Here is a 55,162-nt window from a genome sequence, read left to right as displayed (position 1 = left end):
GCTGCCACGGCCCACGACAGGCCGAAGGCGCGCCAGAGGAAGGGTTTCTTCCTCTGGCGTCTTTCCTCGATCGAAAAAGCCATCGCGGTCGCCATTGCCGGCCTTGCGCTTTACGGCTTGGCGTTGATCGGCGACGGCTTCCTGCTGAAGGCGAAGGCGGAGCTCTCCCAGATCCTGCTGAAACGCGCCTTCGCCGCGGAACTCAAGGGCCAGGAGACAAAACCCTGGCCTTGGGCTGATTTCACCACGGAGGCCAAGGTGCGTGCGCCGCGCCTCGGCAAGGAGGCGATCGTGCTGTCCGGCGCTTCCGGCGAAGCTCTCGCCTTTGGACCTGCCTGGCTCGCCAACACGCCGCAGCCAGGCGATGAAGGCACCGCTGTTATCGCCGCCCATCGCGACACCCACTTTCGCTGGCTGCAATATATAAAGCCCGGCGATACCATCGAGGTCACCCGTCGTGACGGCAAGGTCCTGACCTTCAAGGCCGGCGAAGGCCGCATCGCCCCCTGGGATGCCAGCGGCATCGATCCCGCCTCCAACGGCCGCCATCTGGTGCTGACCACCTGCTGGCCTTTCGATGCGACAGAACGCGGGCCGTTGCGCTATATCCTCGAAGCCGAACTGGTCGATGGACAAGCGACAGGTTCCGTTCAACCGGCAAACACAAAGCCGTTATATCGAATCGAATGAGGGTTGAAGCTCTCCCCTGCCCGCTCCACGTTCCAGCGTGACAGACGACGGGGAAGCAAGATGACCAGAATATCCGCCTTTCAAATCGCCGCAGCGCTGCTTCTGATCGGCGCCCTATCAGCCGAGGCGGCCGACACCGTCAATACCCAGGATCTGGCGGTCCGTGTCGACAAGCTCGCCGACGGCCTCGACCATCCCTGGGCGGTCGAGGTGTTGCCCGACGGCGCCTACCTCGTCACCGAGCGGCCGGGCCGGATGCGCATCATCCGCGAGGGCAAGGTCTCCGACCCGATCGGCGGCGTGCCCAAAGTCAGCGCCCGTGGCCAGGGTGGCTTGATGGACGTGGCACTCTCTCCGGATTTTGCGACATCGAGAAAGCTCTATTTCACCGCCGCCATCGCTAACGGACAGGGCTCCGGCACCGAAGCCTTCAGCGCCACGCTTTCCGCTGACGAGACGAGACTGGACGCCGTCTTGCCTGTTTTCACCATGCAGCGCTTTACCTCAGGCAATATCCAGTACGGCTCGCGCATTGCCATTGCCCGTGACGGTTCGCTGTTCATCAGCGTCGGCGACCGCGGCGACCGCGACCGCTCGCAGGACTGGCGGGACGATGCCGGCTCGATCATCCACATCAATGCCGACGGCAGCATCCCGGCCGACAATCCCTTCAAGGACGGCGGCAAGGCGCTGCCGGAAATCTGGTCGAAAGGTCATCGCAATCCACAGGGCATCACCTTCGATAGCAAGGACGGCAAACTCTATACCGTCGAACATGGCGCGCGCGGCGGCGACGAGATCAATCAGCCCGAAGCGAGCAAAAATTATGGCTGGCCGATCATCACCTACGGCCGCGATTATTCGGGTGCCGAGATCGGCGAGGGCACCGCGAAGGAAGGGCTGGAACAGCCGCTGCATTACTGGGATCCATCGATCGCTCCCGGCGCGCTCACCATCTATCGCGGCGCCATGTTTCCGGAATGGGACGGCAATTTCCTCGTCGCGGCGCTGAAGTTCCAACTGCTCTCGCGCATGCAGCGCGACGAGAGCGGCGCCTTCGTCGCCGAAGAGCGCCTGTTCGAGGGCGAATACGGCCGCATTCGCGATGTCATCGTCGCGCCCGACGGCGCGCTGCTGATGGTGACGGATGAAGATAACGGCGCGCTGCTCAGGGTTTCGCGCGCTGAGGCCAACAACGGCTGAAAGATCACAACGCCCCGCGCAGTTCCTTGCGGATGACGAATTTCAGCCCGGACCAAATCTCGTCGACGGCGCAGACCTTGACGTCGACAAGACCGGTCGGAAGGAGGGTCTCCCGCAGAACGTCCTCGGTGACATCGGTCGGCACCCGCGAACTCTTTTTCGGCCAGGAGATCCAGAGCATGCCGTCCGGCTTGAGAATACCGAAGAGCTTAACCGCGACAGCCTCCAGCGCCGCTCGTTCGGTCACAAACAGATGCACATAGTCGAACGCCCGTCGAGGCGTCTCCGGAAGCGCAAGGGTGACCGAGGCAAAACCATCGAAGCCATGAATGTCGCCCATCGTTTCGGGAACGCCGAGAAGAGCAGCCACCTGCCCGCGCCCAAGGCCGAGCTTGCTCGCCAGCGGCCCGCCTGAATATCCTGCCGTATCGCCGGCCAGCCGGCTTTCTTCTCGTCGCATCCTGTCATCTCCGCCGACAGGTATGAAGTCTTCACCCTTGCCTAGAGGAAACGCAACTGCTAACCGCTGGGGCACATCCCCTTCCCCATCGAGGACGACATGACGCGCGCTCAGGCGAACCTCCTGCTATTGCTCGCAGCCGCCATCTGGGGCGGCGGCTTCGTTGCCCAGTCGACGGCGATGAAGGCGGTCGGCCCCTTCTGGTTCATCGCCCTGCGTTTTGCTGTCGCCACGCTGGCTGTGTTGCCTTTCGTCGTGTTTGAAGCGCGCAAAGCCAAGGCGAAGACAAGCGCTCGCCATGCGAAACTCTATATCCTCACCGGCCTTGCCCTGTTCAGCGGCGCAGTCACGCAGCAGGTCGGGCTGCAGACGACGACTGTGACGAATTCCAGCTTCATCACCGGCCTCTATGTCGTCTTCGTGCCGCTGATTGCCGTGTTCTTCCTGCGCCGCGCCCCGCATTGGATCATCTGGCCGGGCGCGCTGATGGCCGTCGCCGGCATCTATCTCCTGTCAGGTGGCCATCTCTCGGCGCTCACGTCAGGCGATCTCCTGACCGTCGCCTGCGCCGTCTTCTGGGCAATCCAGATCACCCTTGCCGGCACGACCGTTTCTGCGACAGGAAGGCCGCTGGCGCTCTCGGCCACGCAATTCGCCGTCACCGCCGTCTGTGCGTTCGCGATTGCCGCAGCCTTTGAACCGATCACCCTGTCGGCGATATGGGCGGCAGGACCCGAGATCCTCTATGTCGGCATCTTCTCCTCCGGCCTCGCCTTCGTGCTGCAGGTGATCGCCCAGCGCTACACGACACCTTCGCAGGCCGCGATCTTCCTTTCCTCCGAAGCGCTTTTCGGCGCCGCGCTCGCAGCCCTGCTGCTCGACGAGACGATGCCGGCGACCGGTTATGCAGGTTGCGCGCTCATGTTTATCGCTATGCTTGTAGTCGAACTCGTACCCGGATTCGCGCGGCGACGTGTGCCAGCCGCCTGAACACGCGTCCAAATATGGGTGAGTGGCGTCTTTTAAAAAAATTTGTCGGAACCGAGAAGACGCGTTTACGTTGCACTTTTGGGAAAATCTGCTCGAAATTTATATTGCAGACGATATAAAACGTTAATCATTCCCTATCGGCGACGGAAATTTTGCGTTTTTGCGCAAATTGGATATCCGGGCGGGTGTGCTGCGGCCAACACGGCAAAAAACTTTTACTTGCCAAAATTCGTTTAACGCAGCACTCTCAGCGCGTTCGGGCATTTTGCGAGCATGGGAAGTCCTTAAGTATTTGCGCGCCGGGAACGCCAATTATCCCGGTCAGCCGGTTCCGATAATGGCGGGCGAAAGTCCTGCCTGGAGCAGGCCGAGGTAGAGGGGACCTTTTTCTCACATTTCAAGAATTGCCTGCCAACACCTCCCGCAAGGAGGCAATGCTATGATGCTGCCCGTGTGGATGGCGGGCAGAGAGAAAAGGACCTGACGCATGGCAGAGACTGGCACTGTAAAATTCTTCAATACCGACAAAGGCTTCGGCTTCATCAAGCCGGACCGGGGCGGCGCCGATATCTTCGTTCACATTTCTGCCGTTCAAGCCTCCGGGCTGGCCGGCCTGACGGAAAATCAGAAGGTAAGCTTCGACACGGAGCCGGATCGCCGCGGCAAGGGCCCCAAGGCCGTCAATCTGCAGATTGCGGGCTGAACCCTTAACAAGGCTGTCGAATTTCGAGTTGAAGCCCGGCAGCAATGCCGGGTTTTGTCGTTCAGCCTTCGTTCAGCTACCAATCGATACTACTGTCATCATCGAGAAAGGAACCGGCGTTCGGTTCCCGGGATTAGGACTTTATGCTGATGAACAGGCTCGCCAAGACTCTTCTGCTGACGGCAACGGCTGCCGCACTCACGCTTTCCGCCATCGGCGAGGCATCGGCCCGCGACCGTCATTGGCACCATCACAACGGCAACGATGCACTCGTGGGCGGCGCCGTCGGTCTCGCGACCGGCCTGATCGTCGGCTCGGCCATCGCTAATGCCAATAATGGTCCCGCCTACGAAGAGCGCCGCTACATCGACCCGGCCTACGAGCCGGATTATTACGAGCCTGCCCCGGTCTATCGCGCCCCGCGCCGAGTCTATGTCGAGCAGCCGCAATATGTCGAGCAGCCGCGATACTATGCGCCGGCCCGCGCCGCCGTGGAGCCCTGGTCGCCGCAATGGGAGCGTTACTGCGCTTACCGCTACCGCTCCTTCGATCCGCGCAGCGGCACCTATATCGGCAATGACGGCCGCAGCCACTTCTGCACCGCCGGCTGATCGCTCAGCAATCCCAGATACCAAGCGCCGCTCCTCAGCGGCGCTTTTTGTTTTTTGGAGACCTTCACCCGGCCTTCTTTTCCCAGGGCATGGGTCCCACCTCGGCATCGGGCTCGAAATCAGTCGAGACGCTGACTGCGCGCCATTCCCGATCCGCTTCGATACGCGCGGCATCGGCTTTCTCGACATTGCTGACCGCATCGCTGCCAAGCAGCAGCCGGAACGGCGGCTGATCGAGACCAGCGATATGGACGATGACCGCGGCCGCCTTGGCGGGATCGCCGGGCTGGCGGCCGTTATACTCACGCTGGAAGCGCACGGTGGCGCCGACCGTCTCCGCATAATCCTGCCGCCCTTCGGTAAGCACCGTCGAGGCGCCGGCGAAATCGGTTCTGAATCCGCCGGGCTCGATCACCGTCACCTTGATGCCGAATGGCGCGACCTCTTTCGACAGCACCTCGGAAAAGCCCTCGACAGCAAACTTCGCCGCCGAATAGGCGCCGCGCCCGGCGGGCCCGATGCGGCCGCCAACGGATGAGAACTGGATGATGTGCCCGCCCCCTTGCCCGCGCATCAGGGTGATGACCGCCTTGGTCATGATGATCGTGCCGAACAGGTTGGCCTCGATCTGTGCTCGGAAATCGGCAAGACTCGTATCTTCGATCGAGGAAACATTGCCGTAGCCGGCATTGTTGACGAGCACGTCGATGCGCCCGAACCTCTTCACGCCAGCCTCGACCGCCGCCGCTGCCGCCGTCTCGTCAGTGACATCAAGGGCGACCGTCAGCACCTGGCCGCCATACCGCTCGGAGAGATCGGCAAGGTGGGCGGAATCGCGCGCCGTCGCCACCAGATTGTCGCCGGAGGCCAAAACCGCCTCCGCCAGCGCCCGGCCAAGACCGCGCGAACTTCCTGTAATCAACCAGACCCTGGCCATCGGAAACCCTTCCTTCTTTGGTTCCCGGCTGATGTATGGTCTATCGTATCCGATCGAAAGAAGGTACCCAGACGATCTATACACACCTTGAGGTAACTGACTTGACCAGCGACATATTCGATTTCTGCTGCTCCATGACGGACGAACAGGATGCGCGGGCCCGCGAACTGATCGAGCGGGCGGCGGCGAAATGGCCGCTGCGCATCCTGCACGTGCTCTCCGATGCCGGCGCACCCTTGCGCTTCTCGCGTCTCATGGAAAGGGTCGAGGGCATCAGCCAGAAAGTGCTGACGCAGACGCTACGCACCCTCGAAAGAGACGGCCTCATTATCCGCACGCTCTATCCGCAAGTGCCGCCGCGCGTCGAATATGAATTGACCCCGCTCGGACGCGACCTCCTCATGCAGGTTGCCGCCCTCTGGCGTTGGATCGTCGAACGGCTTGGTGATTTCGATGCGCGCAAGGCCGTAAAACTGACGGCAGCCACCGATGTCTAAGCCGGAATGCGGATCGTCGCCCTCAGCCCCCCGAGCGGGCTGTCGCCGAGGGTGACATTGCCGCCGTGGCTGCGGGCGATGTCGCGGGCGATCGCAAGGCCGAGGCCGGTGCCCGAGGCATCGAGGTTACGGGCCGCATCCAGCCGGAAAAACGGCTTGAACACATCCTCGCGATTCTTTTCCGGAATGCCCGGCCCGTCGTCGTCGAAGATGACGGTCAACCATTTGGCACTGTGCTTGGCCTCTATGTCGAGCCTGCCCGCATAACGCCGCGCATTCGAGGCAAGGTTGGTGACGAGACGCATGAAAGCGTTCGGCCTGACGGATATGTCGTCATCGCCTTCGATCGAATAGCTGAATGTCTTGCCGTGCAGAGCGAAATCGGATTCCAGCTTTGCGAAGACCTCGCTGAGTTTCAGCTCGCCGACATCCTCTTCGACCTCGCCGCGTGCGAAGGCCGTATAGGCCTCCAGCATGGCCTGCATATCGTCGACGTCGTCGTTCAGCCCATGCAGATCGGGATTGTCGCCGGCGAGCGCCAGTTGCAGCTTGAAGCGGGTGAGGATGGTGCGCAGATCATGGCTGACACCCGAGAGCATTGCGGTGCGCTGCTCGATCTGCCGCTCGATCCGCTCGCGCATCAGGATGAAGGCAAGGCCGGCGCGCCGGACCTCGTCGGCGCCGCGCGGATAGAAATTATCGGGCTTCTGCCCCTTGCCGAAGCTTTCGGCCGCGCGCGCCAAGGTCAGGATCGGCCGGATCTGGCCGCGCAGGAAGAGGATCGAGATACCGATCAGCACCAGCGAGGTGCCGACCATCCAGACGATGAAGATATGCGTGTTCGAGGCATAGGTCTGGCTGCGTTTGGTCAGCACCCTGAGGATCTTGTTGTCGAGCTTGATGCGGATCTCGACGAGATTCGAATTGCCGACCGTGTCGATCCAGAAAGGTCTGTGGATCTCGTCGGTGATCTCGTCGCTGAGGATGCCGTCGAGGATCGAGAAGAACGGCTTGACGCGCGGCGGCGGCAGGTCGCCGTCCGGCTCGATCGAGATCTGCAGGCTGAGCTGGTCGCGGGCGATGCGGACGATCTCGCTATAGTCCGAATTCTGCGGGTAGGTCTCGATGATCTCGATGATCGCGGCGATGTCGCGGGTGACGGCGAGCGACAGCCGCTCCGTCACCATCTGCCAGTGGCGCTCCATGAAGACGGCGGCGACGACCGATTGCAGCAGCACCATCGGAATGATGATGATCAGCAGCGATCGCGCGTAAAGCCCGGTCGGCAGCCGCCGGCGCAGCCAGCGGACGATCCAGCGCCAACCCGGCGCAGAACTGCGGTCTTCCCGCCGCAAGCTGTCGATCGTCACCATCAGCGCCGGTCCTGGCCTCTATCCCTATATCTAAAGCGCGTCGCGATCTTTCAGATTCGCTCCTTGCGCTTTAGGTCTTTGTTTTTCCGCATGCCGTTTCCGCAAAACCACTGCACGCTTTTGCGCGACATGCTTTAGTCGATACTCAGCCTGTATCCGATGCCGCGCACGGTTTGCAGCCAGACAGGATTGGCCGGATCGTCCTCGATCTTGCGCCGCAGCCGGTTGATCTGCACGTCGATCGTCCGCTCGCCCACTTCGGTGTCGTTGCCGATCAGTTCGTGACGGGGAATCGTGTCGCCGGCGCGCCGTGCAAAAAGCAGCATGATCTCCTGCTCGCGGTCCGTGAGCCGGATCACTTCGCTGGCCTTCTTCAGTTCCTTGCGGGTCAGCGAGAAGGTGTAGGGGCCGAACATCACCTGTTCGATCTTCGGTCCCTCGCCACCGGCATTGCGACGCAGGATGTTGTTGATGCGCAGCACCAGTTCGCGTGGGTCGAAGGGCTTGGAAAGATAGTCGTCGGCGCCGGCCTCGAGGCCTTCGATGCGGTTGCCCGATTCCGCCAGCGCCGTCAGCATGATGATCGGCACGTTCTTGATGGCGCGAAGGCCGCGGGTGACCTCGATGCCGGATTCGCCGGGCATCATCACATCCATGATGATCAGGTCGAAATCGAGGCCCGCGAGCTTGCGTTGCGCCTCAGCGCCGTCGGCGGCGACGGTGACGCGGAATCCGTTCTCGGCGAGATAGCGATTGAGCAGCGCGCGGATGCGCGAGTCGTCGTCGACCACCAGCAGATGCGCCGCATCGTCGGAAATACCTGTCTTGACCGCCATTCAAACCGCCTTCTGTCTGTCCCGCATGCCTCTAAGGAAAGCTTTTACGCCCTCCCGCACCTCCGCAGAAGCCCCTTCGAATGCCCGCTCAATGCGGCGCGATTGCGGCTCGGCAAGGGCAAGCGCCAGCTCTCGTCCCGATTTCGTCGGATAAAGCTTGCGCTGCCGCCGGTCCTCTGGCCCTGCAACCTGGCGAATATAGCCTGAATCGATCAACTGTTTCAGCACTCTTGCAAGGCTCTGCTTGGTGATCTTCAGCGTATCGAGAAGATCGGCCACCGTCATGCCGGGGTTGCGGTTGACGAAATGCACGACGCGGTGATGCGCCCGCCCGAAGCCGCTCGTTTCGAGGATGGCGTCAGGATCGGAAACGAAGTCGCGATAGGCGAAGAAGAACAGCTCGATGATCTCGAAATCGATGATGTCGGTATCTTCCATCGGCGTGGCCAGCGGCTCTGGCTTGGCTGTTTTCGGGCCGGTCTGTCGTGACACGCCGCATTTCCTTTCTCTTCCCGCTCCCGCGGGAAATTTTCACCAAGATATGCCAGCTTTATTGACATAAATTTGCGTCACTGTGAGTGTTCCAGCCTCTGCGGGAGCCCCGTTATTTCCTCAGTATTTCCCTGACCAAGGCCTGTCCGGCACTCCGAAGCAATACGCCATTACCCCTTGCATCTGTGGATAAAACGTAATGGGGACAACAATCAACAGGCATGGAGTTTGAAGCGCCGGCTTTAAGGGCGAGCCCGCCTATGGCGGCGGGCTGTTCAAGCTCACCTGATATCACCAAACGGTTTCGCCAAGCGTCGCGGCATCGAGGTCTTACAGCACGCAATCCTGCCGGAAGCACTCCCTGGTTTCAGCGAGTGCTTCCTCACCGGCTCGGTTGCTGAGGTGACGCCGGTTTCCGAAACGCTGATGAACGGCGACACGAAGGAAGTGTATCCAGCCGCAGTCGCTGCCGGATAAAATGTTTCGCGCGGTCGACCCAGTGATTCAAAGCGTTGCGGCGCCGCACGGCTGAAAGGACGCGCGGCGCCAGGCTGAACGCCCGCGGGCATTTACCGATGCGCCCGTGCCATGACCAACCCCGCAAGCGTCGAAAGAATGCCGCCGCCGATCAGGCCGCCGATGCCGTCGGCGATCAGGCCGGTCATTGCCGCTTCCCCACCGACCATGCCGAGCAGCATGCCGCCGGCGACACCGCCGATCGCGCCGGCGATCGTGCGGGCGACGACATTGATTGCATGCTGCTTCAAGGCGGCGCTCGCGGCATTGCCGCCGATGGCACCGGCAATCAATTGTATGACGAGCGGAAGTAGCGCTTCCATGACTTTCCTCCTCTGGCGATCTCCCCGATCGCCGCTATATGCCGAACCGTTGGCATATTAGTATTTTATCATATTCGGAAGGAAAGCGTTAAGAAAAAATCAACCCATGCGGGAGGCATGGGAGGAAGAGGACGGGTTGGAAGCGAGGCGGTCAGCCGACCGCCTCACTGTAACTTTGCCGCTTACATCACTGATAAACGTAGACGATCCGGCGGGTACCGGGATCAACCAGCACCGGCCGGTCGTTGATCCTTGTATAGCGGTATTCGTAATCCGGGATCGACTGGAAGGTAACATCGGCCGGCACCTCCGCGCCGACGACGACATCGCCGCCGAGCTGCACCGTCTGGCCGGGATTGGTGTCGATATAGGTGCGGACCGTCTCCGGCGGGGTGATGGTCTCGACCGCCCCGACCGGGCCGATCAACTCGTCGCCCGGCGCCGGCTGCGGGTCAACCGGGACGACGCTGGCCGTCGATTCGTAGGTCACGACGGGAACGCCGATCTCGGCGCGGTGCTGTTCGACGATAACCGAGTTGCCCCCGTGATCGACCTGCAGGTAATCGGCATAGACCCAGCCACGCATGCCGTTGACATCGACGCGGCACCAGCGGCTGCCTTCGATGCAGCCGTCGAGCACCGCGGTCGAGCCGCGGGTGGCAAGACCGACCGCCGGATATTGCGGGCCCGGGCCGGCACGGACGTTGAGATCGTTGACGGTCGTCGCCATCATCTCCGCCTGCGCCAGACCGCCGCTCGCCAGGAGCACGGCTCCGGCCACTAGAATGTTTCTCTTCAAGGTCATCTGAGCGTCTCCTTGGTTTCGATGGCCGGACAACGCACGGCATTCCACGATGTTCCCATACGTTCCGCAGCGCGAAAGACCGCTTGCGGGACACTATTCACAAGCCATTGGAAAAATTAAATAAAATAAGAATTTTCTGGCCGCTGACGACAATATCGCCAGGCATAAATTCTTGTTGCAGCCCGTCTTTTTGCCGTGAGGCCGGCAGCAGTCACAGAAGATTCCGGGCTGTCCTTGACGCGGTTTCGGACTATACCCTGAGCATCCGAGACACCAAGCGAGGCACTTATGGGCATGCTCCAGGCCGGCATCATTCCGGTGACACCCTTCCAGCAGAACTGCACGATCTTTTTCGATCCCGAGACCAAGGAAGGCGTCGTCGTGGATCCCGGCGGCGATGTGCCGCTCATCCTGCAGGCGATCGCGCAAAACGGCTTGCTCATCAAGGAAATCTGGCTGACGCACGGCCATCTCGACCATGCCGGCGGCGCCGCGGAGTTAAAGCAAGCGCTCGGCGTCGACATAGTCGGCCCGCACCAGGACGATCTGCCGCTGCTGGAGCGCATTGAGACCCAGGGCGCGCAATACGGCATAACAGGATTGCGCAACGTCCTGCCCGACCGCTGGCTGAAGGATGGCGACAAGGTCGCCTTCGGTGCCCACGAATTCGAAGTCTATCACGCGCCCGGCCATGCCCCCGGCCATGTCATCTATTTCAACCGTGCGCAGAATTTCGCCCATCTCGGCGACGTACTCTTCAACGGCTCGATCGGCCGCACCGACCTGCCGGGCGGCAATCATCAGCAGCTTCTCGATTCGATCCGCGACAAGGTGCTGCCGCTCGGAGACGAGGTCGGCTTCATTTGCGGCCACGGCCCCGGCAGCCGCATCGGCGATGAGCGGCGCAGCAATCCATTTTTGCAGGAAATCAGAGCCGCTGGAGCAGCCGGCGCGAGCGCATCAGGCGAAACGCGATAGAATAAAGCAAGCCGCGTTCACATCATCTTGCGGCCGTTCGGCACCCGCTGTCCGATGGCCGCAAGCACGATCGCGCCGTTCTCGTCCTCGAATCCCAGCGTCAGCACTTCCGAGCGGAACGGCCCGATCTGGCGCGGCGGGAAATTAACGACACCAAGCACCTGCCGGCCAACCAGGCTTTCGGGCGTGTAATGCACGGTGATCTGCGCCGAGGATTTTCTGATGCCGATCTCGGGACCGAAATCGATGACCAGCTTGATCGCCGGCTTGCGCGCTTCCGGAAAGAGACTGGCTTCGATGATCGTGCCGACGCGAATGTCGACACGCTCGAAATCGGCGTAGCTAATCTCCTCGGCCATATCGTCTCCGTCAGCCGGCCAGCTCTTCGGCCCGCTTGCGCGCCGCCGCCAGTGCCGCGTCGAACAGAGGCTGCATGCCATCTTCGGCCATCAGCACGGCGAGTGCCGCCGCCGTCGTTCCGCCGGGAGAGGTCACGTTCTGCCGCAACCGCGAAGCGTCGTCGGGGGACTGGTGCAAAAGTTCACCAGCCCCCGCGACTGTTTCCCGCGCAAGACGCATGGCGAGGTCCGCCTGCAGGCCGAGTTTACGGCCTGCCTCCGCCATACATTCGACGAGATAGAACACATAGGCAGGACCGCTGCCCGAAAGCGCCGTCACCGCATCGATATCGGCCTCCGCAGGCACCCATTCCACCGGACCCGAGACGCTGAGAAGGGAATGGACACGTTCGCGCTGCTGTTTGCTGACCGCTGAATTGGCAAAGGCGCCGGTGACGCCGCGCCCGACCATTGCCGGCGTATTCGGCATGGCCCGCACCATGGCGGCTTTGCCCAGATGCTTCTCGAGAAAACCGAGCGTCTTGCCGGCGGCCACCGAGACGATGACGGTTTCCGGCCCGACGGCACTATTCACCGCCGGCAGCACCGCCTCCATCACCTGCGGCTTGACCGCGAGAAACAGCACGCTGGCCTTCAGATCCGCGGGAGCGGCAACCACATGTGTCGCGCCGGCCTCACTGATCGTCGCCAGCATCGCCGGCGACGGGCCGGGATCGACGACAATGACGGCCGAGCCCGGAACACCGCTTTTCAGCCAGCCGGAGAGCATCGCCCCGCCCATATTTCCGGCGCCGATCAGGACGACCGGATTTGTCGAGGAGAACGTGTTTGCAGGCATCTTATGCCTCGCCGACTGTTTCGAACAACACGGCTTCCATCGCCTTCGTCGCTTCCATGCCGGACCAGACGACGAATTGGAATGCCTGGAAATAGGCTTCGCAGGTATCGAGCGCGCTCGAAAGCAGCACCTCCACCTGGCGGTTGGTGGGCTCCGCGCCGCCAGCCAACAGCAGCGACTGGCGGAAGATGACGACATCTTCCTGACGCCAGAGGTCGAAATGCCCCATCAGCACCTGCCCGTTAATCGCCGAGAGCAGCTTAACCACCTCGTTGACCCTGATGTCGGGAACTTTGATATCGAAGGCGCAGCCAAGGTGCAGCGCCTCGAATTCCTCCATCCAGGAGAAGGAGACGTGATAGTCCGTCCAGCGGCCCTCGACCGTCATCGCGATCTCGTCCTCGCCGGAGCGTTCGAACGACCAGTCGTTGTTGGAGGCAACGTACTCGATCATATCGACCGGGTTCGACTGACGCTCGACTTCCAATTCCATCAGGTTCATGCAGCACCTTCTTGACCGGAACGAATGCGACCTAACTTGGTGTACGAACACAAGAAAAGACACACGCAAATACCGGAACCACCACTCGGATGATCGTTGAACCGCTGCCAGACTTAACGCAGATAACCTGCCCGGAGCTTACCAAGTCGCTTCGAATCATCATTTAAAATCAGTGTATAATGCCCCTTGCCACCTGCCAGCCCCCTGAGGGGAAATTAGGCCGCGCCACTGTGGAAAGGCTCTTCGAAATTCAATTCAGAAGGGAGAATAAGCGACTCTGCGAATTGGCTTTTTTGGCAGTGTCCACAGGTGGAAAACTCACCTGAATTTTTTGTGACGGATGCGGCGTGTGGCATGAAGGCAACGCCGCATCTGCGTCATATCGGGACGTTAAAGCATGCCGCGCAAAGTGCTCAGCGGTTTGCGGTTGTGGAGACAAACGGCCAGGGAGGGAATCTGAAAGATCGCGACGCGCTTCAGTGCCCCTCGCCGGCAAGCCTCGCCTCAAGCGCCGCAATGCGGGCGGCAAGCGCCTCGTTTTCGTCGCGCGCCTTGATCGCCATCTCGCGCACGGCCTCGAACTCCTCGCGCTTGACGATATCCATGCTGTTCAGCCAACGCTCGGCCTGGGCGTTGAAGGCGGTCTCGATCTCCTTGCGGACGCCCTGGGCAGCACCTGCCGCATCGGTCATCAGCTTGGCGAATTCGTCCATGATGCGGTTCGTTCCGGTCGTCATGGCGTTTTTCTCCCTTCGCATGAGGTGAACTTCAGCCCTTTGGGGCCTCAAGGATTGAGGTAGGGCTTCGCCACCCGCGATGCAAGCGCTTTGCATTGGATCGGCTTGCCGGAACGGGCCGCGAAAGCGCCATCACGAACAATGGACTTGACCGTCCGGGATCGCAGCGGCATGTTCCGCGCAACCAAACAGGTGGGAAAACCTTGCCGACAGCAGCCAATCTCCTTGCCATCATGCCTTTCCCGGACATCGATCCGATCGCCTTTTCGATCGGCCCGCTGGCGATTCATTGGTACGGTCTCGCTTATGTCGCCGGCATCCTGCTCGGCTGGGCCTATGCGCGCCGTCTCGCCGCCAATGACAGTCTCTGGCCAGGCAACGTCTCGCCGATGTCTAAGACGCAGCTCGACGATTTCATCGTCTGGGCCGCCCTCGGCGTCGTCCTCGGCGGCCGTCTCGGCTATATTTTCTTCTATGATCTTCCCGCCGTCATGCGCAGTCCCATCCGTGCGCTCGAGATCTGGAACGGCGGCATGTCCTTCCATGGCGGCCTGACGGGTACGACGATCGCCATGATCGTCTTTGCCCGCCGCAACGGCATCCCGATCTGGAGCCTGTTCGATATCGTCGCCACCGTCGTTCCCTTCGGGCTGTTCTTCGGCCGCATCGCCAATTTCATCAATGGCGAACTCTGGGGCCGGCTGACCGACGTACCCTGGGCCGTGGTTTTCCCGACCGGCGGTCCCTTCGCCCGCCACCCGAGCCAGCTTTACGAAGCCGGCCTCGAAGGCATCGTTCTCCTCCTGGTGCTGGCCGCCCTGGTTTACGGCATGCGGGCGCTGAAGAGCCCCGGCTTCATCACCGGCGTCTTCGTCTGCGGTTATGCGCTGTCGCGCATCTTCGTCGAATTCTTCCGCGAGCCTGACGCCCAGCTCGGTTACCTCCTCGGCACGAACTGGCTGACCATGGGCATGGTGCTCTCCTCCCCGATGATCCTGCTCGGCCTCTGGGCGATGCTCAGGGCCCGCCGCCAGGCTGCGCTGCAGCTCTGAAACGGCAGGACGCGCGATATGACCACCGCTTTAGGCGAAAAAATCAAGGCGATCATCCAGGCCAACGGACCGATCAGCGTCACTGATTATTTCTCGCTCTGCCTGGCTGATCCCGAACACGGCTACTACCGCACCCGCGAGCCCTTCGGCCGGTCCGGTGATTTCGTGACCGCGCCCGAAGTCAGCCAGATCTTCGGCGAGATGATCGGCGTCTTCATCGTCCATGCCTGGCAGCGTCACGGCACGCCGGCGGGCGTGCGCCTCGTCGAGATTGGCCCCGGCCGCGGCACGATGATGGCGGATATGCTGCGCGTCATTTCCCGCATCGCCCCGCCCCTCATGGAGGCGATGACCGTGCATCTCGTCGAAACCAGCGAGCGCCTGCGCGACGTCCAGAGCCAGACGCTCGAAGCCTACGGCGAGAAGATCACCTGGCACGGCGGCTTCGATGAAGTCCCGCCAGGCTTCACGCTGATCGCCGCCAACGAATTGTTCGACGCCATTCCGATCCGCCAGTTCGTCCGCATGCCGACGGGTTTCCGCGAGCGCATGATCGGCATTGATGCCGAGGGCGAGCTGACCTTCGCCGCCGGCGTCGCCGGCCTCGATCCGGCGCTTCTGCCCGAACCGGTGCAGAACCTGCCGCTCGGCACGCTCTTCGAAATCTCGCCTGCCCGCCAGGCGGTGATGATGGCGATCTGCGAGCGGCTGCGCGCCTTCGGCGGCACGGCGCTCGCGATCGATTACGGTCATCTCGTCACCGGCTTCGGCGATACGCTGCAGGCCGTGCGCATGCATGAATTCGACCCGCCGCTCGCCCATCCCGGTGAAGCCGATCTGACGAGCCATGTCGACTTCCAGCAGCTCGCCGAAACCGCGCTTGCGGCCGGCGTCCATCTGAACGGCGCTCTGCATCAAGGTGATTTTCTGACCGGGCTCGGCATCCTCGAACGTGCCGCCGCCCTCGGCCAGGATCGCGAGCCGCAAACGCAGCAGGTTATCCAAGCGGCAGTCGAACGGCTCGCCGGCGCCGGTGAGGGCCGGATGGGTGAACTCTTCAAGGCGATGGCCGTCTCTCATCCGGCAGTCGACCTCATGCCCTTTCGCCCGGTGGATTGACAGGGCGCACGCGGCTGGTTCAACATCCGCGCGACCAAGAACTTGAAGCGCGCCGCCAGTGCGATGCGCTTGGGATAATAACAAACCTCTTAAAAAACCCCGGAATCACAGATGCAGGACGCGGCCTCTCCCGCACCGATCGAAAGTGCGCTGCTGAACGAAGCGGCGGGCGGCACTATCCGCCACGGTTATTTCACCCGCGCCGGCGGCGTTTCCGAAGGGCTGTATCATGGCCTCAATGTCGGCCTCAGCTCCAACGACGAACGCGACAAGGTCCTGGAAAACCGCCGCCGCGTCGCCGCCTGGTTCGACCTGCCGGTCGAGCGGCTGGCGACCGTGCATCAGGTGCATTCCCCCGATGTCGTGACGATCGATGCCGATTACGACGGCGCCCGCCCCGACGCGGATGCGATGGTAACGCGCATCCCCGGCATCGTGCTTGGCGTGCTTGGCGCCGATTGCGGCCCCATCCTGTTTGCCGACCCGGACAATCGCGTCGTCGGCGCCGCCCATGCCGGCTGGAAGGGGGCGCTGACGGGCGTGCTTGAAAACACCATCGCCGCCATGGAGAGGCTGGGGGCGGACCGCGCACGCATTATCGCCTGCCTCGGCCCGTCGATCAGCCAGACAAGCTATGAGGTCGGCCCGGAATTCGTCGAGCGCTTCCTCGCCGAGAACCCGGATTACCGACGTTTCTTCGCGCCTTCGGCAAAGCCCGGCCACGCCATGTTCGATCTGCCGGCATTGACCGTCGACCGGCTGACGAAAGCCGGCGTGCGGGCGGAAAGCCTTGGCCTCTGCACCTATCCGGACAGCGAGCGCTTCTTTTCCTACCGCAGGACGACACATCGCAAGGAGCCGGATTACGGCCGCCAGATTTCCGCGATCTCAATCAGGGAGACTTGAGCAGAATGGCACTGCACTTCGAAAAGGCCGAATTCGCAAGCCGGCTTGCGCGCCTCACCGAGAAGATGAAGGAAGAAAAGCTCGACGCCCTGCTGCTCTTCGCCCAGGAAAGCATGTACTGGCTGACCGGCTACGACACCTTCGGCTACTGCTTCTTCCAGACGCTGATCGTCAAGAGCGACGGCACCATGGCGCTGATCACCCGCTCGGCCGATCTTCGCCAGGCCAGGCACACCTCGATCCTCGAGGACATCCACATCTGGGTCGACCGGGTCAATGCCGATCCGACGCTCGACCTGAAGAACCTGCTGGTCGAGATGGACCTGCTCGGCGCCCGCATCGGAGTGGAATATGACACGCACGGCATGACCGGCCGTATTTCCCGGCTGCTCGACGCGCAGCTGACCACGTTCGGCCAGATCGTCGACGCATCCTATCTCGTCAGCCGGCTGCGCCTCGTCAAAAGCCCGACTGAGGTCGCCTATGTCGAGCGCGCCGCTGTTCTCGCCGACGACGCGCTCGACGCCGCGATCCGGCTCACGAAGCCCGGCGCCGACGAGGCCGATATCCTCGCCGCCATGCAGGGCGCGATCTTTTCCGGCGGCGGCGATTATCCCGCCAACGAGTTTATCATCGGCTCCGGCGCCGATGCCCTGCTTTGCCGCTACAAGGCCGGCCGCCGCAAACTCGACGCAAGCGACCAGCTGACGCTCGAATGGGCCGGCACTTACGCGCATTACCATGCCGCCATGATGCGCACGATCGCCATCGGCGAGCCGATGCAACGCCACCGCGAGCTCTATAATGCCTGCCGCGAAACCATCGAGGCGATCGAGACCGTGCTGAAGCCGGGCCACAGCTTTGGCGACGTCTTCGACATGCATGCCAGGATCATGGACGAGCGCGGCCTCGCCCGCCACCGGCTGAACGCCTGTGGTTATTCGCTCGGCGCCCGCTTCTCGCCCTCCTGGATGGAGCATCAGATGTTCCATGCCGGCAATCCGCAGCCGATCGAGCCGAACATGTCGCTTTTCGTGCACATGATCATCGCCGATTCCGACACAGGCACGGCGATGACGCTCGGCCAGACCTATCTGACGACGGCGGATGCGCCGCGCGCGTTGTCCCGCCACCCTCTCGATTTCATCGGTCTTTGACCGATGAGATTCCGGAATTGACAGACGCCCGCCCCCGCCCCCATAAATTCGGACGGGGCTGATGCGAATGTGGGAAGGACGGATCAAGGGATGACGCGAGCTGCGATTGTGCCCACGCTCCTGGTCGTCACGGCTCTACTGACCGCCTGCAATACCACCGATGCGCTGACGCCGCAGGTCGATATCGGCGATTCCTCCGCACGCGCGTCGTCGAGCCCGGTGACGCAGAGCGAGGCCGAGCGTCTGGCGGGCACCCGCCAGCCCAGTTTCGCCGGCGACCAGCAGCCGCGCGGATACCATCCAGCCTATGATCAGTCGCAGCAGGCCTATCGGCCCGGCACGGGCGCGCCGCCGACGACAATGCAGGAGCAGGCAGACGCCCTGTCGAGGAGCAGTTCCTCGCCGGCCGCCTCCGCCCCGATCGAAGGGCAATCACTGCCGCCGCCGGCTTCCGGCGGTGGGCTTCCCGCGCAGTCGGCTCTGCCGGTCGAGACGCAACAGCCGCAACAGACCGCCGCCCTGCCCGGCCCCTCCTCTGCCCGCGGCAACACCGTGCGCTTCCTGCCGATCATCGGCGCACCGGTTCAGGCGGTGACCCCGCTCTCGCGCCAGCTCGGCGCCGAGGCACGGGCCCACGGCCTTTCCATCAGGAGCTCGACCGATGCGAGCAGCGATTACATTCTCAAAGGTTATCTCTCCGCCTTCAGCGATGACGGCAAGGTCACCGTGGTCTATGTCTGGGACATTCTCGACAGTAGCGGCGGTCGCCTGCACCGCATCCAGGGGCAGGAAAGCGTGCCGACGGCCGCGGCCGATCCCTGGGCTGGCGTTCCCGCCTCGGTGATGCAGCAGATCGGCTCGAAAACCATCGCGGAATTCTCCTCCTGGCGGCAGACGCGGGGCGGTTAGTCACAAACTTTTCGCAAATATGAAAGCCTGTGGCGCCTTTGCCCTTGCATTCACGGGGAAGCTGGCTAAAAAGCGCGGCTATCAGCGCATAACGGGCGGACCAAAATGAAGGTTTTCGCAGGCAATTCGAACCGGCAACTCGCCGAAGCGATCTGCACCTATCTCAACGTTCCCTTGGGGAGAGCCAGTGTTCGAAGGTTTGCCGATCAGGAAATCTTCGTGGAAATCCAGGAAAATGTGCGCGGCGAGGATGTTTTCCTCGTGCAGCCCACCGCCTTCCCTGCCAACGACCACCTGATGGAACTGCTGATCATGATCGACGCGATGCGTCGTTCCTCAGCCCGCCGCATCACCGCGGTGCTTCCCTATTTCGGCTATGCGCGCCAGGACCGGCGCGCCTCAGGCCGCACACCGATCTCCGCCAAGCTGGTCGCGAACCTCATCACCGAAGCCGGCGCCGACCGGGTGATGACGCTCGATCTCCATGCCGGGCAGATCCAGGGCTTCTTCGATATACCCACGGACAATCTCTTCGCCCTGCCTGTGCTGACGCGCGACATTAAGAGCCATTACGACCTCAGCAACGTCGTGGTCGTTTCGCCCGATGTCGGCGGCGTGGTTCGCGCCCGCGCCCTTGCCAAGCGGCTGGACTGTCTTCTGGCCATCGTCGACAAGCGTCGCGATCGGCCGGGTGAATCCGAAGTGATGAACATCATCGGCGATATCGCCGGCAAGGACTGCCTGCTGATCGACGACATCGTCGATTCCGGCGGCACGCTCTGCAACGCGGCCGACGCGATGCTCGCCAAGGGCGCAGCCAGCGTCACCGCCTATATCACCCACGGCGTCCTCTCCGGCGGCGCGGTCACCCGCGTCACCTCCTCGAAGCTGCGCGAACTCGTCATCACGGATTCGATCCAGCCGACGACGGCCGTGCTCTCGGCGCACAATATCCGCATCGTGACGACGGCGCCGCTGATCGGCGAAGCCATCAGCCGAACAGCCCAGGAAGAGTCCGTCTCCAGCCTCTTCGATTGAAAAGAGCCGGCATTCGACCGGCTCTTTCAATTTCTGCATGGACCTGGCTATCACCGGGCACGCTCATCGAGCAGTGTGAATTAACCAGAATAAACCGCCGATCCAATCATTCCGCGAAGCTTGTCATGTAAGGCGCAAAAAGCCGGCACAAGGCCGGCTTCTTTTGTTTCTTATCTGATTGATAACGCTCAAGGCTGCTGCGGCGGCGCAGGTGCCGCATCCTGGCCCTGGTCCGGTTCCTGCTCCTGGTCTGTCTCAAGCCCCTGATCTTGATCCGGAGCGTCCGGCCCCTTGACCACCTGTCCGTTAACGGCAACCGCGCCGTCGCGGCTGATGCTGATGTCCCAGCGCGAGCGTCCGTCCGCATCGGTCTTGGCGAAGCCCTTCACCATCATGATGCCGAAGGAGACCTGGTTGAGATCGGGATCGGTTTTGGCAAGCTCCTGAACGGCGGCGATCGTCTTGTCGAGATCGCGGGCAAAGATCGTCGCCTCCATCGAATAGTCCTTCTCGGTGTCGACCCGTCCTTCGATCTTGCCCGTCACGTCGATGTCGTAGACCTCAGACTTGGCACTGATCTTGGGAAACTCGACAGCGAGGCGACCGTCACGGAAGAGCTTTTTCGCCATCTCGTCGCCGCTCTGCTCCGGCTCCTTAGTAGCGTTGAAATCCATCGCCATCAAAGCCTCGCCGAAGGTGGCGAAATCCAGATTCGGCATGGCGAGTTGCAGCTCGAAGCTGGTCGGCAGGAACGGCGAATAGTTTGCGGGCATCAGCGGGCTGTCGAAGCTGATGTCCTGCGCATTCATGCCGAAGCCGAAACGCATGGCGTCGCTCGGCCCGTCCACAGCCAGGTTGTAACCAAACGCCTTGACGCCACCATTGCCCATCTGGCTGCTGACGGTCAGATTGTTGAGCCCGATCGTCTCGCTGAACGAGGCGAGAAGCGGGAAAGCCTCTTTGAGCATTCCCTTGATCTTGTCGCTGTTTTCGGGGCTCAACTCCTTCTCGTCGAGATGATCGAGGACGAAAAGCACGATCTCGCGGATCTGCTTGGCCGGCAGGCCGTTCACCTTGGCGTCGAAATCGATCGAGTCGGCACGGATTTCAATGGGCGGCATTTGCAGGCCGGAAACCTGCTCGACGAAGGTCGACATCGAGCCGCTGCCCGCAAAATCGATACGCCCGTTGCCGCCGGCGCTGTCGGTCGAACTCAGCTTTTGGTCCATCCCGGCGATGCTGGCATGGACTTCCTCGGTGTCGGACTTGCTGCTGACTTTGATGTCCTTGGCGGTGAAGGTACCGGAACGAAGATAGCTGATCGCCGGGTCGAAGAGACCGGTGTAACCAAGCGAAGCGATGGAATAAGCGAAATCCGTCGGCTTCTCGTCGGGGCCTTTGAAATGGCCCGAGACGTTGAGCTTGTTGTCACCCTCGATATTCCAGAGCCCGCTGTCGAGGGGCGTGGCGAACGTCGAGAACGGTGTCAGCCCGTTGATCGCGAATTTCGCCGGATCGACCTTGGCAAGCAGCTTCGCCAGATCGTAGATGATCTCGTAGCGCGTACCGGCCGGATTGACGCTGATGAAGCCGCTCTTTGCCATGTCCTCGGGCAGCAGCTTCGTCAGAGTGTCCTTGACCGCATTGGCGCCGTCCTGATTGATCTCGACGCTTTGGGCCGCGGTGGCAAGGCAAAGTGCCAGCAAGCTCGTTGCCGTGACAAGTTTAAGACGCATAGTCCGATTTCTCCTCAGCCGCTTTTTTGATTGCGGCATCCAAAGAGGGGAAGCGCGCCGATGTCAACCTCACCTACATCGGCACCGCTGATTTTGCCGCTTTACGGGAATGCGGATTTCGCAGCAGGCGCAAACATCGCGCTCCTGAACGCAGCATTCGGCTCGCCGAAACTGCCTGAATCCGCAACTTGCGTTTCCGAGCGACTTATAATATAGGCCACCGGTCCGCGTAGACACCCTTGGAGGCAACGCGGATGAGGTTGGGTTATACCCGCCTCCGGTTCGACGGAACAGGCTTTTGACCATCGACGAACTCTCCAAATAACCTCGAAAGGAATAGCCATGAGCCAGGAAACTTACGAGCTCAAGGCCGAGGCGCGCGAACGGGTTGGTAAGGGGTCCGCCCGTGAACTTCGCCGCAACGGTTTGATACCCGCTGTCATCTATGGTGACAAGCAGGCCCCCATTTCCATCGCTCTCAACACCAATGAGGTGACGAAGCGCATTCATGCAGGTGGTTTCATGACCACCGTGGCGACGATCGAAGTCGACGGCAAGAAGTACAAGGTTCTGCCGAAGGACTACCAGCTCGATCCGGTCCGCGACTTCACGATGCATGTCGATTTCCTGCGCGTCTCCGGCAACACCCAGGTGACCGTCGAAATCCCGGTTCACTTCATTAACGAAGAGAAGTCCCAGGGCCTCAAGGTCGGCGGCGTTCTGAACATCGTCCGCCATGAAGTCGAAGTTCACTGCCCGGCCGATGCGATCCCGGAATTCTTCAACGTTGACCTCAGCGGCAAGAAGATCGGCGACAGCATCCATATTTCGGAAGTCACACTTCCGAAGGGCGTCACGACGGTCATCGACCGCGACTTCACCATCGCGACCATCATCGCTCCGGCTGCCGGCATCGAGAGTGCTGCGGAAGGCGAAGCCGAAGCCTGATCGCTTCGACCAATTTGTAAAGCATACGGCCCGCTTCCCCCAAGGGGAGGCGGGCTTTTCATTGCCCGGCAAGCCCCTGTTTCAGCAACATTTAACGTATTCGTGAAAGCATGCTTCGTCAGCTGCGAAGAAGCCCGCCTTAGCGCGCGACAGCAGATAGGGTCGGCCTGGGGGAGAAGACGGAACCATGAACAATTCCGTTGAGAACAGATTTTTTGGAATTGTTTGCGGAGCGCTGCTCGTTTTTGTCGCCCCCCTCTTTGTTCTCTTCCTTTTTCTCTCCTCGGAACGGGCCGACAAAGAAATACGCGATCATATTTCCGTTCTTCTTGTCGCCAATGCCCAGGCGCTGGCAAAGCCGCTCTGGGATCTCGATGAGGAGAGCGTCACCCAGATCAGCGCGACGGTCGTTTCCCAGGGCGCCATCGTCAAGGTGGAAGTGCGTGACCAGTCGGGCCAGCTCGACATCAGTCAGTCCACCATCCCGCGCTCCTTTGACGGCAAGCTCGTGCAGGTGTCGCGCGCCATCATCTACAACACCGTCGACGGCCCGAAGAACCTTGGCAGCATCAGCGTCTATTATCCCGCACTCGGTCTGTTTTCTGGTCTCAAGCAGGAAGAGGTCGTCTTCATCTCGATCTTCCTCTTCGCGGTCCTGGCCGTTTTCGGCACGGCGCTGATCGGCAACCGCTTCTTCGTCATCCAGCCGCTGATGCGGCTGACGGCCGCGATCGAGGCCACCCGTCAGCTCGGCTCCCGCCATCATGTCGACTGGCAGTCGAACGATGAAATGGGACGGCTTGCCCGCAGCTTCAACGAGATGCAGACCAAGCTTGAAAGCGAGGAAAAGGAGCTGAAGTTCGCGCACCGCCGCGCCACCGACATCTATAATCTGACGCCCGCCATGCTCTTCTCTCTCGACGAGGAAGACCGCATCACTGCCGTCAGCGATTACTGGCTGCTTGCCACCGGTTATAACCGCGCCGCCGTCATCGGCCGCAACTTCGCCGATCTCGTCACCTCGGCCACCCGCGACAAGTTCGTCAAGCGCCGCCAGGCCGAAAGCGGCATGACCGTTACCGTCAAATTCGTCTGCCTCGACGGCCGCATCATGGACGTTCTCATCATGGAATCGGAAGCGGAAGCCGGCGTTCACGACCGCCTCTCGCTCTCGGTCATGACCGATGTAACCGAACTCAAGGCCTCCGAGGACCGCAACCACCGCCAGGCGATTACCGATCATTTGACCGGGCTGCTCAACCGCCAGGGCTTCGAAGCCGTGCTCGACAGCAAGATCGCCGCTGCCGACGCCGCCGGCCAGGAACTCGCCTGCCTCTTCGTCGATCTCGATCGCTTCAAGTGGATCAATGACAACATGGGTCATGCCGCCGGCGACATGGCGCTGATCGAACTCGTCGAGCGCCTGAAGACCTATCTCGCTCCCTCCGACGATGCGGCCCGTCTCGGCGGTGACGAATTTGCCATCCTGCTGCCGGCCAAGGATGCCGAAAAACGCGCCAGGATAATGTGCGAGCAGATCGCCTCGATCTTCGAAACGCCGTTCGCCCCCGACATGCATCTGAGCGCCTCCGTCGGCATCGCCATCTATCCGCACCATGCCGCAACCGCGGCCGAACTGCTGCAGAAATCCGACCTGGCGATGTACGCCAAGAAACGCGACGGCAAGAATGGCGCCCAGCTCTTCGACAACGCCATGCTCGACCGCGCCCGCAGCCGCGCCGAGATCGAAGCCAATATCGAAGCCGGTCTCGTCGACAACTGGTTCGAGGCCTTCCTGCAGCCGATCGTCAATCTGAACGGTCGCGGGATCGCCGGTTTCGAAGCGCTGATGCGCCTCAACCATCCGCAGAAGGGCTTGATGCCGCCGGCCGAGATCATCAGCGTCGCCGAAGAGACGGCAAAGATCGTCCGCGTCGGCAATGTCATCATGGAAAAGGCGATCGCCAACCTCGCGAAGATTTCCCGCATATCAGGCATGCAGGATACCTATCTCGCCATCAACTTCTCGCCGCTGCAGTTCGAGCCTGCGCTGCCGGCCCGGCTTGCCGCCATCGTCGGCCGCCACGGCATCCGCCCGGAGCGCATCGTCGTCGAGATCACCGAAGCCGTGCTGATGCACGACAACCCGCAGATCCGCATGATCGTCACCGAGCTTCGCCGTTTCGGTTGCCGTATCGCGCTCGACGATTTCGGCACCGGCTATTCGTCGTTGAGCTACCTCAACCGCTTCCCTGTCGACATCATTAAGATCGACCAGTCCTTCACCCGCGCGATCAACGACGGCGACGACGACGTGCGCCAGAAGAGCCGCATGCTGATCGAAGGCATTACCACGCTCTCTCACAAGATGAACTGCACCGTCATTGCCGAGGGCATCGAGACCGAAGATGAATGCCGCACGCTCCACCAGATGGGGCTGGATTACGGCCAGGGCTACCTCTTCCACCGTCCGCAGCACGCCGCCGTGCTGATCGAGGAACTGATGGTCTCGCAATCGGCCGTCGCGCGCGCCTCATAAAGGAGATGAAATGATGAAAAAGCTCCTGCTTCTCGCATGCCTGGCGCTGCCCTGCGCCGCCCATGCGCAAACGGTAACCTTCACCACCGAGGATTATGCCCCCTTCAACTATCGCGACGGCAAAGAGATCAAGGGCGCAACCGTCGAGCAGGTCGAAAAAGTGATGGCGGCGATCGGCGTCGACTACACGATCGAGATCATGCCCTGGGCGCGCGCCTTCGGCCTTGCTCGCACGGTGCCGATGACCTGCGTCTTCGCGACCGCCCACAATGGCGCACGCGACCCGTTGTTCAAATGGGTCGAGCCGCTGCTCATCGATCGCAACATCCTGATCACCCGCAAAGGCTCCGGCGTCACCGCCGGCAACCTCGACGAGGCGAAGAAATATACGATCGGCACGCAGCGCGAGGATTATACCGAGACGATCCTGAAGGAGAAGGGCTTCACCAAGCTCGATATCGCCAGCGACTTCAACGCGACGCTGCGCAAGCTGCTCGGCGGCCGCATCGACATGATGCCGATTTCCGAACTTTATTTCGACAAGCTGAAGGCCGACCAGCCGGTGGAAATGGTGACCGTGCTCTCCGCTCAGCCGATGAGCATCGCCTGCGAGAAGAGCTTTCCCGACGATCTGCTTGCCAGGATGCAGACGGCCCTCGATAAACTGATCGCCGATGGCGTCCAGAAGCAGATCTTCCTGAAATACGGCATGAACCTTTCGGAATGACGCTGCCGGCGAGCTTGCCCTTTCCGCTTGACTTTGCTCTCGTTTCCGGGTGGTGAACGTGGAAAAAGCTTAAGCGAGGACGACAGGCCATGCTGATCATCGCGGGTCTCGGCAATCCCGGCAGCAAATACGCCGGCAACCGCCACAATATCGGCTTCATGGCCGTCGACGCCATTCATCGGCGCCACAGCTTCTCCCCCTGGTCGAAGAAATTCAGGTCCGAGATCGCCGAGGGCGACCTCGGCGGCGAGAAGGTGCTGCTGATCAAGCCGCAGACCTTCATGAACCTCTCCGGCGAGGCTGTCGGCGAGGCGATGCGCTTTTACAAGCTCCAGCCCGCCGATCTTGTCGCGATCTACGACGAGCTCGACCTTCCCCCGGGCAAGGCGCGGCTGAAGACCGGCGGCGGCCATGGCGGCCACAACGGCATCCGGTCGCTGGACGCCCATTGCGGCAAGGAATACCGGCGGCTGCGTCTCGGCATCGGCCATCCCGGCGTCAAGGAAATGGTGCAGAACCATGTACTTGGCGATTTTGCCAAGGCCGACAGGGCCTGGCTTGAGCCGCTTCTCGACACGCTTGCCGATAATACCGACATGCTGGTGCGAAACGAGGATTCGCAACTGATGAACAAGATCGCGCTGGCGCTCGGCGGCAAGGCCGAGGAGGAGAAGCCGCGAAAGGACAGCAAGACTGCCGAAAAGAAGCCGGCCGGCCAGTCCCATATCCATCAGGCCCGCAATCACAATCAGCCGAAGGTGCTGGCGACCGGCCCCATGGCCGAGATGCTGAAGAAGATGTTCGGCAACAAGGGGGAGTGAGGCCGGTGCCGAACCTGGATTTCGCCATCCGTCCCGCTGCCGCCGGCGATCTCCCGGGACTGACCATCCTCTATCGGCATTTGAACCCTAACGATCCGGCTCTCGACAAGGCCGTGGCCGAAGAGCGCTTCTCGGCCATCCTCGCCCAGCCCGGCATGACTGTTTTCATCGGCTTTGCCGACGATCTCGCCGCCGCCACCGTCACGCTGATCGTCGTGCCGAACATGACGCGGAACGGCGCTTCGTATGCGCTCATCGAAAACGTCGTCACCCATTCCGATCACCGTCAGCGCGGTTATGCCGGCGCCGTCATCGGCCATGCGGTCACCGAGGCCTGGAAAGCCGGCTGCTACAAGGTGATGCTGCTGACCGGCTCGACGAACCCGGCGACGCATCGCTTTTACGAGAATTGCGGCTTCGTGCGGGATAAGACCGGCTATCAGATCCGCCGGCCTTGAAGACGCGCTATTCCTCCGGCTCCGTCGTGAACATCAGCGGAAAGCCCATCTCCTTGGCAAGGTCGACGCCCTCCTTGGCTTTGGTCTCGGCGATATCCCTGGCGCAGACCACCACCACGCAGGAGCCGAGCTTATGCGCCGTCATCATCACCCGGTAGCCGGTTTCCTCGCTCATGCGGAAGACGGACTTGAGGATCACGATGACGAATTCGCGCGGGGTATAATCGTCATTGACGAGGATGACCTTATAGAGCTTCGGCTTGTCCAGCTTCGGCTTCACCTTGGTCTTCGGTTTCAGGGCAACGTCATTGTCACTCATCGGAAAATCCACCCGTTGATGACATGGGGTGAGCAATCTTCAAAACAGCCAATCAGTCGATGACGAATTTTCAGTAGTCAGCCGTGGCGGCTCCAAGCGTCAAACGAGCAGAACCGCTCGCCGGCTGCGACATCGATGCGGTCAATTGCATCTGAGCGAGGGCACATTCCGGTGAAATCCGCAATGCGTCGAAATCTCCGTCGCTTTTAACAATAGGTCAGCACGGATTGGTCGGCAAGTGAACGACGCTAAAACCTCTCTAAGACTTGACCATATTGCTCCTTTATCCCATAGGCACCAGCAAGGAATTCAAGAACAGCAGGTTTTAGCCATGGGCTTCAAATGCGGCATCGTCGGTCTGCCGAACGTCGGCAAATCGACCCTCTTCAACGCGCTCACCAAAACGGCGGCCGCACAGGCGGCGAATTATCCCTTCTGCACCATCGAGCCGAACACCGGCGAAGTCGCCGTGCCCGATCCGCGCATGCGCAAGCTTGCCGACATCGCCAAGTCGAAGGAACTGATCCCGACCCGCATCTCCTTCGTCGACATCGCCGGCCTGGTGCGCGGCGCCTCGAAGGGTGAAGGCCTCGGCAACCAGTTCCTCGCCAATATCCGCGAAGTCGACGCCATCGTGCATGTGCTGCGCTGCTTCGAAGACAGCGACATCACCCATGTCGAAGGCCGCATCAACCCGGTCGCCGATGCCGAGACCATCGAAACCGAGCTTATGCTCGCCGACCTCGAAAGCCTGGAGCGCCGCACCGAGCAGACGCGAAAGCGCGCCACCAGCAAGGACAAGGAATCGGTGGCAATGCTGCCGATCATGGAAGCCTCGCTGAAGCTGCTCAACGAAGGCAAGCCGGTGCGCACGCTGCTGTCGACGCTCGATGCCGAGGAAATCGCAATCCTCAAGGGCCTCAACCTTTTGACTTCGCATCCGGTGCTCTACGTCTGCAACGTCGCCGAGGCCGAGGCCTCCACAGGCAATGAATTCACCGAGGCCGTCGCCGCCATGGCTCGGGAACAGGGTGCCGAAACCGTCGTTATCTCGGCGGCGATCGAGGCCGAAGTCGCCCAGCTTCCCGAGGATGAGGCCAAGGAATTCCTCTCCGCCCTCGACCTCGACGAGGCTGGCCTCGACCGGCTGATCCGCGCTGGTTACAAGCTTCTCCACCTCATCACCTATTTCACCGTCGGTCCGAAGGAAACGCGCGCCTGGACGATCGAGCGCGGCACCAAGGCGCCGCAGGCCGCCGGCGTCATCCATTCGGATTTCGAGCGCGGTTTCATCCGCGCCAACACCATCGCCTATGACGATTACATCAAATACAGCGGCGAAGTCGGCGCCAAAGATGCCGGCAAGGCGCGCGACGAAGGCAAGGAATATGTCGTCCAGGACGGCGACGTCATCCACTTCCGTTTCAATACCTGACCGAGCTAGGCTGGCGCCTCAACCCGGCGGCAGCCTGTTTGCGATGACCGGCGGCAGTGCGCGCAGCACCAGCCGCCGAAGCGGCATCCAGCCAGTGCCGATGATCAATACGATCGCGCCGACGACAATCAGCGTCGTGAAGATGTAGGTATCGACCGTGGCGCTTCCCTGTCGGAAGACGCTGAAGATCGCCACACCGAGCGACAGCAGACCCGACGTCACGAAGGCGCGCCGGTCGATGATGAGACCGATCAGCATCAGCGCCGTCACCGTCGCGACGACCGCAGGTGTCTGCGACGACATGTTCGCGACGTCGAGGATACGGACGTCTGCCCCTAGAGACAGCAGGGAAACGGTGCTGTAGAGCAGCGCCGGCGCCGCCCCGAGATGCAGCCAGAAGGCAATATCCGAACGCGTCGTCCGCCGCAGCCGGTCGCCGAGATCGAAATAGAGCGCCATCGCAAACAGTCCGAGCGCACAGATCAGGGAAACCAGCGCCAGCACGGCGGGATGATCGAGGAAAAACGCCGGATTGCCGCTTGCCCATTGCACCAGCCGCAAAAGCAGGGTGAGGACGAAAGCAAGCGCCGACATGATAGAGAGCGCCAGCGACAGCGGCACGCGGTAGCGGACGTAATAGACGCCGAGAAGGATCGGGAAGCCGGCGACGAACTGCGTCGCCTCCGCTCCGAAGGATTGGGAGGTCGGCGTCCACGGCGGGAAGAAATGGGACATCAGCAGGCATGTCCAGCAGAACAGTGCGATCGTCAGGCTGACGGCCGGCAAAGCGAGCCGCTGGCGGTGCACCAGTATTTCCGAAAGCACGATGATGGCGGGCAGCACCGCATAAAGTGCGGCAAGCCCCCAGAGGCCGCAAAGCGCCACGATGACTCCGATGGTGATCAGCACGTCGTGGAACCCGCGCACGAAGCGCGGCGTCTCCGTGTCCGACCAGGCCCGCCCCTCGGCGCTCGTTGCCGGCTCTTCGACGACAGCGACGCCGCGCTCGCTCAAGAACGGCAAGAGCCGCCCTCCCGCCTCCGGCGAAATCAGCCCTTGGCGCGCCGCCTCGTCGAGTATCGACCTCAGTTCCGTCATGCCGGTTTCTCTCCCCGGAATCATTGAGCCCGCGCGGATGCTATTGTAAGCAATAGAGCATGGTGCCGAAAAGTGTGAGTGGTTTTCGGGCGACATCATGCTCTAACTCTTTAATGTAGAACAGGATTCAGATTTTAGGCTGATCCGGCCTGAAATCATCCTGTTCCAGGCGCTGCATATGGCGGGAGAAGCGAATGGCGGCAGAAAAGCTTTCCTTTGAGGATTTCGAGCCCGGCCGCCGCTTCGCCCTCGGCCCGAAGCTGGTGCTCGCCGAGGAGATCATCGAGTTTGCAGCGGAATTCGACCCGCAGCCCATGCATCTCGACGAGGCCGCCGGCCGCGCCAGCATTCTCGGCGGTCTCGCCGCCTCCGGCTGGCATACCTCTTCGATGTTGATGCGCATGATGGCCGACAGCTACATCCTGAATGCGCTCTGCGAGGGTGCGCCGGGTATCGACCTGATGGAATGGCGAAAACCGGTGCTTTCCGGCGATACATTGCAGGGTCACTCGACCGTGCTTGAAGCTCGGCCGATGCGCTCGCGCCCCGGCATCGGAATCGTCAAATTCCGTCACGAGGTGGAAAACCAGCGCGGTGAGCTCGTCTGCCTGTCGGAAAATTCGGTCATGATCCGCATGCGCCCTGCCCCGGGCATCACCGTGACCCCGGAGATGACAGCATGAGAATGTCTGAACTTTACACCGTCGGCGAAAAGGCCGAGATCGGCAGCTACGCCTTCACCGAGGAAAACATCATCCGCTTCGCCAGACGCTACGATCCGCAGCGTTTTCACGTCGACAAGGACGCCGCCAAGGACACCCTCTTCGGCGGTCTTTGCGCGTCGGGCTGGCACACCACCGCCGCCTGGATGCGGACCTTCCTCGCCTTCTGGAAAAACCAGAACATCACCCTCGCCCAAAGGGGCCTGAAGGCGCCGAATCTTGGCCCTTCGCCGGGCTTCCAGAAACTGCAATGGCTGCGGCCGATCTTCCCGGGCGACGTCGTGACCTATTCCGTCGCCCTGCTTTCCAGCCGGCCGCTCGCGTCGCGGCCGGGCTGGCACCTCAACACCATCCTCTGCGAGGGCGTCAACCAGAACGGCGAACCCGTCATGCGCTTTGAAAGCGGCGTCTTGGAATTCGATTGACGTCGCAAGAGGAATGCATGGTCAGTGGCCGGAGAATTCGACCAGTGTATGCACGACGACGCCGAGCTCTTCCAGCTTCTTGCGGCCGCCAAGGTCCGGCAGATCGATAACGAAGCAGGCGCCGACCACCTCGGCGCCGATCTGGCGCAACAGCTTGGTAGCGCCCACCGCAGTGCCGCCGGTGGCGATCAGATCGTCGACCAGGATCACCTTCTCGCCAGGCTGCACCGCGTCGCGATGCATCTCCATCTCGTCGACGCCGTATTCCAGGCTGTAGGCGATGCGCACGGTATCATGCGGCAGCTTGCCCTTTTTGCGGATCGGTACGAAGCCGGAGGAAAGCTGGTGCGCTACCGCGCCGCCGAGGATGAAGCCGCGCGCCTCCATGCCGGCGATCTTGTCGATCTTCGTGCCGGCATAGGGCTGCACGAGTTCGTCGACCGCCCGGCGGAAAGCGCGGGGATTGCCCAGCAGCGTGGTGATGTCGCGAAAAATGATGCCCGGCTTGGGATAGTCGGGAATGGAGCGGATGCTGGCGGCGAGCTCCGAAGTCATATTCTTGTCCATGGAAAGTCCATATCTGCGAGCGCTTTAAATCGGCCGCACCCTATCAATTGCCAGGGGCGGAACCAACAAAAAAGGCGGCCGAGGCCGCCTTTTGAATTTTGATCGGGAGCGCTCAATGCTCCTTGTTGGCGTAGACCGAGCGCTTCGTCAGGTAGATCAGCAGCGTGAAGATCGCCAGGAAGACCATCACCATGAAACCGGTGCGCTTGCGCTCCTCGAGATGCGGCTCGGCGGCCCACATCAGGAAGGAGGAAACGTCCTTGGAATACTGGTCGACGGTCTGCGGCGCGCCGTCGTCATAGGTCACCTGGCCGTCGGAGAGCGGCTTCGGCATGGCGAGGACGGCGGCAGCGTGGAAATACGGGTTGTAATGTCCACCCTGCGGCACCTGGAAACCGGCCGGCGGCTCTTCATAGCCGGTCAGCAGCGCATGAATATAGTCGGGGCCGCTTTCCTGATACTGCGTGAAGATGTCGACGACGAACCGCGGAAAGCCGCGCTCGACTTCACGGGCTTTGGCGATCAGCGAAAAGTCAGGCGGAGCCGCGCCGTTGTTGGAAGCGGCAGCCGCCTCCGCATTGGCGAAAGGTGCCGGGAAGTGGTCCGAAGGAACTGCCTTGCGGGTAAACATCTCGCCGGCGGCATTCGGGCCGTCCTGGACCTCGTAGTTCGCGGCGAAAGCCTTCACCTGCGCCTCGGAATAACCGAGTTCGTCGAGCATGCGGAAAGGCACGAGGTTCATCGAATGGCAGGCGGAACAGACTTCGGTGTAGACCTTGAGGCCGCGCTGAAGCTGGGCCTTGTCGTAGTGGCCGAACGGACCGGCAAAACTCCACTCTTCCTCCTTGGGCTCCTTCAGCGGATAGTGCGGCGTCGCACTTTCCTCGTGATGGGCGGGCGCTGCGCCGTTGGCGGGCGTGGCTTCCTCGGCGAAGGCGGCGCTGCCGAGAAGAGCAGCGACTGCGAGCGGAAGAATGCTTGCAACAAGCGTTTTCATATTTCTGTTTCCTTCCGTCGCGCGCTTAGGCATTGGCCGCCGCACTGGCTGCGGCTGTCTTGTTGCGCTTTTCGAGCACCGCCTCGGTGATCGAGTTCGGGATGCGCCGCGGTGTCTCGACTAGGCCGAGAACTGGCATCGCCACCAGGAAGAAAGCGAAATAGAGGAGCGTGCAGATCTGCGAAATCGTGGTGAACAGGCCTTCGGCCGGCTGCGAGCCGAGCCAGCCGAGGATGATCGCATTGACCACGAACAGCCAGAAGGCCAGCTTGTACCAAGGACGGTAGACCGCCGAGCGGACCTTGGAGGTATCGAGCCAGGGCAGGAAGAACAGCACGATGATCGCGCCGAACATCACGAGGACGCCGCCAAGCTTGGAGTCGATCGGGCCAACGTTGAAGGTGATCGAACGCAGCATCGCGTAGAACGGCAGGAAGTACCATTCCGGAACAATGTGGGCCGGCGTCTTCAGCGGGTCTGCCGGAATGTAGTTGTCGGCATGGCCGAGGAAGTTCGGCAGGTAGAATACGAAGTAGGCGTAGACCAGCAGGAAGACGGAGACGCCGAGCGCATCCTTCATCGTTGCATAAGGCGTGAAGCGCACCGTGTCCGTCTTGGTCTTGACCTCGATGCCGGTCGGGTTCGTCTGGCCGGTGACATGCAGCGCCCAGATGTGCAGCACGACGACGCCGGCGATCATGAAGGGCAGCAGGTAGTGCAGCGAGAAGAAGCGGTTCAGCGTCGGCTGATCGACGGCGAAGCCGCCGAGCAGGAACTGCTGGATCCATTCGCCGACCAGCGGGAAGGCCGAGAAGAAGCCGGTGATGACGGTCGCGCCCCAGAAGGACATCTGGCCCCAGGGCAGAACATAGCCCATGAAACCGGTCGCCATCATCAGGAGGTAGATGACGACGCCGAGGATCCAGAGGATTTCGCGCGGCGCCTTGTACGAACCGTAATAGAGGCCGCGGGCAATGTGGAGGTATACGGCGACGAAGAAGAACGAGGCGCCGTTGGCATGCATATAGCGCAGCAGCCAGCCGTGGTTGACGTCGCGCATGATCTTTTCAACGGAGTTGAAGGCCAGCGACGTGTCGGCGGCATAATGCATGGCGAGCGTAACGCCCGTCAGGATCTGTACGATCAGCATGACGGCGAGCATCGCGCCGAATGTATAGGCATAGTTCAGGTTCCGGGGAACCGGATATGCGATGAAGCTGTCATAGACCATGCGCGGCAAAGGCAGGCGCGCATCGACCCATTTCTCAAGGCCGGTTGACGGCTCGTAGCTGGAATGGCCACTCATTAATCAGTCTCCCCTCAACCGATCTTGATCTTGGTATCGGATATAAATGAAAAGGTCGGGATCGCCAGGTTCTGCGGCGCAGGACCCTTACGGATGCGGCCGGCCGTATCGTAGACCGAGCCATGGCAGGGACAGAACCAACCATTATATTCGCCGGCCTGGCCAAGCGGCACGCAGCCGAGATGGGTGCAAGTGCCGATCATGACGATCCAGTTTTCCTTGTCCTTGCCGCCTGAACGGTCGACACCCGTTGCCTGAGCCTCGGGCGGCAGGTTGGCATTGCGGGCGACCGGATCCTTGAGATCGGCCAGCGGAACATCGGCGGCGGCCTTCACTTCCTCAGGCGTACGGTTGCGAATGAAGATCGGCTTGCCGCGCCACTTCACCGTCAGCGACATACCGGGCTCGAGGCTCGCGACATCGACTTCGATGGAGGCCAGAGCCAGCGTCGACGCATCCGGGCGCATCTGGTCGACGAACGGCCAGGCAACCGCGACGGCGCCGACAGCGCCCGCCATACCAGTGGTGAGATAAAGGAAATCACGGCGAGTAGGCTCTGTCGAAGCCTCGCTTGTCGTTACGTGTTCGCTCACGGCCTAACCATCCTCTGCGCAATTATTGCGGAATTCCGCCCTGCCCCCTCTGCCGGCGAATCGATCTGGACACAATTCGGCCATAGATTCCCCGGCAATCCGGCGCGTTCTAAGCTTGATCGCAAATTATGTCCAGCCTTGGCAAGGGGATGAGGGCACAATGTCGCGGGAATTCCGATGAATTTTTTAGGGCAAACACGAGCTTGCTCTTATGTTGCATTGCAACAAAAATGCCGCCGTGATAGGCGCAGTCGCAGCCACGCCAGCGAGCCGGACCGGAACGGATGAGAGACACGATTTTTTGCGTATTCAGCGTTCTCACGACCCTCGTCCTCGCCATTGTCTCGCTGCGGTATGTCACCGATTTCTATCTGCTTTCCTTCTTTTACAGCTTCCAGGTCCATCTGGCGGCGGCCGCGGCAGCCGCCTCCGTCGCCGCCCTTCTCGTCAAGCGCCACTGGTACGCGGTGGTGACGCTCTGCGTATCTGTGGTTCTTGCCGCCCACGGCGTCGTGATGATGCGCGAATTCGTCGAGCCGGCGGTCGAAGAGAGCCGCCCTGCCCTTTTCAAGCTGATGTCCTTCAATATCGAGAATGACAATTTCGCCAACGGCGCCGATATAGCCGACATGGTGATCGCCTCGGGCGCCGACGTCGTCAGTATCCTGGAGGCCGAGCCGCTGCTGTCAGAACTGCCGCAGCTCTTGAAGACCTACCCCTATTACATCGGCTGCGGCGTCGGCATGCAGGAATGCGATACGCTGGTGCTGTCGAAGCGCCCTCTCATCGAACCCCGCATCCGCAATCTCGGGCTGCTCTGGCGCAACCGCCTGACGATCTCGGCGATCGATTTCGACGGGCAGAAGGTCAATTTCCTCGCCGCGCACCTGACCAAGCCCTATTACGACGAATTCCACGGCCTGGAAATCGAGGATCTCGCCGAGATTATTCCGTCCCTGCCTGGGCCGCTCGTCCTTGCCGGTGATTTCAACACGTCGATTTTGGCGCCCGACGTGCAGTATCTCATGCGCAGCCAAGGCTTGGGCACGGTTTCGCTGGAGCCGGCGACATGGCCGATCGCGGCAGGCGCCTTCGGCATCCCGATCGATCACATCTTCAGCCGGGCGCCCCTGCGGCTGAAATCGGTCCGCCGCATCGAGAACAGCTTCGGTTCAAATCATTTTGGCCTCATGGCGGAATTCGCCATCGACCCTTGAGCCCGCATCCTCGTCCGTCGCCAGGAAGCCGCCGGACTGGCGCGCCCAGAGTTCGGCATAGAGCCCGCCGCGGCGAAGCAGCTGCTCATGGCTGCCCTCCTCGATGATGCGGCCGAGATCGACGACGATCAGCCGGTCGAGTGCCGCGATCGTCGACAGCCGATGGGCGATCGCAAGCACCGTCTTGCCTTCCATGATCCGATGGAGATTGGATTGGATCGCCTCCTCTACCTCAGAATCGAGCGCCGACGTCGCTTCGTCGAGAACGAGGATCGGGGCGTCCTTCAGCATCACTCGGGCAATGGCGATGCGCTGCCGCTGGCCGCCTGACAGTTTGACACCGCGTTCGCCGACATGCGCATCGAAACCTTTGCGGCCCTGCTGATCCTGCAGACGCTCGATGAAGTCGATGGCTTCGGCGCGCCTGGCCGCCTCGACCAACCGCTCCTCGCCGGCATCCGGTCGTCCGAACAGGATATTGTCGCGCACCGAACGATGCAGCAGCGAGGTATCCTGACTGACGACGCCGATCTGCATCCTGAGCGATTCCTGCGTCACGGCTGCAATATCCTGGCCGTCGATGAGAATGCGGCCGTCCTGAATGTCGTAGAGGCGCAGCAGCAGGTTCATCAGCGTCGATTTGCCCGCGCCTGAACGGCCGACGATCCCGACCTTTTCGCCCGGATGGATTGTCAGGGAGAAATTCTCGACGACCGGCAGGTGACCCTTGCCGTAGCGAAAGGAAACATTGTCGAAGCGAATGCCGGGCTGCCGGATCAGCAGGCTCTTCGCATCCGGCCGATCGACGAGCCCCAGAGGCTGGGAGATCAGCTCGGCGGCGTTCTGGATGGTGCCGAGATTGCGCATGATGCCGTTGAACTGCGTCATCAGCCGCCCGAGCAGGAAATTCAGCCTGAGCACCAGCGCCAGCGAGAATGCCACCGCACCCGAGCTGACCAGGCCGCGCAGCCAGAGATCGACGCTCAGCCCAGCCATCGTTACGATCATCAGGCCGGAGAGAAGCGCCATCGAAGCCCTGACGCCGGTGATGAACCGCGTGAAGCGCAGCACCGTATCCTGAAAGATATCGAAGCCCTGCCGCATGTAGCGGTCGCTTTCCTCGTCGCGGGCAAACAGCTTCAGCGTCTGCATGTTGCTGTAGGAATCGACCATTCGGCCGTTCAGCATCGATCCGGCCTCCGCCGTTTCGCGGGAATGATGGCGGATCCTCGGAACGAAGTGGCGGGCAAGCAGGCCGAAGGCGCCAAGCCAGAACAGCACGACGGCGGCAAGGGAAAAGTCCAGCCGCGCGACGAGCACAAGCGTCGTCACCGCATAAATGCCGACGAACCAGACGCTTTCCATCAGCGAGGTGACGAGATCCCCTGTCGCCTGCCCGGCCGACCAGACCTTGGTAACGATGCGCCCGGAGAAATCGCTCTGGAAGAACGATAAAGACTGCCGGGAGACATGGAGATAGGATTGCCAACGTGCTAGATTGTAGAAACCCGGCGTGATCACCTGCTGATCGACGAGCGCGATCAGGAAGGCGACGACAAAACGCACGAGCCCGATGAGAGCGAGCATGCCGAACAGCTCGCCGCCATGGGCTGCCAGAAGACCGCTCCATCCGGCGCCGGGCGTGATACTGCCTAGGATATCGACCAGTCGACCGACGAACCAGAAAAGCGCCGCCTCGATTGCCGCCGATGTCCCGCCGAGAATAAGCATGGCGATGAACGGCATCCTCGCCTGGCCGATATAGAACCAGACAAACCCGAGCGTCGAGCCCGGCGGCTGAAGATTGGCGCGCGGACGGAACGGATCGATCCAGGTTTCGAACAGGCGAAGGATGGGGCGCAGGAACATGGAAGCGATATAGGCGGATTGGGAGGAGCGGCAAAGGGAATGAAAAGCGGACTCAACCTTATATTTTGGTAATGATCGATAACATCGGCGGCATCGCCATTGATTCCGCCCGAACCCGTGACAATCTGACGATACGATCGCGCTTCACCGGAGAGAAGGTCCATGGAAACGAAAATGCTCGTTGCGCATATTCCGCTTCCGCTCGCGGAAAGGCTCGATGCCCTGGCTCTCGACCTGGAATTGCCGCGCGACGAAGTCGTCACCGAGGCCGTTACCGCCTGGCTCGACCAGGAGGAGCACCGCCGCATCGCCGCGCTGCGAACGCTGGCCGCCGCCAACACCATCATCCTCGTCGAACATGACCGCGTCATCGACTGGGCTGACAGTCTGTGAATAAATAGGCGCGGCCGCCAGCAGTCCTCAGCACCGCTGGCAGGCACAATGTAAAGCCAGGATAGGAATTAAAGGCCCTCCCCGCTTCCCGCCGGGAGGGCCTTTTGTCATTCCGCCGCCTCTTCCGCTTCCTCGGCGTGATCGGAGAGGAAACCGCCGGACTGGCGGTTCCAGAGGTCGGCGTAGATGCCGCCGCTCTCGATCAGTTCGCCGTGCGAGCCGGCCTCGATGATCCGGCCCTTGTCGAGCACGATCAGCCGGTCCATCTCCGTCAGCGTCGACAGCCGGTGGGCGATCGCGATGACCGTCTTGCCCTCCATCAGGGCGAAGAGGTTTTCCTGGATCGCCGCCTCGACTTCCGAATCGAGCGCCGAAGTCGCCTCGTCGAGCACCAGGATCGGCGCGTCCTTCAGGAAGACGCGGGCGATCGCGATGCGCTGCCGCTGGCCGCCGGACAGTTTGACGCCGCGTTCGCCGACCTGCGCGTCGAGCCCTTGGCGGCCCTGCATGTCGACGAGCCCTTCGACGAACTCCCAGGCATTCGCACGCTTGGCAGCCTCGATGATCTCGGCATCCGAGGCGTCGGGACGGCCATAGGCGATGTTGTCGCGGATCGAGCGATGCAGCAGCGAAGTGTCCTGCGTCACCACACCGATCAGCGAGCGCAGGCTTTCCTGCGAGACGCCGGCGATGTCCTGCCCGTCGATGGTGATGCGGCCGCCCTCCAGATCGTAGAAGCGCAGCAGCAGGTTCATCAGCGTCGTCTTGCCGGCGCCGGAGCGCCCGACGAGACCGACCTTCTCGCCGGCCTTGATTTCGAGCGACAGGTTGTCGATCACACCCTTGCTCTTGCCGTAATGGAAGCGGATGCGGTCGTAGTGGATGGCGCCCTTCTTCGCCGTCATCGGAGGGGCGTCCGGCTTGTCGACGATGTCGTGCTGTTTGCTCATCATCTCCATGCCGTCATAGACCGTGCCGATATTCTCGAACAGCGCCGAGACTTCCCACATGATCCATTGCGACATGCCGTTGACGCGCATGGCGAGACCGATGGCGATGGCGATCGCGCCGACCGAGATCGCCCCGTTCAGCCAGAACCAGATCGACATGCCCGAGACGATGAAGAGCGCGATGCAGTTGTTCAGGTAGACGCTAATGTGGAAGAGCGTCACCTTCCGCATCTGCTTGTGCACGGTCTGCAGGAACTCGTCCATGCCTTCCCTGGCATAAACCTCCTCGCGGCCGGCATGCGAAAACAGCTTGACGGTGGCGATATTCGTATAGCTGTCGACCACGCGCCCCGTCATCATCGAGCGCGCATCCGCCTGGGCCGCCGCGATCTTGCGAAGCCGCGGCACGAAATAGCTGACGATGCCGATATAGACGGCGAGCCAGACGAGGATCGGGATCATCAGCCGCCAATCGGCCGCCGCGATGACGATGATCATCGTCAAGAAGTACGTCACGACGTAGACGAAGACATCGAGGATCTTCATCACCGTCTCGCGCACCGCCAGCGAGGTCTGCATCACCTTGGTCGCCACACGCCCGGCAAACTCGTTGGCGAAGAACGTCATGCTGTGGCGCAGCAGGAAGCGATGCATCTGCCAGCGCGCGCTCATCGGATAATTGCCGAGCAGCATCTGGTGCATGATGAGGGAATCGAGGCCGGCCGTCAGCGGCAGGCCGATCAGCACCAGCGCCGCCATCCAGAACAGCTTGTGGCCTTCCGTCTCAAGGAAGGTGGCGCGGTCGGCATTGGTCAGCCAGTCGACGATATCGCCGAGGAACTGGAAGAGCGCCACTTCGCCGACGGCGATCAGCGCCGTCAGCACGGCCATCAGGCCGAGCCAGGGCGCCGCCGGTTTGCTGTAGTGCCAGCAAAAGGCAAACAGACCCTTCGGCGGAGCGACGGGCTCCTCGCTCGGAAAGGGATTGAGTCGCTGTTCGAACCAGCCAAACATGAAATTGCTCCGAAACGTCAGCGTTTCGGCTCCCGGCTTCGCGCCATCCCGGCGCTATGCATGCACATATGGAGCCGAACGTTCAAGGGGCGAGGCTGAAGCAGCCGCACAATGGATCAAAAGGAAGTCAGGGAAGAAATGCGCCCTAGCGGCGGCGTGTCGCCCTAATCGGCATCACGGCGGGAAAGCGCATATCGAGCAAAATATTCATGACGGCCCTCCCTGCTGGCGATTGAAGATGTGCATGGATAACGCGAAAATCGCGAAATTTCCAGCCCTATAATGGCGTAATTTGAACGTTTCCGAGCCAAAACGCGCCCTGTTGCAGCGAAATGGCCGTTGCTTTAGGTCTCAACCATCCCAACGAAATAAGCGGCGTGTGATGACGGACCTCAGATTGGCACTCTATCAGCCGGATATAGCAGGCAATACCGGTACGATCCTGCGTCTTGCCGCCTGCCTGGGCTTCGCCGTCGATCTGATCGAACCGGCCGGCTTCGACGTTTCCGATCGCAACCTGAAACGCTCAGGCATGGATTATATCGCCGCGGCTGCACTGACCCGCCACGTCAATTGGGACCGCTTCGAGGCGTGGCGCGCCACGACCGGCCGCCGCCTGATCCTCGCCTCGACCAAGGCGGCAGACCGTTACACCGATTTTGCCTTCCGCCCCGACGACATCCTGCTTTTCGGCCGCGAAAGCGCCGGCGTGCCGGATCAGGTGCATGAGAAGGCGGATGCCCGCATCCTGATCCCGATGGTCGAGGGCCAGCGTTCGATCAACGTCGCGGTCTCGGCCGCGATGATCGTCGGCGAAGCGATGCGCCAGACAGCCTGGGCTTGACCGTCTGATGTTGGCCTGCACCGGCGTCGGCGAAATGGCCGATCAGCTCCGAACCCTGTTGGAAAATGACATTGTCAATCTGACAAATCAGTCTATATTTATTAGCCGAGCAAACAAAAATATTGCAATAGCCTCCACAATTTCAACAGTTTGGAAGGCTATATCAAGAGCGGCGCCTCTGCACACAGATGAAAGAAGAATAAAAACAAGAAAATGGATTCCACAATCATCATGATCAACCTGTTCGGCGCAGTGGCCTTGCTGCTGTTCGGCCTCGCGCAGGTGAAGGACGGCGTGTCCAGGGCCTTCGGCGCACGGCTGAGAACAGGGCTGGCCACCGGCACGCGCGGCGGTTTCCGTTCCTTTCTGTCGGGATTGGTGGCGACCATCGCGCTGCAGAGTTCGACGGCAACCGCCCTGATGACCGCATCCTTCGTCGAACGTGACCTGATCAAGCCGCGCATGGCACAGATCGTGCTGCTCGGCGCCAATGTCGGCACCGCGATCACCGCCTGGATCGTCGCCACCGGCATCGAATGGCTCTCTCCCTTGCTGATCCTCGCCGGCATCGTGCTTTACCGTGGCCGCTCCAGCGCCCGCCAGGGCGGCGGCGCGGCGCTGATCGGCATTGGTCTGATGCTGCTGTCGCTGCATCTGCTCGGCCTCGCCACGGAACCGATGCGCGCCTCACCGGCGCTCGCCGCCTTTATCGGCCTGCTGGACGGCGCGCTGCCCGTGGCGCTGCTCTTCTCGGCAGCTCTTGCCTTCCTCTCCTCGTCGAGCCTGGCGGTGGTGGTGCTTATCCTGTCGCTCGCCTCGGCGGGCCTGGTTTCGGCCGAACTCGTCATCGTGCTCGTGCTCGGCGCCAATCTCGGCGGCGCCATCCCGCCTGTCATCGCGACATTGTCCGGCCCGGTTTCGGCGCGGCGTGTCACGCTCGGCAATCTCGCAGTGCGCGCGCTCGGCTGCTTCATCGCCCTGCCGCTGGCGGGCTATGGCGCCGAACTCATCCAGATGCTGCCCTTCGGCCCGGCCAAACTGCCGGTCGACGCCCATCTCGCCTTCAATCTTCTGCTGGCAGCGCTTGCCTGGCCATTCTCCCGGTCGCTCGCGACCCTGATGGCCCGGCTGGTGCCGGATCAGGCCGAGCCTGACAACGCGCCGAAATATCTCGACGCGCAGGAGCTTTCGACACCCGTCATCGCGCTCACCAGCGCCACCCGCGAAGTGCTCGGCGTCGGCGACCTCATCGAGCGCATGCTGGTCCGGGTCTCGGAAGCCTTCGAGCAGAATGATGCCGGCAAGCTTGCCGAAATCCCGGCTCTCGAAGAGCGCGTCGACCGGTTGCAGCAGGCGGTGAAGGTCTATCTCTCGAAGCTCGGCCGTGAGGGGCTCAGCGACGAAAATGCCCGCCGCTCGATCGTCGTCATCGACTACGCGATCAATCTCGAACATATGGGCGACATCATCGAGAAAGGCTTGCGGGAAGAGGTGGCGAAGAAGATCTCGCTCGGCCTGAGATTTTCCGACGACGGCCATCAGGAACTGCGCAAGCTGTTCGATCTGACGATCGACAATCTGCGTGTCGCCCAGACGATCTTCGTCACCCGTGATTTCAATCTCGCGCGGCAGATGATGGAGGTAAAGGTCGAGGTGCGCCGGATGGAGAAGCAGTCGGCCGAGCGCCATCTGGAACGCCTGCGCGACGGCCGCGCCGACAGCCTGCAGACGAGTTCGCTGCATCTCGACATGCTGCGCGACCTGAAGCGCATCAACGCCCACATCGTCTCGGTGGCGCATCCGATCATGGATGAGAGCGGCCTGCTGATCGAAAGCCGCGTGCGACCCGCGGCGGAGTAACGGTCAATCGGCCGAAGGCAGGCGCCGCATCGTGAATTCGATCTGGTCGCCGTCGAGCTGGCGCCAGCTTTCCACCTCTGTCCAGTAGGCCGCCTTCGGATATTCGTCGAACCATTCGCGCGCTTTGGCGCGTGCGTCGAGGAGGCCGAGGCAATATGTCTCACGCACGAAATGGTCTTTCCGGCGGGAGGACGTTTCCGCCCGATGTCTTGCTATCCTGCGCTTCAGGCCGTCGAAGGACGGAGGTCCTGGAACTTTTTTCATCAAACCTACCTCTTCGGAAAAGGTAGTATCGAAATACTTGATTTGCGAGTCGAATCTTGGAAACGCCGGGCAGCCATGCCCTTGGCTTGGCGAGATGCGGCGCCACCTGCTAGACGTGGCCGGCAACGAGGAATGAGCGAGTCGCACCCCTTAACGGATGCCGCCCGCTGGAGGCGTGACATGGAAAGACCGGAACTGCCGATCGGCTTGCCTGAGGATATCGAAGAGAAGAAGGCCACCGCCCGCGCCTGGTTCGAAGGGCTGCGCGATACGATCTGCGCCTCCTTCGAAGCCCTCGAAGACGCGTTGGAAGGCCCGCTCTCCGATCAGGAGCCCGGCCGCTTCACCGCCAAGGACTGGTCGCGCGAAAACGGCGCCGGCGGTGGTGGCCGCATGTCGATGATGGAAGGCCGGGTCTTCGAGAAGGTCGGCGTCCACACCTCCACCGTTTATGGCGAATTCTCCCCGGACTTTCGCGCCCAGATACCCGGCGCCAAGGACGATCCGCGTTTCTGGGCCTCCGGCATTTCGCTGATCGCCCATCCGGTGAACCCCAACGTCCCCGCCGTGCATATGAACACCCGCATGGTGGTTACATCAAGCCGCTGGTTCGGCGGTGGCGCCGACCTGACGCCGGTCCTGTCGCGCCGCCGCACCCAGGAGGACGAGGACAGCCAGCTGTTCCACAAGGCGATGGAGATCGCCTGCCGCAATCATGCCGTCGCCGATTACGATGCCTACAAAGCCTGGTGCGACGAATATTTCTTCCTGAAGCACCGCAACGAGGCCCGTGGCATCGGCGGCATTTTCTATGACTGGCTGCATTCGAGCGAGGAGGCCGGCGGCTGGGACGCCGATTTCGCCTTCACCCGCGATGTCGGCCGGGCCTTTGCCATGGTCTATCCGAAGATTGTCCGCTCCAACTTCAATAAGCTGTGGACAGAGGCCGACCGTGACGAACAATTGATCCGCCGGGGCCGCTACGTCGAATTCAATCTGCTGTATGATCGCGGCACGATCTTCGGCCTGAAAACCGGCGGCAATGTTGAATCCATTCTTTCGTCCTTGCCTCCCGTCGTCCGCTGGCCATGAGACTGTGATAACTCGTCGATAAATTCGAGTTGATACCTTCACGAAAATTAAGCGCGTCCTAACTTTATATGTATGTGCGTAACAATCGGAGGAGGATTGTCATGACGATACAAAGTGGTTCGCCTGCGTCCACGGATGCCCAGGAAACATCCCGTACGATCGACACATCCGAGTTTCTGACGCGCATCGCAGAGAAACTGCGGGCCAAGAGTGGCTCGGATCTGCCGCTGTCCTGCTTCATCGAGCAGGTTAAGCTGCAGCTGGCCGGCGGAAAGTCGGCGGAACAGCTGCAGAACGAAGCAGCGGCCGCCAACAGCAACATGCCCGGCCAGCTTTCGGATACCTACAAAGCCTGGGCGATGCCCGACTGACACGGCTTTTTACTGGCCGGCATGTCGATGCCGGCCGGAACCTTCCCTCCCACCGCACATTCATAAATCGCGTTAAATCGCGATCGTCTTTGTGTTTTAAACAGAGGAGAAGACCATGCGACTTTTCGAATGCGGCACTCTCGTTCCGGGCTGCGCCTGGCATACACGGGCGGATAGCGACGCCGAGGTGGTCCGCCGCGCCGTCGAGCACCTCAAAAACGCTCACGGCGAAACCACGATCCGCGAGAACATGGTGGATAATATCAAGGCTCGCATCCGCGACGAGGTCAACGCAGCCTGATTATTGCACCCGTTCCTGCAGCCGGGCGAGCAGTGCCGCCCGGTCGGAAATGAAGTTTTCCTCCACCCACTGGTTTTCCAGGCCGGCGAGTAATTCGCCGACGCGCGGGCCGGAGGCTATCCCCGCAGACATCACATCGCCGCCGTTTAGCGGAAATTGCGGCTTCTTCCAGTTCGCGGCCTGATCCAGAAGCTTTGTAAGCCGCGCCGACCGCGCCATTTCGTCGAAATCCGCTTCAGCCTTGCCACGCGCCACGCCGAGCGCCAGCTTCAGCCGCGTCGTGATGCCCTCGGCCCCATTGCGGTACAGCAGCCGTTCGAAGGCGGCCGACGACATGTCGTCATTGACAGGTGCCGCCATCGCCCAGGCCTTGAGAGTGGCCGCTTCCGCATTCGAGAGCTTCAGCCGGGCCGCCAGCGCCTCCAGCCGCGCCGCATCGGGCGGCACGATCGCCGCCAGCCGCAGCAGCGGATCGGGCCTCCAGCCGAGCGCCTTTTCGGTTGAAATCAGCGAAGGGATCGCATCGATCCCCCATTTTTCCGTTTCCGGCAGGATTTCCGTCAGCACCGCCACCTGCCGCATCCAGAGCAACGCCCGGCCGGGATCGCCAGCGCTCAAGAGCTTCCGCAGTTCCGACCAGACACGTTCCGCCGACAGCGCCTTCAGCTTCGAGCGGGCCGCCGAACAGGCCTTCAGCCCCTCGGCATCCGGGCGCCCGGAGCCGTAATAGGCAAAGAAGCGGAAGAAGCGCAGGATGCGCAGATGATCTTCGGCGATGCGCTTTGCGGCGTCACCGATGAAGCGGATGTTGCGCTTCTCGATATCGGCAAGCCCGCCGACCAGATCCACCACCTCGCCCTTGGCATCGGCATAAAGCGCGTTGATCGTCAGATCCCGCCGTTCGGCGTCGGCCTTCCAATCGGTGCTGAAGGCGACCTTGGCGTGGCGCCCGTCGGTCTCGACGTCGGTGCGAAGCGTCGTCACCTCGAAGGGCTTGCCGTCGATGACGAGCGTCACCGTACCGTGCTGCAGGCCTGTCGGTACCGTCTTGATGCCGGCGGCCGCCGCCCGTTCCATGACGATCTCCGGCGTCAGCGTCGTGGCGATATCGATATCGCTGACCGGCAGACCCATCAGGCTGTTGCGCACCGCGCCGCCGACCACCCGCCCTTCCCCGCCATCGGTATTGAGAAGCGCAAAAATCCGGCCGAGCGCCGGGTCGCGGAACCATGCTTGGTCGGCAAGACCGGTCATGCATAAAGCCTTTCGTAAAGCGTGCGGACGATGCCGGCGGTGATGCCCCAGATCATTCTGGTTTCATAGGGCACACGGTAGAAATGCCGGTCGATGCCGTCGATGACACGCCTGTCGCGGGCATGGTTGGCAGGGTTCATCAGGAAGGACAGCGGCACCTCGAACACGTCAGCCACCTCGGCTGGGTTCGGGGTGAGCGCAAAGCCCGGCGAAACGACGCCGAGTACCGGCGTGATCCGGAAGCCGGTCGAGGCAAGATAATTCGGCAGCCGCCCAACGGTCTCGACGAAGGAACCGGCAAGGCCGATCTCTTCTTCCGTCTCGCGGATCGCCGCCATCTCAGGTGAGATATCGGATGGATCGATCGAGCCGCCGGGAAAGGCGATCTGCCCGGAATGCTTGCGCAGCGTCGCCGTGCGCTTGGTGAAGATCACATGCGCCTCCTCGCCGCCGTCGACGACGGGCACGAGCACGGCGGCGTCGCGCAGCTTGAAGGTCTCGACCTCGGCGACGATATCGGGATTGAGGATGTGGTCGCCGTGATCGCGCCAGGCATGGTCGACCGGCCCGCCATTCTGGTTGAGCGCGCGGCGGCGGAATTCGGCGGCTGAGAACAGCGGATAACGGTGGGCGATCGCATCATTCATCGGCAAAGAGCATCCAGTTCGTCGGCCGGCATCACCGGGAAGACCTCGCCGGCGGAGCGGATCGCAAACATCGCCTGCCCCTCCACGTCGAGGATCTCGCCAAGCGCGACCAGTTCATACATCACTGCACGCGACACCAGCGCCTCCAGCCGCCCGCGCACATGCAGATAGGGTTTCAGTTCGGCATTGCCGTCCGCAATCGCAAAGCGCAGCCGATGCTCTCCTCCCGCCTCCACGACATCGCCGACATTGGTGCGAAATGTCAGCGTCTGTTTACCCTGCCCCGCTGTCACACTCATCTCCACGGCAATGAACGGCGCGTCGGCGACCCTGATGCCGACCTTTTCCACAGGAGTTACAAGATAGGTTTTCTCGTCCTCGTCCTTGCGCAAAACCGTCGAAAACAGCCGCACCAGCGCCGGCCGGCCGATCGGCGTGCCCATATAGAACCAGGTGCCGTCGGCCCTGATCTCCATATCGATATCGCCGCAGAAAGGCGGATTCCACCGCTCGACCGGCGGTAAGCCGCGTTTTTTTCCGCCGCTTTCGTCGGACGCGCGCGAAATCATGGCGGCAAGTCCTGCCGCATCCGCCTGTCCGCTGATTTCCTCGGCTGCCATTCTTCCGTCCCGGTTTGTCCTTAACGAAGTGAAGTCACGAGATAGTCATTCGCAACGAACTTGTCAGCCCGTCGCATCTCCATAACTCTATCGAGTATGAGGCAGATGTATAAGTCCGCCGATTCGCTGCCGAATGATTTCAGCCGTTGGAGATGCCCGTGGGTATGATGAAGACCGAAGCCAGCCTCGATGAAAAGGCGATCGTCGCCGCTGCCGAAAAGGCGCTCTCCGATATCGCCGCCATCCGCACAGAAGTCTCGAAGGTGATCTTCGGTCAGGAAAGCGTCGTCGAGAACACCATTCTCGCCGTGCTGTCAGGCGGTCACGCTCTGCTCGTCGGCGTCCCCGGCCTTGCCAAGACCAGACTGGTGACGACGCTCGGCGAAGTGCTCGGCCTCGCCGCCAACCGCATCCAGTTCACGCCGGACCTGATGCCCTCGGATATTCTCGGCTCCGAGGTGATGGACCAGGACGACAGTGGACGCCGCTCTTTCCGTTTCGTCAAGGGCCCTGTCTTCGCTCAGCTGCTGATGGCCGACGAGATCAACCGTGCCTCGCCACGGACCCAGTCGGCGCTTCTGCAGGCCATGCAGGAATATCACATCACCATCGCCGGCCAGCGCTATGACCTGCCGGCGCCCTTCCATGTGCTCGCCACCCAGAACCCGCTCGAGCAGGAAGGCACCTATCCCCTGCCCGAAGCTCAGCTCGACCGCTTCCTGCTGCAGGTCGACGTCAACTATCCCGAGCTCGCTGCCGAACGCCAGATTCTGCTCGAAACGACCGGCTTGGGGGAAACCCGGCCGGCAGCCGTCATCGACGCACAGCGGCTGATCGAAATCCAGACCCTGGTGCGTCAGATGCCGGTGAGCGATACGGTGGTCGACGCCATCCTGGCGCTGGTGCGCTCCGCCCGCCCCGGGCAAGGCAATGCCTCGACCGACAAGAACGTCGCCTGGGGCCCCGGTCCCCGCGCCGGCCAGGCGATGATGCTCTGCGCGCGTGCGCGGGCGCTCTACGAAGGCCGTCTGGCGCCGTCGCTCGACGATATCTTCGCGCTTGCCGAACCCATTCTCCAGCACCGCATGGCGCTGACATTCGCCGCCCGCGCCGAAGGCATGTCGGTGCGCGACGTCATCGCCGGACTGGTCAAGCAGGCAAAGGGATAAGGAAGCCGGACGCGTGGCATCTATCGGACAGATCGTCAATCCGACGTCAGGCAGCGATGCCCTTTCCCGCGCCAGGCAGCGGGCCGCCCTGGTGCCCGACTGCCTGGTGGAAGCCAAGCGCATCGCCAACACGGTGATCGCCGGCTGGCATGGCCGCCGCAAACGCGGCATCGGCGAGAATTTCTGGCAGTTCCGTCCCTATGCCGAGGGCGAAAGCCTGTCGCGCATCGATTGGCGCCGCTCCGCCCGCGACGACCATACCTATGTGCGCGAGCGCGAATGGGAGGCGGCCCACACGATCTGGCTCTGGTGCGACATGTCGCCCTCGATGATGTACAAGTCGAGCTATGGCAGCGTCTCCAAGGAAAGCCGCGCGCTGGTCGTCATGCTGGCGCTGGCCGAAATCCTCGCCCGTTCCGGCGAGCGCATCGGCTGCCCGGGCATCATGGAGCCCGCCTCGAGCCGCAATGCCGCCGAGCGCCTTGCGGCCGCGCTCATGCACACGCCGCTGACCGGCGGCCTGCCGGAAACGGGAATGATCCGCGGCTGGAGCGACCTCGTCCTCATCGGCGATTTCCTCGATGACGCGCCGGCGATCATGGAACGCCTCGGCCCGCTCGCCCGCCGCGGCCTGCGCGGCCACGTGGTCGAAATATCGGATCCCGCCGAGGAAATATTCCCCTATAGCGGCCGCACCGAATTCACCGATCCGGAGAGCGGCGCCAGGCTTATCGCCGGCCGCGCCGAACACATCCGCGAGGCCTATCGCAACGCCTACCTCGCCCGCAGGGAAAGCCTCGGCCAATCGCTGCGTCACCTCGGCTGGACCTTTGCGACGCACCGCACCGATCATCTCGCCTCGGAGGCGCTGGTCGCGGTGCACATGTACCTGTCCGGCATGCCGGCCAAGGCAACGCATGGAGGGCAGCTGTGAACGCTCTCCCCTTCGCTTTCGCCTATCCTGCCATCCTCGGCGCCCTTGTCGCCTTGCCGGTCATCTGGTGGCTGCTCAGGCTGACGCCGCCACGCCCGAAGACCGAGGTCTTCCCGCCGCTGAAGATTCTCGCCTCCGTCTTGAAGCGCGAGGAGACCCCGGCTCAGAGCCCGTGGTGGCTGACGCTGCTACGCATGCTGCTCGCCGCCACCGTCATTCTTGCGATCGCCGATCCAGTCTTCAATCCGCGCACCAGTTCGCTCGCCTCAGGTGGCCCGCTCGTCCTCTTCGTCGACAACAGCTGGGCGGCAGCGCCCGACTGGGAGCGCCGCATCCAGACGGCCGACGCGTTGATAGACGACGCCGAATCCGCCGGCACGCCGGTGTCGATCGCCTTCACCGCCGATCCGACCAACGACGCCGTTCCAGGTACCGCCGCTGCCGCCCGCGACAAGCTGCGCGCCGCCGAGCCGCGGCCGCTGGTGCCGGACCGCGAGCGCGCCTTCCAGGCGCTGCGCGCCGCGCTGAACGGCACCAAGCCCGGCACCCTCGCCTTTCTGACCGACGGCGCCGCCGCCAAACCGGACGACGCGACGGTGCAAAGGCTGGCGGAACTCCAGCCCGCCGATCTCCGCCTGATCGAGGGTGATGCCGCCCGCACGGTCGCCATCACCGCGGCCAACAATGCGGCTGACGCCATGACCGTCAAGGTCACTCGGCTCAACAGTTCGCGTGCCGCATCCGTGGCGCTGAACGCCGTCGATACCCAGGGCCGCTCGATCGCCAACGGCAGGGTGGATTTCCGCCCCGGCCAGAGCGTTGCCACGAGTTCGATCACCGCGCCCTTCGAGATGCGCAACGATTTCGCTCGCGTCAGTGTCGATAACGGCGCAACGGCCGGCGCCGTCCATCTTCTCGACGACGCATTCAAGCGCCGCCGAGTCGTCCTGCTGTCGGGTGAAGGCGGGGATGAGTTTCAGCCGCTGCTCTCGCCGCTCTATTATATCCAGCGGGCGCTGCAGCCCTATGCGGATCTGATCCAGCCCAGCGATTCCGATCTTTCGGTCGCCATACCGAAACTTCTCGCCAGCAATCCCTCCATCATCATCATGGCCGATATCGGCCGTCTGCCTGAGGACACCTACGGACCGCTGACACGCTGGATATCGAATGGCGGCATGCTGTTGCGTTTCGCCGGCCCGCGCATGGCCGCAGCCCCTGCGGACGATCCGCTGATCCCGGTTATCCTGCGCCAGGGAGAACGGGCGCTGGGCGGCACATTGTCCTGGAGCGAGCCGCAGTCGCTGGCTGAATTTCCAAGTTTCGGGCCTTTCGCCGGCATAGCGCGTCCCGCTGATGTCGTCATCAAACGGCAGGTGCTGGCCGAACCGACGCCTGATCTGGCCGAACGCACCTGGGCGAGCCTGGCTGACGGCACGCCGCTCGTGACCATGAAGCAGCTCGCATCGGGGCAGATCGTCCTGTTCCACGTCACGGCGGAAGCGACCTGGTCCGACCTGCCCATCTCGGGCACTTTCGTCGACATGCTGCGTCACCTCCTGCAGATATCGCGTTCCGGCGGCGTGACATCGGAGGCGCGCGGCAATGCACGTGTCTCCGAAACCCTGCCGCCATTCCGCATGCTGACGGCCAAAGGCACGCTCGTCTCCGAGACGGGGTCGGCGCGGCCCCTCATTCCACAGGCCGGAGCCGAACCGACGGCGAATTTCGACAACCCACCCGGGCTCTACGGTTCGGAAGACGGTTTCACCTCCCTGAACGTACTGCCTGAGGACGCCGAACTGACGCCGCTTGCCATGGCGGGAACCAATGCCGTGCGCGAAGGGCTGATCGGCGGCGAAAGCTGGTCGGCAAAACCCGCGCTTTTTCTCGCGGCCTTTCTGCTGCTGCTGGCCGATAGCCTGGTCGTCCTGTTCATGAACGGCGCGTTCTCGCGATTGCGCCCGGCGGCCCGCGCTGCGGCGATAATCGCCATTGCGCTCGGTGCCGGCTTTTTCATGCAACCCGGCACGCTTCACGCCAACGACTCCCAGCCCGGCGACGACCTCATCCTGCAGAGGCTCGACAACACGCACCTCGCCTATGTCGTCACCGGGGAACGGGAAGTGGACGACATATCCGAGCGCGGCCTCGAGGGCCTCACCCAGTTTCTGACATTTCGCACCACGCTGGAGCCGTCGCCGCCCGTCGGCATCGATCTCACCAAGGACGAACTCGCCTTTTATCCGATCATCTACTGGCCGGTTTCGGCAACGGCGCCGATGCCGTCGACGGCGGCGATCAGCCGGATCGACGCCTATATGCGCAATGGCGGCACCGTGCTTTTCGATACGCGCGACCAAATCAGCGCATTGGACAATGGCGGCAATGTCAGCGCCAACGGCCAGAGGCTGCAGGAAATCCTCGCCAATCTCGACATTCCGCCGCTGGAACCGGTGCCATCGGACCACGTGCTGACGAAATCCTTCTATCTCCTGTCGAGCTTTCCCGGCCGTTACACCGGCAGCCCGCTTTGGATCGAGGCTCGGCAGGGCGGCCGTGAAGCGACCGAAAAATCGGCTGCGACGGCCGACGGCGTTTCGCCGATCCTGATCACCGGCAATGATTTCGCCGGCGCCTGGGCAGTCGACGACAACGGCGTGCCGATGCTGCCGACCGTGCCGTCCGATGAAGCCCAGCGCGAATATGCCTATCGTGCCGGCGTCAACATCATGATGTACATGCTGACCGGCAACTACAAGACCGACCAGGTCCATGTTCCCGACCTTCTCGAACGGTTAGGACAGTGAGATGACCTTCGACTTTTCGCCCTTCCTGCCCTGGCCGGTTCTGGCCGCACTGGCCGCCATCAGCGTCCTCATCGCCGCATTCGCGATCTGGCGCCACATTCGCGGCGCCTGGATCAGAACGCTGGCGGCACTGGCCATGCTGGCCGCCCTTGCCAATCCCGTGCTGCTGCAGGAGGACCGGGATCAATTATCGACGATCGTCCCGGTCCTGGTCGACCGCAGCCAGAGCCAGCAGACGCCCGATCGCGTCAAGATGACCGACGATGCGCTGGCGGCCTTGAAGGGGCAACTCGCCCGCTTCCCGCAGATAGAGCCCCGCTTCGTCGATGTCGAAGGCGACCCCAATTCCGACGTGCCGTCGACGCGCCTGTTCGACGCGCTGTCGGCCAACATCGCCGACGTCCCGCCGGCCCGCATCGGCGGCGCCATCATGCTGACCGACGGTGAAGTCCATGATGTTCCGGCCGCCAATCAGGCACTCGGTTTCGATGCGCCCATCCATGGCCTCATCACCGGCAAGGCCAACGAATTCGATCGCCGCATCGAAGTCATCAAGGGGCCGCGTTTCGGCATCGTCAATGAGGAGCAGCAGGTCGTTCTGCGCGTCTTCGACGACGGCCCGAGCCCCGGCGGCACCGCTAATGTCACAGTGAAGCTGAACGGAGACGAGATCGCCACGCTGCAGGCGACGCCCGGTCAGGACACGCCCTTCTCCTTCAAGGTGCCGGCCGGCGGCAGCAACGTGCTCGAGTTCTCCGTCGCCGCACTTCCGGGCGAGGTCACTACTGCCAACAACCGCGCCGTTCACGTCATCGACGGCATCCGCCAGAATCTCCGCGTCCTGCTCGTGTCCGGCGAGCCGCATGCCGGCGAGCGCGCCTGGCGCAACCTGCTGAAATCCGACGCCTCGGTCGATCTTGTCCATTTCACCATTCTACGGCCTCCGGAAAAGCAGGATGGCACACCAATCAACGAGCTGTCGCTGATCGCCTTCCCGACGCGCGAACTCTTCGTCGATAAGATCAAGGATTTCGACCTGATCATCTTCGACCGCTACCAGCACCGCGGCGTGCTGCCGCTGCTCTATTACGATTACATCGCCCAATATGTCGACAATGGCGGCGCGCTGCTGATCGCCGCCGGTCCCGAGCATGCCGGCCCCGATTCCATCGCATTGACCCCGCTCTCCTCGGTGCTGCCGGCAACACCCACCGGAGAGATGATCGAGAAGGGTTTCTACCCGCGCCTTTCCGAAGAAGGCCGCAAACATCCCGTCACCCGCGGCCTGGACGGCTCCGGCGAGGATCCGCCGCATTGGGGCCGCTGGTTCCGCAGCGTCGATGTCGACCGGCCGCAGGGCGAGACGATCATGCTCGGCGCCGACAACCACCCGCTGCTGGTGCTGAACCGCGCCGGCCAGGGCCGGGTCGCCATGCTGCTTTCCGATCAGGGCTGGCTCTGGGCGCGCGGCTTCGAAGGGGGCGGCCCGAACGTTTCGCTCTATCGCCGCATCGCCCATTGGCTGATGAAGGAACCGGCGCTCGAGGAAGAAGCGCTGACGGCGCGCGCCTCCGGCCGGACGCTTGAGGTCACGCGCCAGACGATCGGCGACAATCCCGGCAACGCCACCGTGCGTTATCCCTCGGGCAAGACCGAAACCCTGCCGCTCACCCAGACCGAACCCGGACTCTACAAGGCCGAGAAAAGGATGGACGAGATCGGTCTCTTCGAAATTCACAACGGCAAGCTGTCGACGCTCGTCCATATCGGCGCCGTCGACGCGCCGGAGTTCAAGGCGATGATCTCGACGACCGATGTGCTGACGCCGGTCGCCGACAGAAGCAAGGGTCTCGTCACCCGCGTTGCTAACGAAAGCGGCAGGATCACCGTGCCGCCGATCCTGCCGGTGCGCGGCCAGGTCCGCGTCGCCGACAACGATCGCATGATGATCCGCATGACCAGCGAGACCGTTTTGAAGGGCATCAACACGCTGCCGCTCTTTGCCGGTTTCGCCGGCGTCGGCATCCTGTTGCTTGCCTTCGGAACCATGTGGTGGCGCGAGGGGCGGTAATTTAATGGCGGAATTCGAGTTGACCGCCTCACCTTCGCCGGAGGAACTGGCGGCGATCACCGATGCGCTCTCGGCCTTCAACGCCGGTGATGTCGGCCCCGCCGACCGCCGGCCGCTCGCAGTCCTGATCCGCGACACCGACGGCAAGGTCACCGGCGGCCTGTCTGGTTTTACCGCCTGGGGCTGGCTCTTCACGCAGATGCTCTATATTCCCGACACGCTGCGCGGCACCGGTCTCGCCGGCAAGATCCTCGCAAAGGCGGAAGAAGAGGCGAGAGCCCGCGGCTGCCACGGCGCGTGGATCGACACATTCAGCCCGCAGGCTCTCAGCGCCTATCGGCGTCAGGGTTATGAGATCTTTGGGGAACTCGAGCATTTTCCGCAGGGCCGCACACGCAGCTTTCTCCGGAAAATTCTCTGATCATCCGTGCCAGGCGATGATGCCCTTCAGCCGTTCGTGCACGCCCTCGGCGATCGGAACGACGAGCACGCGGCCGGGATCGACCGGTCCGGGGAAGGAAAGCGCGTTGTAGGCGACTCTCTCGAATCCGAGCGGGCCGTAATAGGGCGGATCGCCGACGAGGATCACGGCTTCCGAACCCTGGCGTCTTGCCGCCTCCACGGCGATCCGCACCAGTTCCCGGCCGATGCCCTGGTTCTTGTGGGAGGGCCGGACGGCGAGCGGACCGAGAAGATGGCCTTTCACAGTGCCGGCCAGCACCGGCGTCATGCGCACGGAGGCGATCGTTTCGCCATTGTC

58 protein-coding genes and 1 pseudogene (2 of these 59 running past the window's edge) are annotated in these 55,162 nt (G+C 62.2%); 34 read left to right on the top strand and 25 right to left on the bottom strand.

The features are described 5' to 3' along the window. Positions 1-690: the 3' portion of a class GN sortase gene (locus tag ATY75_RS03445; protein WP_088936468.1), read on the top strand. It extends 84 nt beyond the left edge of the window; the window shows 690 of its 774 coding nt (coding positions 85-774); its start codon lies beyond the left edge, outside the window; its stop codon occupies positions 688-690. Between the two features lie 60 nt (positions 691-750). Then, positions 751-1,893 (top strand): PQQ-dependent sugar dehydrogenase, encoded by a 1,143-nt coding sequence (locus ATY75_RS03440; protein WP_088936467.1) that lies wholly within the window; start codon positions 751-753, stop codon positions 1,891-1,893. Between the two features lie 4 nt (positions 1,894-1,897). On the opposite strand, the gene ATY75_RS03435 is transcribed toward ATY75_RS03440, so the two are convergent. Then, positions 1,898-2,353 carry a DUF3052 domain-containing protein gene (locus tag ATY75_RS03435; protein ID WP_088936466.1) on the bottom strand — a complete coding sequence of 152 codons (456 nt, stop codon included), beginning with the start codon at positions 2,351-2,353 and terminating at the stop codon, positions 1,898-1,900. 99 nt (positions 2,354-2,452) lie between these two features. On the opposite strand from ATY75_RS03435, the gene ATY75_RS03430 reads away from it, so the two are divergent. The 3 genes from ATY75_RS03430 to ATY75_RS03420 all read left to right on the top strand — a co-directional run bounded on the left by ATY75_RS03430 (position 2,453) and on the right by ATY75_RS03420 (position 4,657). After that, positions 2,453-3,343, top strand: coding sequence for a DMT family transporter (locus tag ATY75_RS03430; protein ID WP_064839943.1), 891 nt, complete (start codon positions 2,453-2,455; stop codon positions 3,341-3,343). A gap of 487 nt (positions 3,344-3,830) precedes the next feature. Next, positions 3,831-4,046, top strand: a complete 216-nt coding sequence (locus ATY75_RS03425; protein WP_003561293.1) for a cold-shock protein — start codon at positions 3,831-3,833, stop codon at positions 4,044-4,046. 143 nt (positions 4,047-4,189) lie between these two features. Beyond that, positions 4,190-4,657 carry a BA14K family protein gene (locus ATY75_RS03420; protein ID WP_190241307.1) on the top strand — a complete coding sequence of 156 codons (468 nt, stop codon included), beginning with the start codon at positions 4,190-4,192 and terminating at the stop codon, positions 4,655-4,657. A 64-nt stretch (positions 4,658-4,721) separates the two neighbouring features. Here the strand turns inward: ATY75_RS03420 and ATY75_RS03415 are convergent, their stop codons facing one another. After that, positions 4,722-5,594, bottom strand: a complete 873-nt coding sequence (locus ATY75_RS03415) for an oxidoreductase (protein ID WP_088936465.1) — start codon at positions 5,592-5,594, stop codon at positions 4,722-4,724. 35 nt (positions 5,595-5,629) lie between these two features. On the opposite strand from ATY75_RS03415, the gene ATY75_RS03410 reads away from it, so the two are divergent. After that, a complete protein-coding gene (locus tag ATY75_RS03410; protein ID WP_088936464.1) occupies positions 5,630-6,091 on the top strand; it encodes a helix-turn-helix domain-containing protein in 462 nt (153 codons plus the stop codon). Here ATY75_RS03410 and ATY75_RS03405 read toward each other — a convergent pair. The 3 genes from ATY75_RS03405 to ATY75_RS03395 form a co-directional block, all read right to left on the bottom strand. Further along, positions 6,088-7,464, bottom strand: coding sequence for an ATP-binding protein (locus ATY75_RS03405; RefSeq protein ID WP_064839951.1), 1,377 nt, complete (start codon positions 7,462-7,464; stop codon positions 6,088-6,090). The genes ATY75_RS03410 and ATY75_RS03405 overlap by 4 nt on opposite strands. 134 nt (positions 7,465-7,598) lie before the next feature. Beyond that, the gene (locus tag ATY75_RS03400; RefSeq protein ID WP_010068070.1) at positions 7,599-8,300 is read right to left on the bottom strand and encodes a response regulator transcription factor; all 702 of its coding nucleotides are present in this window, start codon (positions 8,298-8,300) and stop codon (positions 7,599-7,601) included. Further along, positions 8,301-8,792: a MarR family transcriptional regulator gene (locus ATY75_RS03395; RefSeq protein ID WP_064839953.1), complete on the bottom strand. Its 492-nt coding sequence runs from the start codon at positions 8,790-8,792 to the stop codon at positions 8,301-8,303. Positions 8,793-9,098: 306 nt separating this feature from the next. On the opposite strand from ATY75_RS03395, the pseudogene ATY75_RS34985 reads away from it, so the two are divergent. After that, a pseudogene (locus ATY75_RS34985) lies at positions 9,099-9,269 on the top strand (branched-chain amino acid aminotransferase); the annotation flags it as partial. A 92-nt stretch (positions 9,270-9,361) separates the two neighbouring features. Here ATY75_RS34985 and ATY75_RS03385 read toward each other — a convergent pair. Together ATY75_RS03385 and ATY75_RS03380 are read right to left on the bottom strand one after the other, a co-directional pair. After that, entirely contained in the window at positions 9,362-9,631 is a 270-nt protein-coding gene (locus tag ATY75_RS03385) for a hypothetical protein (protein ID WP_003593093.1), read from the bottom strand. A gap of 187 nt (positions 9,632-9,818) precedes the next feature. Next, positions 9,819-10,436: a DUF1236 domain-containing protein gene (locus ATY75_RS03380; RefSeq protein WP_088936463.1), complete on the bottom strand. Its 618-nt coding sequence runs from the start codon at positions 10,434-10,436 to the stop codon at positions 9,819-9,821. Between the two features lie 288 nt (positions 10,437-10,724). On the opposite strand from ATY75_RS03380, the gene ATY75_RS03375 reads away from it, so the two are divergent. Then, on the top strand, positions 10,725-11,414 hold the full coding sequence (locus ATY75_RS03375) for an MBL fold metallo-hydrolase (RefSeq protein ID WP_088936462.1): 690 nt from the start codon (positions 10,725-10,727) through the stop codon (positions 11,412-11,414). A gap of 17 nt (positions 11,415-11,431) precedes the next feature. Here the strand turns inward: ATY75_RS03375 and ATY75_RS03370 are convergent, their stop codons facing one another. The 4 genes from ATY75_RS03370 to ATY75_RS03355 all read right to left on the bottom strand — a co-directional run bounded on the left by ATY75_RS03370 (position 11,432) and on the right by ATY75_RS03355 (position 13,850). Next, positions 11,432-11,773 carry a tRNA-binding protein gene (locus ATY75_RS03370; RefSeq protein WP_088936461.1) on the bottom strand — a complete coding sequence of 114 codons (342 nt, stop codon included), beginning with the start codon at positions 11,771-11,773 and terminating at the stop codon, positions 11,432-11,434. A 10-nt stretch (positions 11,774-11,783) separates the two neighbouring features. Then, positions 11,784-12,611 (bottom strand): pyrroline-5-carboxylate reductase, encoded by an 828-nt coding sequence (gene proC / locus ATY75_RS03365; protein WP_088936460.1) that lies wholly within the window; start codon positions 12,609-12,611, stop codon positions 11,784-11,786. Position 12,612: 1 nt separating this feature from the next. Next, positions 12,613-13,113: a YbjN domain-containing protein gene (locus tag ATY75_RS03360; RefSeq protein ID WP_003541709.1), complete on the bottom strand. Its 501-nt coding sequence runs from the start codon at positions 13,111-13,113 to the stop codon at positions 12,613-12,615. A 476-nt stretch (positions 13,114-13,589) separates the two neighbouring features. After that, on the bottom strand, positions 13,590-13,850 hold the full coding sequence (locus tag ATY75_RS03355) for an accessory factor UbiK family protein (RefSeq protein ID WP_003581142.1): 261 nt from the start codon (positions 13,848-13,850) through the stop codon (positions 13,590-13,592). Between the two features lie 203 nt (positions 13,851-14,053). Between ATY75_RS03355 and lgt the strand changes: the two genes are divergently transcribed. From lgt to ATY75_RS03325, 6 genes are all read left to right on the top strand, one after another. Continuing rightward, a complete protein-coding gene (lgt, locus tag ATY75_RS03350; protein ID WP_064839965.1) occupies positions 14,054-14,902 on the top strand; it encodes a prolipoprotein diacylglyceryl transferase in 849 nt (282 codons plus the stop codon). 18 nt (positions 14,903-14,920) lie between these two features. Continuing rightward, positions 14,921-16,021, top strand: a complete 1,101-nt coding sequence (locus tag ATY75_RS03345; RefSeq protein ID WP_064839968.1) for a class I SAM-dependent methyltransferase — start codon at positions 14,921-14,923, stop codon at positions 16,019-16,021. A 111-nt stretch (positions 16,022-16,132) separates the two neighbouring features. Beyond that, positions 16,133-16,927, top strand: a complete 795-nt coding sequence (gene pgeF, locus ATY75_RS03340; protein WP_088936459.1) for a peptidoglycan editing factor PgeF — start codon at positions 16,133-16,135, stop codon at positions 16,925-16,927. 5 nt (positions 16,928-16,932) lie between these two features. Beyond that, positions 16,933-18,084 carry a Xaa-Pro peptidase family protein gene (locus tag ATY75_RS03335; protein ID WP_088936458.1) on the top strand — a complete coding sequence of 384 codons (1,152 nt, stop codon included), beginning with the start codon at positions 16,933-16,935 and terminating at the stop codon, positions 18,082-18,084. Positions 18,085-18,174: 90 nt separating this feature from the next. Further along, entirely contained in the window at positions 18,175-18,993 is an 819-nt protein-coding gene (locus ATY75_RS03330; RefSeq protein ID WP_088936457.1) for a hypothetical protein, read from the top strand. Between the two features lie 105 nt (positions 18,994-19,098). Continuing rightward, the gene (locus ATY75_RS03325) at positions 19,099-20,031 is read left to right on the top strand and encodes a ribose-phosphate pyrophosphokinase (RefSeq protein WP_049736196.1); all 933 of its coding nucleotides are present in this window, start codon (positions 19,099-19,101) and stop codon (positions 20,029-20,031) included. Between the two features lie 188 nt (positions 20,032-20,219). Here the strand turns inward: ATY75_RS03325 and ATY75_RS03320 are convergent, their stop codons facing one another. After that, positions 20,220-21,767: a hypothetical protein gene (locus ATY75_RS03320; RefSeq protein WP_088936456.1), complete on the bottom strand. Its 1,548-nt coding sequence runs from the start codon at positions 21,765-21,767 to the stop codon at positions 20,220-20,222. A 342-nt stretch (positions 21,768-22,109) separates the two neighbouring features. Between ATY75_RS03320 and ATY75_RS03315 the strand changes: the two genes are divergently transcribed. The 5 genes from ATY75_RS03315 to ATY75_RS03295 all read left to right on the top strand — a co-directional run bounded on the left by ATY75_RS03315 (position 22,110) and on the right by ATY75_RS03295 (position 27,260). Further along, positions 22,110-22,715 carry a 50S ribosomal protein L25/general stress protein Ctc gene (locus ATY75_RS03315; RefSeq protein ID WP_064839979.1) on the top strand — a complete coding sequence of 202 codons (606 nt, stop codon included), beginning with the start codon at positions 22,110-22,112 and terminating at the stop codon, positions 22,713-22,715. Between the two features lie 187 nt (positions 22,716-22,902). Continuing rightward, complete coding sequence (locus ATY75_RS03310; RefSeq protein WP_088936455.1) at positions 22,903-25,254, top strand: EAL domain-containing protein; 2,352 nt, start codon at positions 22,903-22,905, stop codon at positions 25,252-25,254. A gap of 13 nt (positions 25,255-25,267) precedes the next feature. Continuing rightward, a complete protein-coding gene (locus ATY75_RS03305) occupies positions 25,268-25,981 on the top strand; it encodes a transporter substrate-binding domain-containing protein (RefSeq protein WP_064841402.1) in 714 nt (237 codons plus the stop codon). Between the two features lie 89 nt (positions 25,982-26,070). After that, the gene (gene pth / locus ATY75_RS03300) at positions 26,071-26,802 is read left to right on the top strand and encodes an aminoacyl-tRNA hydrolase (protein WP_064839984.1); all 732 of its coding nucleotides are present in this window, start codon (positions 26,071-26,073) and stop codon (positions 26,800-26,802) included. Continuing rightward, complete coding sequence (locus ATY75_RS03295) at positions 26,799-27,260, top strand: GNAT family N-acetyltransferase (RefSeq protein WP_064839985.1); 462 nt, start codon at positions 26,799-26,801, stop codon at positions 27,258-27,260. Before pth ends, ATY75_RS03295 begins: the two co-directional genes overlap by 4 nt. A gap of 7 nt (positions 27,261-27,267) precedes the next feature. On the opposite strand, the gene clpS is transcribed toward ATY75_RS03295, so the two are convergent. Then, positions 27,268-27,579: an ATP-dependent Clp protease adapter ClpS gene (clpS, locus tag ATY75_RS03290; protein ID WP_064841403.1), complete on the bottom strand. Its 312-nt coding sequence runs from the start codon at positions 27,577-27,579 to the stop codon at positions 27,268-27,270. A 331-nt stretch (positions 27,580-27,910) separates the two neighbouring features. Between clpS and ychF the strand changes: the two genes are divergently transcribed. Beyond that, a complete protein-coding gene (ychF, locus tag ATY75_RS03285; protein ID WP_064839987.1) occupies positions 27,911-29,014 on the top strand; it encodes a redox-regulated ATPase YchF in 1,104 nt (367 codons plus the stop codon). 18 nt (positions 29,015-29,032) lie between these two features. Here the strand turns inward: ychF and ATY75_RS03280 are convergent, their stop codons facing one another. Continuing rightward, on the bottom strand, positions 29,033-30,112 hold the full coding sequence (locus ATY75_RS03280; RefSeq protein WP_088936454.1) for a hypothetical protein: 1,080 nt from the start codon (positions 30,110-30,112) through the stop codon (positions 29,033-29,035). Positions 30,113-30,306: 194 nt separating this feature from the next. Between ATY75_RS03280 and ATY75_RS03275 the strand changes: the two genes are divergently transcribed. Beyond that, positions 30,307-30,795 (top strand): MaoC family dehydratase, encoded by a 489-nt coding sequence (locus ATY75_RS03275; protein WP_064839992.1) that lies wholly within the window; start codon positions 30,307-30,309, stop codon positions 30,793-30,795. Continuing rightward, positions 30,792-31,259 carry a MaoC family dehydratase gene (locus tag ATY75_RS03270; protein ID WP_064839994.1) on the top strand — a complete coding sequence of 156 codons (468 nt, stop codon included), beginning with the start codon at positions 30,792-30,794 and terminating at the stop codon, positions 31,257-31,259. The genes ATY75_RS03275 and ATY75_RS03270 overlap by 4 nt, the downstream gene beginning before the upstream one ends. 21 nt (positions 31,260-31,280) lie before the next feature. On the opposite strand, the gene ATY75_RS03265 is transcribed toward ATY75_RS03270, so the two are convergent. The 4 genes from ATY75_RS03265 to petA all read right to left on the bottom strand — a co-directional run bounded on the left by ATY75_RS03265 (position 31,281) and on the right by petA (position 34,722). Then, the gene (locus ATY75_RS03265) at positions 31,281-31,826 is read right to left on the bottom strand and encodes an adenine phosphoribosyltransferase (protein ID WP_049736186.1); all 546 of its coding nucleotides are present in this window, start codon (positions 31,824-31,826) and stop codon (positions 31,281-31,283) included. Between the two features lie 112 nt (positions 31,827-31,938). Further along, positions 31,939-32,823, bottom strand: a complete 885-nt coding sequence (locus ATY75_RS03260) for a cytochrome c1 (RefSeq protein WP_064839996.1) — start codon at positions 32,821-32,823, stop codon at positions 31,939-31,941. Between the two features lie 25 nt (positions 32,824-32,848). Continuing rightward, on the bottom strand, positions 32,849-34,129 hold the full coding sequence (locus ATY75_RS03255) for a cytochrome b N-terminal domain-containing protein (RefSeq protein WP_064839998.1): 1,281 nt from the start codon (positions 34,127-34,129) through the stop codon (positions 32,849-32,851). A gap of 14 nt (positions 34,130-34,143) precedes the next feature. After that, entirely contained in the window at positions 34,144-34,722 is a 579-nt protein-coding gene (petA, locus tag ATY75_RS03250; protein WP_082935677.1) for a ubiquinol-cytochrome c reductase iron-sulfur subunit, read from the bottom strand. A gap of 284 nt (positions 34,723-35,006) precedes the next feature. Between petA and ATY75_RS03245 the strand changes: the two genes are divergently transcribed. Then, complete coding sequence (locus tag ATY75_RS03245) at positions 35,007-35,939, top strand: endonuclease/exonuclease/phosphatase family protein (protein ID WP_088936453.1); 933 nt, start codon at positions 35,007-35,009, stop codon at positions 35,937-35,939. On the opposite strand, the gene ATY75_RS03240 is transcribed toward ATY75_RS03245, so the two are convergent. After that, positions 35,895-37,808: an ABC transporter ATP-binding protein gene (locus ATY75_RS03240; RefSeq protein ID WP_088936452.1), complete on the bottom strand. Its 1,914-nt coding sequence runs from the start codon at positions 37,806-37,808 to the stop codon at positions 35,895-35,897. The two genes, ATY75_RS03245 and ATY75_RS03240, sit on opposite strands and share 45 nt — an antisense overlap. Before the next feature lie 162 nt (positions 37,809-37,970). Here ATY75_RS03240 and ATY75_RS03235 point away from each other — a divergent pair, with 162 nt between their 5' ends. Next, the gene (locus ATY75_RS03235; RefSeq protein WP_064840008.1) at positions 37,971-38,201 is read left to right on the top strand and encodes a hypothetical protein; all 231 of its coding nucleotides are present in this window, start codon (positions 37,971-37,973) and stop codon (positions 38,199-38,201) included. A gap of 107 nt (positions 38,202-38,308) precedes the next feature. Here ATY75_RS03235 and ATY75_RS03230 read toward each other — a convergent pair whose 3' ends face one another. Then, complete coding sequence (locus ATY75_RS03230) at positions 38,309-40,165, bottom strand: ABC transporter ATP-binding protein (protein WP_088936451.1); 1,857 nt, start codon at positions 40,163-40,165, stop codon at positions 38,309-38,311. A 382-nt stretch (positions 40,166-40,547) separates the two neighbouring features. On the opposite strand from ATY75_RS03230, the gene ATY75_RS03225 reads away from it, so the two are divergent. Continuing rightward, on the top strand, positions 40,548-41,009 hold the full coding sequence (locus tag ATY75_RS03225; protein WP_064840012.1) for a tRNA (cytidine(34)-2'-O)-methyltransferase: 462 nt from the start codon (positions 40,548-40,550) through the stop codon (positions 41,007-41,009). A gap of 213 nt (positions 41,010-41,222) precedes the next feature. Further along, entirely contained in the window at positions 41,223-42,869 is a 1,647-nt protein-coding gene (locus ATY75_RS03220; protein WP_088936450.1) for a Na/Pi cotransporter family protein, read from the top strand. A gap of 3 nt (positions 42,870-42,872) precedes the next feature. Here the strand turns inward: ATY75_RS03220 and ATY75_RS03215 are convergent, their stop codons facing one another. After that, positions 42,873-43,133, bottom strand: coding sequence for a hypothetical protein (locus tag ATY75_RS03215; protein ID WP_003565536.1), 261 nt, complete (start codon positions 43,131-43,133; stop codon positions 42,873-42,875). Between the two features lie 180 nt (positions 43,134-43,313). Here ATY75_RS03215 and hemF point away from each other — a divergent pair, with 180 nt between their 5' ends. The 3 genes from hemF to ATY75_RS03200 all read left to right on the top strand — a co-directional run bounded on the left by hemF (position 43,314) and on the right by ATY75_RS03200 (position 44,897). Continuing rightward, positions 43,314-44,225, top strand: a complete 912-nt coding sequence (hemF, locus tag ATY75_RS03210) for an oxygen-dependent coproporphyrinogen oxidase (RefSeq protein WP_088936449.1) — start codon at positions 43,314-43,316, stop codon at positions 44,223-44,225. A gap of 101 nt (positions 44,226-44,326) precedes the next feature. Next, complete coding sequence (locus ATY75_RS03205; RefSeq protein ID WP_088936448.1) at positions 44,327-44,596, top strand: hypothetical protein; 270 nt, start codon at positions 44,327-44,329, stop codon at positions 44,594-44,596. A gap of 115 nt (positions 44,597-44,711) precedes the next feature. After that, complete coding sequence (locus ATY75_RS03200; protein WP_003565542.1) at positions 44,712-44,897, top strand: DUF1059 domain-containing protein; 186 nt, start codon at positions 44,712-44,714, stop codon at positions 44,895-44,897. Here the strand turns inward: ATY75_RS03200 and ATY75_RS03195 are convergent, their stop codons facing one another. The 3 genes from ATY75_RS03195 to ATY75_RS03185 are packed head-to-tail and all read right to left on the bottom strand — an operon-like array spanning position 44,898 to position 47,418. Beyond that, positions 44,898-46,151 carry a CCA tRNA nucleotidyltransferase gene (locus ATY75_RS03195; protein ID WP_088936447.1) on the bottom strand — a complete coding sequence of 418 codons (1,254 nt, stop codon included), beginning with the start codon at positions 46,149-46,151 and terminating at the stop codon, positions 44,898-44,900. Then, a complete protein-coding gene (locus ATY75_RS03190) occupies positions 46,148-46,798 on the bottom strand; it encodes a CoA pyrophosphatase (protein ID WP_064840021.1) in 651 nt (216 codons plus the stop codon). Before ATY75_RS03190 ends, ATY75_RS03195 begins: the two co-directional genes overlap by 4 nt. Further along, entirely contained in the window at positions 46,795-47,418 is a 624-nt protein-coding gene (locus ATY75_RS03185) for a DUF1285 domain-containing protein (protein ID WP_088936446.1), read from the bottom strand. Before ATY75_RS03185 ends, ATY75_RS03190 begins: the two co-directional genes overlap by 4 nt. Positions 47,419-47,576: 158 nt before the next feature. Here ATY75_RS03185 and ATY75_RS03180 point away from each other — a divergent pair, with 158 nt between their 5' ends. From ATY75_RS03180 to ATY75_RS03160, 5 genes are read left to right on the top strand one after another with little or no spacing between them, the layout of a single operon-like run. After that, a complete protein-coding gene (locus ATY75_RS03180) occupies positions 47,577-48,587 on the top strand; it encodes a MoxR family ATPase (protein WP_088936445.1) in 1,011 nt (336 codons plus the stop codon). Positions 48,588-48,600: 13 nt separating this feature from the next. Next, positions 48,601-49,521, top strand: coding sequence for a DUF58 domain-containing protein (locus ATY75_RS03175; RefSeq protein ID WP_064840025.1), 921 nt, complete (start codon positions 48,601-48,603; stop codon positions 49,519-49,521). Beyond that, complete coding sequence (locus tag ATY75_RS03170) at positions 49,518-52,331, top strand: DUF4159 domain-containing protein (protein ID WP_088936444.1); 2,814 nt, start codon at positions 49,518-49,520, stop codon at positions 52,329-52,331. The genes ATY75_RS03175 and ATY75_RS03170 overlap by 4 nt, the downstream gene beginning before the upstream one ends. Before the next feature lies 1 nt (position 52,332). After that, positions 52,333-54,402 carry a hypothetical protein gene (locus ATY75_RS03165; RefSeq protein WP_088936443.1) on the top strand — a complete coding sequence of 690 codons (2,070 nt, stop codon included), beginning with the start codon at positions 52,333-52,335 and terminating at the stop codon, positions 54,400-54,402. A 4-nt stretch (positions 54,403-54,406) separates the two neighbouring features. Continuing rightward, positions 54,407-54,823, top strand: coding sequence for a GNAT family N-acetyltransferase (locus ATY75_RS03160; protein ID WP_088936442.1), 417 nt, complete (start codon positions 54,407-54,409; stop codon positions 54,821-54,823). Here ATY75_RS03160 and ATY75_RS03155 read toward each other — a convergent pair whose 3' ends face one another. Next, a protein-coding gene (locus tag ATY75_RS03155; RefSeq protein WP_088936525.1) for an N-acetyltransferase crosses the window boundary here: on the bottom strand, positions 54,824-55,162 show its 3' portion. Its footprint extends 225 nt past the window's final position; the window shows 339 of its 564 coding nt (coding positions 226-564); the start codon falls outside the window, past its right edge; the stop codon is at positions 54,824-54,826.

Source organism: Rhizobium sp. N122, assembly GCF_002211295.1.
Lineage (GTDB): Bacteria > Pseudomonadota > Alphaproteobacteria > Rhizobiales > Rhizobiaceae > Rhizobium.
This window is presented reverse-complemented; position numbering and strand designations above follow the sequence as displayed.

Bases quoted from the DNA above. Each gene is read 5' to 3' on its own strand.
- ATY75_RS03315 (WP_064839979.1), top strand. From the start codon at position 22,110: ATGAGCCAGGAAACTTACGAGCTCAAGGCCGAGGCGCGCGAACGGGTT.
- ATY75_RS03320 (WP_088936456.1), bottom strand. From the start codon at position 21,767: ATGCGTCTTAAACTTGTCACGGCAACGAGCTTGCTGGCACTTTGCCTT.
- ATY75_RS03255 (WP_064839998.1), bottom strand. From the start codon at position 34,129: ATGAGTGGCCATTCCAGCTACGAGCCGTCAACCGGCCTTGAGAAATGG.
- ATY75_RS03275 (WP_064839992.1), top strand. From the start codon at position 30,307: ATGGCGGCAGAAAAGCTTTCCTTTGAGGATTTCGAGCCCGGCCGCCGC.
- ATY75_RS03280 (WP_088936454.1), bottom strand. From the start codon at position 30,112: ATGACGGAACTGAGGTCGATACTCGACGAGGCGGCGCGCCAAGGGCTG.
- ATY75_RS03240 (WP_088936452.1), bottom strand. From the start codon at position 37,808: ATGTTCCTGCGCCCCATCCTTCGCCTGTTCGAAACCTGGATCGATCCG.
- ATY75_RS03400 (WP_010068070.1), bottom strand. From the start codon at position 8,300: ATGGCGGTCAAGACAGGTATTTCCGACGATGCGGCGCATCTGCTGGTG.
- clpS (WP_064841403.1), bottom strand. From the start codon at position 27,579: ATGAGTGACAATGACGTTGCCCTGAAACCGAAGACCAAGGTGAAGCCG.
- pgeF (WP_088936459.1), top strand. From the start codon at position 16,133: ATGCAGGACGCGGCCTCTCCCGCACCGATCGAAAGTGCGCTGCTGAAC.
- ATY75_RS03325 (WP_049736196.1), top strand. From the start codon at position 19,099: ATGAAGGTTTTCGCAGGCAATTCGAACCGGCAACTCGCCGAAGCGATC.
- ATY75_RS03185 (WP_088936446.1), bottom strand. From the start codon at position 47,418: ATGGCAGCCGAGGAAATCAGCGGACAGGCGGATGCGGCAGGACTTGCC.
- ATY75_RS03345 (WP_064839968.1), top strand. From the start codon at position 14,921: ATGACCACCGCTTTAGGCGAAAAAATCAAGGCGATCATCCAGGCCAAC.
- ATY75_RS03225 (WP_064840012.1), top strand. From the start codon at position 40,548: ATGACGGACCTCAGATTGGCACTCTATCAGCCGGATATAGCAGGCAAT.
- ATY75_RS03195 (WP_088936447.1), bottom strand. From the start codon at position 46,151: ATGACCGGTCTTGCCGACCAAGCATGGTTCCGCGACCCGGCGCTCGGC.
- ATY75_RS03230 (WP_088936451.1), bottom strand. From the start codon at position 40,165: ATGTTTGGCTGGTTCGAACAGCGACTCAATCCCTTTCCGAGCGAGGAG.
- ATY75_RS03355 (WP_003581142.1), bottom strand. From the start codon at position 13,850: ATGACGACCGGAACGAACCGCATCATGGACGAATTCGCCAAGCTGATG.
- ATY75_RS03245 (WP_088936453.1), top strand. From the start codon at position 35,007: ATGAGAGACACGATTTTTTGCGTATTCAGCGTTCTCACGACCCTCGTC.
- ATY75_RS03380 (WP_088936463.1), bottom strand. From the start codon at position 10,436: ATGACCTTGAAGAGAAACATTCTAGTGGCCGGAGCCGTGCTCCTGGCG.
- ATY75_RS03165 (WP_088936443.1), top strand. From the start codon at position 52,333: ATGACCTTCGACTTTTCGCCCTTCCTGCCCTGGCCGGTTCTGGCCGCA.
- ATY75_RS03435 (WP_088936466.1), bottom strand. From the start codon at position 2,353: ATGCGACGAGAAGAAAGCCGGCTGGCCGGCGATACGGCAGGATATTCA.
- ATY75_RS03410 (WP_088936464.1), top strand. From the start codon at position 5,630: ATGGTCTATCGTATCCGATCGAAAGAAGGTACCCAGACGATCTATACA.
- ATY75_RS03235 (WP_064840008.1), top strand. From the start codon at position 37,971: ATGGAAACGAAAATGCTCGTTGCGCATATTCCGCTTCCGCTCGCGGAA.
- ATY75_RS03305 (WP_064841402.1), top strand. From the start codon at position 25,268: ATGAAAAAGCTCCTGCTTCTCGCATGCCTGGCGCTGCCCTGCGCCGCC.
- ychF (WP_064839987.1), top strand. From the start codon at position 27,911: ATGGGCTTCAAATGCGGCATCGTCGGTCTGCCGAACGTCGGCAAATCG.
- ATY75_RS03335 (WP_088936458.1), top strand. From the start codon at position 16,933: ATGGCACTGCACTTCGAAAAGGCCGAATTCGCAAGCCGGCTTGCGCGC.
- ATY75_RS03330 (WP_088936457.1), top strand. From the start codon at position 18,175: ATGACGCGAGCTGCGATTGTGCCCACGCTCCTGGTCGTCACGGCTCTA.
- ATY75_RS03415 (WP_088936465.1), bottom strand. From the start codon at position 5,594: ATGGCCAGGGTCTGGTTGATTACAGGAAGTTCGCGCGGTCTTGGCCGG.
- ATY75_RS03370 (WP_088936461.1), bottom strand. From the start codon at position 11,773: ATGGCCGAGGAGATTAGCTACGCCGATTTCGAGCGTGTCGACATTCGC.
- ATY75_RS03265 (WP_049736186.1), bottom strand. From the start codon at position 31,826: ATGGACAAGAATATGACTTCGGAGCTCGCCGCCAGCATCCGCTCCATT.
- ATY75_RS03260 (WP_064839996.1), bottom strand. From the start codon at position 32,823: ATGAAAACGCTTGTTGCAAGCATTCTTCCGCTCGCAGTCGCTGCTCTT.
- ATY75_RS03385 (WP_003593093.1), bottom strand. From the start codon at position 9,631: ATGGAAGCGCTACTTCCGCTCGTCATACAATTGATTGCCGGTGCCATC.
- ATY75_RS03405 (WP_064839951.1), bottom strand. From the start codon at position 7,464: ATGGTGACGATCGACAGCTTGCGGCGGGAAGACCGCAGTTCTGCGCCG.
- ATY75_RS03270 (WP_064839994.1), top strand. From the start codon at position 30,792: ATGAGAATGTCTGAACTTTACACCGTCGGCGAAAAGGCCGAGATCGGC.
- ATY75_RS03190 (WP_064840021.1), bottom strand. From the start codon at position 46,798: ATGAATGATGCGATCGCCCACCGTTATCCGCTGTTCTCAGCCGCCGAA.
- ATY75_RS03200 (WP_003565542.1), top strand. From the start codon at position 44,712: ATGCGACTTTTCGAATGCGGCACTCTCGTTCCGGGCTGCGCCTGGCAT.
- ATY75_RS03420 (WP_190241307.1), top strand. From the start codon at position 4,190: ATGCTGATGAACAGGCTCGCCAAGACTCTTCTGCTGACGGCAACGGCT.
- ATY75_RS03430 (WP_064839943.1), top strand. From the start codon at position 2,453: ATGACGCGCGCTCAGGCGAACCTCCTGCTATTGCTCGCAGCCGCCATC.
- ATY75_RS03220 (WP_088936450.1), top strand. From the start codon at position 41,223: ATGGATTCCACAATCATCATGATCAACCTGTTCGGCGCAGTGGCCTTG.
- ATY75_RS03440 (WP_088936467.1), top strand. From the start codon at position 751: ATGACCAGAATATCCGCCTTTCAAATCGCCGCAGCGCTGCTTCTGATC.
- ATY75_RS03375 (WP_088936462.1), top strand. From the start codon at position 10,725: ATGGGCATGCTCCAGGCCGGCATCATTCCGGTGACACCCTTCCAGCAG.
- ATY75_RS03215 (WP_003565536.1), bottom strand. From the start codon at position 43,133: ATGAAAAAAGTTCCAGGACCTCCGTCCTTCGACGGCCTGAAGCGCAGG.
- proC (WP_088936460.1), bottom strand. From the start codon at position 12,611: ATGCCTGCAAACACGTTCTCCTCGACAAATCCGGTCGTCCTGATCGGC.
- ATY75_RS03160 (WP_088936442.1), top strand. From the start codon at position 54,407: ATGGCGGAATTCGAGTTGACCGCCTCACCTTCGCCGGAGGAACTGGCG.
- ATY75_RS03205 (WP_088936448.1), top strand. From the start codon at position 44,327: ATGACGATACAAAGTGGTTCGCCTGCGTCCACGGATGCCCAGGAAACA.
- pth (WP_064839984.1), top strand. From the start codon at position 26,071: ATGCTGATCATCGCGGGTCTCGGCAATCCCGGCAGCAAATACGCCGGC.
- ATY75_RS03360 (WP_003541709.1), bottom strand. From the start codon at position 13,113: ATGAACCTGATGGAATTGGAAGTCGAGCGTCAGTCGAACCCGGTCGAT.
- hemF (WP_088936449.1), top strand. From the start codon at position 43,314: ATGGAAAGACCGGAACTGCCGATCGGCTTGCCTGAGGATATCGAAGAG.
- ATY75_RS03310 (WP_088936455.1), top strand. From the start codon at position 22,903: ATGAACAATTCCGTTGAGAACAGATTTTTTGGAATTGTTTGCGGAGCG.
- ATY75_RS03425 (WP_003561293.1), top strand. From the start codon at position 3,831: ATGGCAGAGACTGGCACTGTAAAATTCTTCAATACCGACAAAGGCTTC.